Origin of the sequence: Candidatus Pantoea gossypiicola, assembly GCF_008632075.1 — a bacterium.
Lineage (GTDB): Bacteria > Pseudomonadota > Gammaproteobacteria > Enterobacterales > Enterobacteriaceae > Pantoea > Pantoea gossypiicola.
On sequence record NZ_VWVM01000018.1, the window covers coordinates 57672 to 107342 of the forward strand.

37 protein-coding genes are annotated in these 49671 nt (G+C 57.9%); 26 read left to right on the plus strand and 11 right to left on the minus strand.

Features of this window, described 5'->3' with window-relative positions; genetic code table 11:
- Positions 1–118 precede the first annotated feature (118 nt).
- The 5 genes from F3I20_RS19455 (at position 119) to F3I20_RS19475 (ending at position 5671) form a co-directional block, all read left to right on the plus strand.
- Entirely contained in the window at positions 119–868 is a 750-nt protein-coding gene (locus F3I20_RS19455; RefSeq protein ID WP_150038133.1) for a sugar phosphate isomerase/epimerase family protein, read from the plus strand.
- 9 nt (positions 869–877) lie between these two features.
- Entirely contained in the window at positions 878–1837 is a 960-nt protein-coding gene (locus tag F3I20_RS19460) for a sugar kinase (RefSeq protein ID WP_150038134.1), read from the plus strand.
- A 34-nt stretch (positions 1838–1871) separates the two neighbouring features.
- The gene (locus F3I20_RS19465) at positions 1872–3152 is read left to right on the plus strand and encodes an MFS transporter (RefSeq protein WP_150014500.1); all 1281 of its coding nucleotides are present in this window, start codon (positions 1872–1874) and stop codon (positions 3150–3152) included.
- Between the two features lie 212 nt (positions 3153–3364).
- Positions 3365–4339, plus strand: coding sequence for a glyoxylate/hydroxypyruvate reductase GhrB (gene ghrB / locus F3I20_RS19470; protein ID WP_150014502.1), 975 nt, complete (start codon positions 3365–3367; stop codon positions 4337–4339).
- Positions 4340–4420: 81 nt separating this feature from the next.
- Complete coding sequence (locus F3I20_RS19475) at positions 4421–5671, plus strand: valine--pyruvate transaminase (protein WP_150014504.1); 1251 nt, start codon at positions 4421–4423, stop codon at positions 5669–5671.
- Here the strand turns inward: F3I20_RS19475 and F3I20_RS19480 are convergent.
- Entirely contained in the window at positions 5668–7128 is a 1461-nt protein-coding gene (locus tag F3I20_RS19480; protein WP_150014506.1) for an aminotransferase-like domain-containing protein, read from the minus strand. The genes F3I20_RS19475 and F3I20_RS19480 overlap by 4 nt on opposite strands.
- Before the next feature lie 168 nt (positions 7129–7296).
- Here F3I20_RS19480 and F3I20_RS19485 point away from each other — a divergent pair, with 168 nt between their 5' ends.
- From F3I20_RS19485 to F3I20_RS19510, 6 genes are read left to right on the plus strand one after another with little or no spacing between them, the layout of a single operon-like run.
- The gene (locus tag F3I20_RS19485) at positions 7297–8763 is read left to right on the plus strand and encodes a hypothetical protein (protein ID WP_150014508.1); all 1467 of its coding nucleotides are present in this window, start codon (positions 7297–7299) and stop codon (positions 8761–8763) included.
- 17 nt (positions 8764–8780) lie between these two features.
- Positions 8781–10055: an ATP-grasp domain-containing protein gene (locus F3I20_RS19490; protein WP_150014510.1), complete on the plus strand. Its 1275-nt coding sequence runs from the start codon at positions 8781–8783 to the stop codon at positions 10053–10055.
- Positions 10043–10750 (plus strand): class II glutamine amidotransferase, encoded by a 708-nt coding sequence (locus F3I20_RS19495; RefSeq protein ID WP_150014512.1) that lies wholly within the window; start codon positions 10043–10045, stop codon positions 10748–10750. Before F3I20_RS19490 ends, F3I20_RS19495 begins: the two co-directional genes overlap by 13 nt.
- A gap of 5 nt (positions 10751–10755) precedes the next feature.
- A complete protein-coding gene (locus F3I20_RS19500; RefSeq protein WP_150038135.1) occupies positions 10756–11556 on the plus strand; it encodes a 2OG-Fe(II)-dependent halogenase WelO5 family protein in 801 nt (266 codons plus the stop codon).
- 41 nt (positions 11557–11597) lie between these two features.
- Positions 11598–12098 (plus strand): YbaK/EbsC family protein, encoded by a 501-nt coding sequence (locus F3I20_RS19505; RefSeq protein WP_150038136.1) that lies wholly within the window; start codon positions 11598–11600, stop codon positions 12096–12098.
- Positions 12099–12119: 21 nt separating this feature from the next.
- A complete protein-coding gene (locus F3I20_RS19510) occupies positions 12120–13031 on the plus strand; it encodes an EamA family transporter (RefSeq protein WP_150014518.1) in 912 nt (303 codons plus the stop codon).
- 292 nt (positions 13032–13323) lie between these two features.
- Here F3I20_RS19510 and ibpA read toward each other — a convergent pair whose 3' ends face one another.
- Positions 13324–13740, minus strand: a complete 417-nt coding sequence (ibpA, locus tag F3I20_RS19515) for a small heat shock chaperone IbpA (protein ID WP_003849623.1) — start codon at positions 13738–13740, stop codon at positions 13324–13326.
- Positions 13741–14034: 294 nt separating this feature from the next.
- Here ibpA and F3I20_RS19520 point away from each other — a divergent pair, with 294 nt between their 5' ends.
- Positions 14035–14403, plus strand: a complete 369-nt coding sequence (locus F3I20_RS19520; protein ID WP_304621851.1) for a YceK/YidQ family lipoprotein — start codon at positions 14035–14037, stop codon at positions 14401–14403.
- Here the strand turns inward: F3I20_RS19520 and F3I20_RS19525 are convergent.
- From F3I20_RS19525 to dnaA, 7 genes are all read right to left on the minus strand, one after another.
- On the minus strand, positions 14378–15637 hold the full coding sequence (locus F3I20_RS19525; protein WP_150038138.1) for a YidR family protein: 1260 nt from the start codon (positions 15635–15637) through the stop codon (positions 14378–14380). The two genes, F3I20_RS19520 and F3I20_RS19525, sit on opposite strands and share 26 nt — an antisense overlap.
- A 116-nt stretch (positions 15638–15753) precedes the next feature.
- Positions 15754–16563 (minus strand): sugar-phosphatase, encoded by an 810-nt coding sequence (gene yidA / locus F3I20_RS19530; RefSeq protein ID WP_150038139.1) that lies wholly within the window; start codon positions 16561–16563, stop codon positions 15754–15756.
- 99 nt (positions 16564–16662) lie between these two features.
- Positions 16663–17142, minus strand: a complete 480-nt coding sequence (locus tag F3I20_RS19535; protein ID WP_150038140.1) for a NanQ anomerase/TabA/YiaL family protein — start codon at positions 17140–17142, stop codon at positions 16663–16665.
- Between the two features lie 190 nt (positions 17143–17332).
- Complete coding sequence (gene gyrB, locus F3I20_RS19540) at positions 17333–19741, minus strand: DNA topoisomerase (ATP-hydrolyzing) subunit B (RefSeq protein WP_150038141.1); 2409 nt, start codon at positions 19739–19741, stop codon at positions 17333–17335.
- Between the two features lie 18 nt (positions 19742–19759).
- The gene (gene recF / locus F3I20_RS19545; protein ID WP_013359603.1) at positions 19760–20845 is read right to left on the minus strand and encodes a DNA replication/repair protein RecF; all 1086 of its coding nucleotides are present in this window, start codon (positions 20843–20845) and stop codon (positions 19760–19762) included.
- 118 nt (positions 20846–20963) lie between these two features.
- Positions 20964–22064, minus strand: coding sequence for a DNA polymerase III subunit beta (gene dnaN, locus F3I20_RS19550; RefSeq protein WP_150038142.1), 1101 nt, complete (start codon positions 22062–22064; stop codon positions 20964–20966).
- Between the two features lie 4 nt (positions 22065–22068).
- A complete protein-coding gene (gene dnaA, locus F3I20_RS19555) occupies positions 22069–23484 on the minus strand; it encodes a chromosomal replication initiator protein DnaA (RefSeq protein WP_150038143.1) in 1416 nt (471 codons plus the stop codon).
- 597 nt (positions 23485–24081) lie between these two features.
- Here dnaA and rpmH point away from each other — a divergent pair.
- The 7 genes from rpmH (at position 24082) to F3I20_RS19595 (ending at position 29707) form a co-directional block, all read left to right on the plus strand.
- Entirely contained in the window at positions 24082–24222 is a 141-nt protein-coding gene (rpmH, locus tag F3I20_RS19565; RefSeq protein ID WP_003849659.1) for a 50S ribosomal protein L34, read from the plus strand.
- Between the two features lie 14 nt (positions 24223–24236).
- The gene (rnpA, locus tag F3I20_RS19570) at positions 24237–24596 is read left to right on the plus strand and encodes a ribonuclease P protein component (protein ID WP_008926396.1); all 360 of its coding nucleotides are present in this window, start codon (positions 24237–24239) and stop codon (positions 24594–24596) included.
- The gene (gene yidD, locus F3I20_RS19575; RefSeq protein WP_008926397.1) at positions 24560–24817 is read left to right on the plus strand and encodes a membrane protein insertion efficiency factor YidD; all 258 of its coding nucleotides are present in this window, start codon (positions 24560–24562) and stop codon (positions 24815–24817) included. Before rnpA ends, yidD begins: the two co-directional genes overlap by 37 nt.
- 2 nt (positions 24818–24819) lie before the next feature.
- Positions 24820–26466 carry a membrane protein insertase YidC gene (gene yidC / locus F3I20_RS19580; RefSeq protein ID WP_150014536.1) on the plus strand — a complete coding sequence of 549 codons (1647 nt, stop codon included), beginning with the start codon at positions 24820–24822 and terminating at the stop codon, positions 26464–26466.
- A gap of 92 nt (positions 26467–26558) precedes the next feature.
- Entirely contained in the window at positions 26559–27923 is a 1365-nt protein-coding gene (gene mnmE / locus F3I20_RS19585; protein WP_150038145.1) for a tRNA uridine-5-carboxymethylaminomethyl(34) synthesis GTPase MnmE, read from the plus strand.
- A 264-nt stretch (positions 27924–28187) separates the two neighbouring features.
- On the plus strand, positions 28188–28778 hold the full coding sequence (locus tag F3I20_RS19590) for a malonic semialdehyde reductase (RefSeq protein WP_150014540.1): 591 nt from the start codon (positions 28188–28190) through the stop codon (positions 28776–28778).
- 179 nt (positions 28779–28957) lie between these two features.
- A complete protein-coding gene (locus tag F3I20_RS19595) occupies positions 28958–29707 on the plus strand; it encodes a 4'-phosphopantetheinyl transferase family protein (protein WP_150014542.1) in 750 nt (249 codons plus the stop codon).
- Positions 29708–29743: 36 nt separating this feature from the next.
- On the opposite strand, the gene F3I20_RS19600 is transcribed toward F3I20_RS19595, so the two are convergent.
- Positions 29744–31057, minus strand: a complete 1314-nt coding sequence (locus F3I20_RS19600; protein WP_150038146.1) for an NCS2 family permease — start codon at positions 31055–31057, stop codon at positions 29744–29746.
- Between the two features lie 152 nt (positions 31058–31209).
- Between F3I20_RS19600 and yieH the strand changes: the two genes are divergently transcribed.
- On the plus strand, positions 31210–31869 hold the full coding sequence (gene yieH / locus F3I20_RS19610) for a 6-phosphogluconate phosphatase (RefSeq protein WP_150014546.1): 660 nt from the start codon (positions 31210–31212) through the stop codon (positions 31867–31869).
- A 12-nt stretch (positions 31870–31881) separates the two neighbouring features.
- Positions 31882–32814 (plus strand): GlxA family transcriptional regulator, encoded by a 933-nt coding sequence (locus tag F3I20_RS19615; protein WP_150014548.1) that lies wholly within the window; start codon positions 31882–31884, stop codon positions 32812–32814.
- On the opposite strand, the gene F3I20_RS19620 is transcribed toward F3I20_RS19615, so the two are convergent.
- Positions 32799–33797: an acyltransferase gene (locus F3I20_RS19620; protein WP_150038147.1), complete on the minus strand. Its 999-nt coding sequence runs from the start codon at positions 33795–33797 to the stop codon at positions 32799–32801. The genes F3I20_RS19615 and F3I20_RS19620 overlap by 16 nt on opposite strands.
- Before the next feature lie 220 nt (positions 33798–34017).
- Between F3I20_RS19620 and glyQ the strand changes: the two genes are divergently transcribed.
- The 5 genes from glyQ to F3I20_RS19645 all read left to right on the plus strand — a co-directional run bounded on the left by glyQ (position 34018) and on the right by F3I20_RS19645 (position 49512).
- The gene (gene glyQ, locus F3I20_RS19625; protein WP_003849680.1) at positions 34018–34929 is read left to right on the plus strand and encodes a glycine--tRNA ligase subunit alpha; all 912 of its coding nucleotides are present in this window, start codon (positions 34018–34020) and stop codon (positions 34927–34929) included.
- Between the two features lie 9 nt (positions 34930–34938).
- Positions 34939–37008: a glycine--tRNA ligase subunit beta gene (gene glyS, locus F3I20_RS19630; RefSeq protein WP_150038148.1), complete on the plus strand. Its 2070-nt coding sequence runs from the start codon at positions 34939–34941 to the stop codon at positions 37006–37008.
- 381 nt (positions 37009–37389) lie between these two features.
- A complete protein-coding gene (locus tag F3I20_RS19635; protein ID WP_150038149.1) occupies positions 37390–39120 on the plus strand; it encodes a ShlB/FhaC/HecB family hemolysin secretion/activation protein in 1731 nt (576 codons plus the stop codon).
- 58 nt (positions 39121–39178) lie between these two features.
- The gene (locus F3I20_RS19640; RefSeq protein WP_223822601.1) at positions 39179–49288 is read left to right on the plus strand and encodes a hemagglutinin repeat-containing protein; all 10110 of its coding nucleotides are present in this window, start codon (positions 39179–39181) and stop codon (positions 49286–49288) included.
- A gap of 2 nt (positions 49289–49290) precedes the next feature.
- Positions 49291–49512 (plus strand): hypothetical protein, encoded by a 222-nt coding sequence (locus F3I20_RS19645; protein WP_150019489.1) that lies wholly within the window; start codon positions 49291–49293, stop codon positions 49510–49512.
- Positions 49513–49671 lie beyond the last annotated feature (159 nt).

Here is a 49671-nt window from a genome sequence, read left to right on the forward strand (position 1 = left end):
TTACATGCTCGCTTCGTGAGCACGATCATAATTTCACCGTTTGCTGCTTTGCTTTGGAACCGGTTCCATTTAGGGTTTTTCTATTCGTTATGGGCAGACCTCTGCCATGGAGTAGAACATGAAACCTGACATTATCGTGGTGACCGCCGCTTATGGCCACACGCAGATCGCCGCACTCGGCGGTCAGGCTGCGCTGCTGCCAGTCATCCAGCAGGCGGGCGCTGACGGGGTCGAAATCCGCCGCGAACTACTGGATGATGCGGCGCTGGCCGATCTGCCGGCGCTGGCCGGGGCGATAGCTGAGCATCAGCTACATGCCAGCTATTCAGTGCCGGATACGCTGTTTTGTGACGGCGGCGAAATCAATCCACGCCTGACCCACTACCTTGAAGAGGCACGCCAGCTAAACGCGCAGCGGCTGAAAGTGGCGCTGGGAGACTTTACCGGTACGCTGCCTCGCGAAACGTTGCAGGCGCTGCTGGCCGATCTGCCCTTTCGGCTGACCGTGGAAAACGACCAGACCGAACATGGCCGGCTGGCACCGTCCGTTGCGTTTTTCACAGCGGTACGCGAAGCCGATCTGCCGATCAGCATGACCTTTGATATGGGTAACTGGTGCTGGACCGGCGAAGACGCCGATCAGGCAGCAGAGCAACTGGCCGCGCAGGTGGGCTATGTGCATGTCAAAGCCGCCGTGCCATATCAGGATAGCTTCCGGGCGATTGCGCTGGATGAGGCTGATGACCACTGGCGCACGCTGCTGCAACAGCTGCCTGCGCGCGCGCCGCGCGGTATTGAATTTCCGCTGGAAGGCGACGATCTGACTGCGGTGACGCGCCACTACGTGTCGCTGCTGCGTAACGTGTAAGGAACAGATATGACGCACACTAATCATCACAACGGTCCGCTTGATGTTGTCACCATCGGTGAAGCGATGGCGATGTTCATCGCCCGCGAGACCGGCGATCTGGCCGCAGCAGAGACCTTTGTTAAACGCGCGGCGGGCGCAGAACTCAATGTGGCGACCGGCCTGGCACGTCTTGGCCTGAAAGTGGGCTGGGTCAGTCGTATCGGCGATGACGCTTTTGGCCGGTTTATCTGCCAGCAGCTGGAAAAAGAGGGTATCGATCACGCCTGTGTGACGGTCGATAAGCGCTATCCCACCGGTTTTCAGCTCAAATCCAAAGTCGATGACGGTTCCGATCCGCTTGTGGAATATTTCCGTAAAGGCTCGGCTGCCAGCCATCTCTCGGTCGATGATTTTGACGCGGACTATTTCGGCTCGGCGCGCCATCTGCACCTCAGCGGTGTGGCGGCGGCGCTGTCAGAAAGCTCATTAGACCTGCTGAAGCACACCGCTAAAGAGATGCGTTCGCGCGGCAAAACCATCTCGTTTGATCCGAACCTGCGGCCGGTGCTGTGGCGCAGCGAAGAAGAGATGCGTAAGCAGCTCAATCTGCTGGCGGAGTATGCCGACTGGGTACTGCCGGGCGAAAAAGAGGGGCTGATTCTGACCGGTTATCGTCAGCCGGAAGCGATCGCGGATTTCTATCTCGACAGGGGTGTGAAAGCCGTTGTGATTAAAACCGGTTGTGACGGTGCCTGGTATAAAACCGCTCAGGGCGAACAGGGTCAGGTTGCGGCGATTAAAGTCGATAACGTGGTGGATACGGTGGGTGCCGGTGATGGCTTTGCCGTTGGCGTCATCAGCGCGCTGCTGGAAGGTCAGTCGCTGCCGCAGGCGATTCGGCGCGGCAACAAAATTGGTTCGATGGCGATTCAGGTCATTGGTGACAGCGAAGGTCTGCCGACGCGTCAGCAACTGGGCGACGAGTAGTTCACGCGCCTCTCAACAGACACAGGAGTTCCCGATGAAAAAGCAGACAATCGCGCCAAAACGCTGGTGGTTCATCATGCCCATCGTGTTTATCACCTACAGCCTGGCGTATCTCGATCGTGCAAATTTTAGCTTCGCTTCTGCTGCCGGGATTAATGACGATCTCGGCATCACCAAAGGCATGTCCTCGCTGCTGGGTGCGCTGTTCTTCCTGGGTTACTTCTTCTTTCAGATCCCGGGCGCAATTTACGCCGAACGTCGCAGCGTCAAAAAACTGATTTTCGTCTGTCTGATCCTGTGGGGCGGTTGTGCCTCGCTGACCGGCGTGGTCAGCAACATTCCGATGCTGGCCGCGATTCGCTTTGTTCTGGGCGTCGTGGAAGCCGCCGTGATGCCTGCGATGCTGATTTATATCAGCAACTGGTTCACCAAATCGGAACGTTCGCGCGCCAACACCTTCCTCATCCTGGGGAATCCGGTCACGGTACTGTGGATGTCGGTGGTGTCGGGCTATCTGATTGAATCCTTTGGCTGGCGCGAGATGTTTATCTTCGAAGGCATTCCGGCGGTGGTCTGGGCGATTGCCTGGTGGTTCCTTGTACAGGATAAACCGGCACAGGCGCGCTGGATGAGCGATGCCGAAAAAGCAGCATTGCAGGCTGAACTGCAGAAAGAGCAGGAAAATATCAAAGCGGTGCGTAACTACGGCGAAGCGTTCCGTAACCGCAACGTCATCCTTCTCTGCCTGCAGTACTTTGCCTGGAGCATCGGCGTGTATGGCTTTGTACTGTGGCTGCCGTCGATTCTGCGCAACGGTACGCAGATGGGCATGGTAGAAGCAGGCTGGCTCTCAGCGGTGCCGTATCTGGCGGCGACCATTGCGATGGTGGTGGTCTCCTGGGCGTCGGACAAAACCCAGAATCGTAAGCTGTTCGTCTGGCCGCTGCTGCTGATTGGCGCGCTGGCATTCCTTGGCTCGTATCTGGTGGGATCGACCAATTTCTGGATGTCCTACACCCTGTTAGTGATTGCCGGTGCCGCGATGTATGCCCCTTACGGACCGTTCTTCGCCATCATTCCTGAGATGCTGCCACGTAATGTCGCGGGTGGCGCGATGGCGCTGATTAACAGCATGGGTGCGCTGGGGTCGTTCATCGGTTCATGGATTGTCGGCTATCTTAATGGGGCCACCGGCAGCCCGTCGGCGTCTTACATCTTCATGGGGTCGGCCCTGCTGGTTTCGGTGTGGCTGACGCTGATAGTAAAACCGGCGCAGAATAAAGCACCGCCGCTGCAGGGTGCGAAACCGGCCTGAAAGCGTAAACGCTAGAGATTGTTGACCCGCTTTGGCTCAGGGCACTGACACCGTCCGCAAGGACGCAAACCGCCATCCCCGGCCCGCGATGCTTTGCTACCGGTATCAGCGCCCATCGCTCCGGAGTCAGCAAACTAAAAGCGTAATCGTTAATCTCTGTTTCTCCGGGCGGCCCGCAAGCTGCCCGCTACTTATTGAACGGGAGCCACTGAATGAAACCCGCTGTAATTCTTTATAAAAAACTGCCTGATGATCTCTACGCACGCCTGGCTGAACAGTGTGACGTGACGGAAATCAGCGATCTGTCGCCAGAAAGCCAACAGCAGCACGCTGCGGTGTTTCAGCAGGCAGAAGGGCTGCTGGGATCGGGCGGTAAGGTGAACGGCGAGCTGCTGGCGAAAATGCCCAATCTGCGCGTTTGCTCCAGCGTCTCTGTGGGCTATGACAATTTCGATGTTGATGCCCTGAATCAGCGTCACGTGGTGCTGATGCACACCCCGACCGTGCTGACCGAAACCGTGGCGGACACGATGATGGCGCTGGTGCTGAGCACGGCGCGCCGGGTGCCGGAACTGGATGCCTGGGTGAAAGCGGGCAACTGGCAGAAGAGCATCGGTCCCGCGCAGTTCGGCATCGACGTGCACCATAAAACGCTGGGTATTCTCGGCATGGGTCGTATCGGCATGGCGCTGGCGCAGCGCGCGCACTTTGGCTTCGGCATGAAAATCCTCTACAACGCCCGCCGCGAACATGAAGAGGCGCAGTCGCGCTTTGGCGCGCAGCGCTGTGAACTGGAAGCATTGCTGAAGCAGAGTGATTTTGTCTGCATCAGCCTGCCGCTGACGGAAGAGACGCACCATCTGATCGGTGCCGCCGAGCTGGAACTGATGAAGCCGGATGCGGTGCTGATCAACGCCGGTCGCGGGCCGGTGGTGGATGAGCAGGCGCTGATTGCCGCGTTGCAGGCGGGCAAACTGCACGCCGCGGGGCTGGATGTGTTTGAGCAGGAGCCGGTCTCTGCCGACTCTCCGCTGCTGTCGCTGCCTAATGTGGTGACGCTGCCGCACATCGGTTCAGCAACGCATGAAACCCGTTACGGCATGATGCAGGATGCGGTAGAAAATCTCATCGCCGCGCTCGGCGGCAGCGTTGAGAAAAACTGCGTTAACCCGCAGGCGCTGAAGTAATCCCCACGCCTTCCCATTGCGCCCGCCGATGGCGGGCGTTATGGTGGACCCCCGATTCGCTATCACAAATATTTAACCGCTATGTCCTTTTCTCAGTTCGGCGACAAATTTACCCAACATTCCGGCATCTCACGTCTGATGGAAGATATGGGCGCGGGCCTCCGCACGCCCGGCACCATCATGCTGGGTGGCGGTAATCCGGCGCAAATTCCGGCCATGAACGACTACTTTCAGCAACTGCTGCAGCAGATGCATGAGGAAGGCAAACTCAGCGAGGCGCTGTGCAATTATGACGGTCCGCGTGGCAAAGCGACGCTGCTGGCGTCGCTGGCCGGACTGCTGAGTGAACAGCTCGGCTGGCCGATTAGCGCAGAGAATATCGCGCTGACGAATGGCAGCCAGAGTGCCTTCTTCTATCTGTTCAACCTGTACGCCGGTCGCCGGACCGATGGCAGCAAAAAGCGGGTGCTGTTCCCGCTGGCACCTGAATATCTTGGCTATGCAGATGCCGGTCTGGAAGAGGAGCTGTTTGTCTCGGCGAAGCCGAACATTGAGCTGCTGCCGGAAGGCCAGTTTAAATACCATGTCGATTTCGAGCATCTGCCGATGAACGATGATGTCGGGCTGATCTGCGTTTCGCGTCCGACCAACCCCACCGGCAATGTGATCACCGATGATGAGCTGATGCAGCTCGATGCGCTGGCACAGCAGCATGACGTGCCGCTGCTGATCGACAATGCCTATGGCGTGCCGTTCCCCGGCATCATCTTCAGCGAGGTGCGCCCGCTGTGGAATCCCAACATCATTCTCTGCATGAGCCTGTCGAAGCTCGGCCTGCCGGGTGCGCGTTGCGGCATCATTATCGCAGACGAGAAGACCATTACTGCGCTGAGCAATATGAACGGGATCATCAGCCTGGCGCCAGGCAGCATCGGTCCGGCTATCGCTAATGAGATGATCCGTCGTGGCGATCTGTTGCGGCTCTCCGAAGAGGTGATCAAGCCGTTCTATCAGCAGAAGGTGCAGCAGACCATCGCGATCCTGCGGCGCTATCTGACGGAAGAGCGCTGCCTGATCCATAAGCCGGAAGGGGCGATTTTCCTCTGGCTCTGGTTCCGCGATCTGCCGATCACCACCGAATTGCTTTATCAGCGGCTTAAAGCACGCGGCGTGCTGATGGTGCCGGGCCACTTCTTCTTCCCGGGACTGGAACAGGCGTGGCCGCACACCCATCAATGTATGCGGATGAACTACGTGCCGGATGCAGAGAACATCGAGCGGGCAGTGCAGATTCTGGCTGAAGAGGTTGAGATCGCCTGGCGCGACAGTTAATCCTGCTCTTCCTGTGAATCGGTTAACGACAGCTGGCACCACTGTGCCAGCTGCTGAATCGCCTGTTCCACCTCCGCATTCCAGCCGAAACCGGCATTCAGCCGGAAACAGTGATCGTAGCGCTGATCGGTGGCAAAAATGTGGCCCGGCGCAATCCCGATGCCCGCATTGCGCGCTTTCAGAAACAGCTCACGCACGTTCAGTGCCCCTCGTGGCATTTCCACCCACAGCACATAGCCTCCTTCCGGATCGGACACCTGCGTTCCCGCCGGAAATTCCCGCAGTACCGACTGCCGCATTTCACGGATTTGCCACGCCAGCTCGCGCCGCAGTTTGCGCAGGTGAGCATCATAGCCGCCGCTGCGCAGCAGCTCCGCTACCGCCGCCTGTGACAGCACTGAGGTGCCCATCGTAGAGGTATATTTGAGTGAAGCGATTTTGCGCATGTAGTTGACGCTGTGCACCCAGCCAATACGAATGCCCGGTGCCACGGTTTTAGAGAAGCCGCTGCAGAGAATGGCATTGGGGCTGAAGGCGCGCATCGGGAAGGGGCGACGCTCACCAAAGGCGGTATCGCCAAAAATATCATCCTCAATGATCACCACATCGTTTTCATCCGCCTGCCGCGCAATATAGGCTTTATGCTCGTTGGGAATGCTTTTGCCCAGCGGATTATTGATGTTGCACAGGGTAAGAAAGACCCGCACCGCTTTACGCTGAAACAGCCCGGTCAGCTTCGCCACATTCACATACCCTTCCGGCCCGGCTTCCACTTCAATCACCCGCAGATTCAGGTTATGTAGCATCTGCAGCAGCACGAAATAGCAGGGTGACTCTACGGCGACCACATCCCCCGGCTGGGTGGTGGCGCGCAGCGACAGCGAGATCGCCTCGATGCAGCCGTTGGTGATCAGGATATCATCGGTGCTGATATTGCAGCCGTAATCGACCGCACGGCGGGCAATCTCCGTTTTCAGCGGCGCATAGCCGGTGCCCTTGACCGTATTGCCGAGCAGGGCGGGTTTGCTGTAACCCATCTGGCGCATCAGCAGGCCGATGCGCTTGACCGGATAGAGCGCGCTGTCGCCGTTAGCCAGATCGAGGCGTACCCGGCAGTCTGAGCCAAGCATCGCCAGATGCAGTTCGGTCTGTTCATCCAGCGGTGCGATGGCGTGTGGCTGTTCGCTTATGGCGGGCAGCTGTCGTGAAGAGGGCCGCAGCGGGGCGACAAAAAAGCCCGATTTAGGACGGGCGACGGCGTAGCGCTCATCTTCCAGCGTGCGCAATGTTTTCAGGGCGGTGGTGAGGCTGACATTGTACTGCGTCGCCAGCGTGCGAACCGATGGCAGACGGCTGTCGGGAGCCAGCGAACCGGCATGAATGGCCTGCTTGATCTGTTCTGCTATCTGGCGGTAACGACTGCTCTGACTCTCGTGTTCCCCGATAACATCGGCCATCTGTTCCACCCCATATCGCGCTGATCTGTGCATATTCAACAGAGTACATTCAAAGTACTTTAGGCTGCATCTCTTAATTATTCATGATGCTGAACGGCACGGCGACCCCGCCAGCCACCGGGCTTCAGACCCTAAAGCGATTCTGTTCACCTGAGGGAAATGCGAGAAATGAATAATCTGCCCGCCATGATGAAGGAGATTGAAGCGTATCTGTCGCCCGCGATCATGGCGTCGACTCAGCGCTGCTCCGCCCGCCTGCTGGCGGCGTTACCGGATAAGCTGCAGCTGGAGAACAACCGTGTGCTGCTCGCCTATGGCGGCGGAAAAGACAGCAGCTACATGGTGGCTTATGTGCGATACATTCAGGGCCTGATCTGGCAGCAGCAGGGCAGCACTTTCTCTCTTCGGGTCAGTACCAACCGCCACGCGGCGATGAATCAGAGCGTGATGGAGAATATCCACCGCGTTTATCAGGCGCTGGCGATGCATGACGATGAACGGGCGGAATGTCTGGTGGTGGATGGCCTGCTGATCCGGCCGTTTGCCCGCGACCTGCCGATGCCGGAGAGCGTGCGGCAGCAGAACCGCCATGATGTGCTGATGAATGGACACCGCTTTCGCGCCGATGGTCGCTCCACCTTCTGCAATGCCTGTAATCTCAGCATGGTGAACTCCTTTGGCCTGGCGGCAGACTACAACGGCGGTGTGGATCTGATTGTTACCGGCGACTCGCCGCAGGAGCAGGCCGCCTATGTTGCCTGGGCGCGGCACCTCTCACGGCTGTTTGATGCGCACGTCACCCATAAAAGCCGCGGCTTCAGTGGCTTTCTCCAGACGCTGGACGGCGTGGCTGAGCGCTACTTCTCCGAGGTGTACGGTGCCGATCAACTGACACCCGCGCACCGCATTACTCACCAGCTGGCGCGCGATCCGCTGTTTTTCAACATCTATCAGGACACCGCCTATGAAGCGGGCGCGCACTGGGCACTGCTGAGCGAATTTATGCGTTTCCGTTTTGATGAACTGATGTTCAGCTTTTCTGAGTCCGACTGCGGTAATCCGACGCTGATGGCTCACCTGCGCGGACTGCGGGCTGAAACGCTGCTGCAGCGTAACTATGCCGAGGGGATCCGCGAATATGTGCGCTTTGCGCTGGGGCTGATGGTGAAGAAAGATTTCCCGCCACAGCTAATTGATGAGATGGCGGCACGTTATCAGGATGACGACGCCATCCACCAGCAGCGGCAGCGTGCGGCGGACTTCGCCCTGCAGGCGTTTAATCTTAGTGAAGATCAGCTGATCTGCATGATCTACTCACCCTTCCTGGCGCAGGGAGAACAGCTCGGACAGTGGCTGTCGCAGCAGCAGATTGCGCTGGATGAAACCATCATTCGCGACCTGCTTGAGCAACGCAGCGAGGATCTCGCACTGGCACAGCAGTTAACACAGCTCTCTGGCCTGACGCTGACGCAGATGCGGCACTGCTGGCAGAGCAGACCGGTCAGCTCCCTGCTTGAGGGCAAAAGCCGCGATCCGCTGTCGCGCGTCCTGCGTTTCGATCCCCACAAAGCGGTGATTCAGGTCAATAACGGTGTGCTCAACGACATCGTGACAGAAATCATTTCCGGGCGTTAACCCGGTAAGGCAAGGCGATGAAAAAGATTTTTCTGCAAATTGGCGCTACCCGCGATGGCCAGAACCCCTACTGTGAGGTGGCAAAGCGCGATGGCTATTTCACCGTACTGGCGGAAATGGGCGATTTTGTCGATTACCAGTCCTTAAGCCTGGCGCTGCCGTTTGATCTGATCATCCGCCTCGACCGTCCTGAGAATCCGTGGGAGGTCATGCAGGCCTATCTGCACGCCGGTTTGCTGGCGCATCCGATGGTGGTGCTGGCGGGCTTTGAAGCCTACAACGCCAGCGCCGGACGGCTGCGCGAGATGCTGGCCGGGCCTGACGCGCCCGCTGCCTTTATCCCGCTGGATAAATATGCGCAGCGCATGGCGCTGAAAAAAGCCTGGCCGCGCTTTCCGCAGCCGGAGTTCCGCTTTTTTGCCTCGCCGCTCAGCATTCTGGATGCGGAACAGGCGCTGATCTATCCCTGCGTCGTGAAGCCGGTTGATGGCGGTGGCGGACTGGGTATCTGGCTGATTGAGCGCGCCGATCAGCTGCACAGCGTGGTAACACAGCTGGTACAGACCATGAACTATGGCGGACGCGGCTTCAGCGGCTTTATTGTGGAAAGTGCCTTGATCGGCGAGGAGTTTTCATTGCAGGGCGTGGTGCATCAGGGGCATCCTCTGGCACTGACCTGCTGCCAGAAGGTGATAGAGCAGCACCGTGATAGTGAAGACTGCGTCAGCTTTTATGAGTCGGGGCATGTGGCGATGGCGGCAGCGGCCCTGCCAGCGTCGTTCAGCAGTCTGATGACCTTCTGCTGCGAAACCTTTGGCTATCGTCAGGGCGCGTTTCACATCGATTTCATTATGGTGAATGGCGTGCCGCATTTCCTGGAGATGGGATTCCGGCTCTCCGGCATGGGCGTGGCGACACTGGTGCAGGCGACGACGGGCATCAACTGGGCGGAAGTCACCTTCCGGCTGGAAGCGGGCGGCGCACTGCCCGCCTTTACCTTCACTCGATCCGGTGCGGTCGGCCAGCTGCGGTTACGGCAACCGGCGCAGTTGCAGGCGGCTGAACGCTGGATCGATCAGCATCAGCAGGGTGCGCTGTTGCCACCACTCAGATTGCCATCATTACAGGTTTCAAACCGATCCTCGCTCTATGCCGATCTGACCCGCCACGCAGGCATTCTGGCAACGTTCAGCCTGACGGCCACTGCGCGTGAACCCATTATGACTGCGTTTCAGCATGTGATTGCCGCGCAATCCATCACCGCAGGGAGAGACAAAGTATGTGCAGGATGATTCTGGCGCATGGCCAGTTCGACAGCGCCCGGATTCTGGAGGCGGCGCGGGCCATGAGCTGCGGCGAGGGTGCCGAACACGATGGTCCGATCAAATCACATCCCAACGGCTGGGGCTGTCTGTGGCTGGAAGAGGGCGAGATTCGAAACCTGCACGGCACTGGCCCGTTCGCAGATGCCCTGCCGGGGATAGATGTCGATCGCCTGCGTAGCCGGTTTCTGGCGGTGCATGTGCGTCATGCCACGCTGACTAAAAATCAGGGGATCGAATTTTCGCATCCGCTGTGGCGCAACAGCGCCGGACATCAGTGGTACATGATGCATAACGGCTTTCTGCCGACGATTTACCGCCAGCTTGGCCTGGCGGAATCCCGCTTTGATTCCGAAGAGTATCTGCGCTACCTGGTGGATCAGACCACACCCGCCGATTTCACTCGCGACTATCTGCGCGCAAAGATGGCGCAGATTGAGCCAGGCGGCAGCGCAGGCAATGCCATCTTCGTCACCCGCGACAAAGCCTGGGCATGGCAGTGGTACCCGCACGACACCCCTTTCCCTGACTATTTTACGATGCATTTTCGGCAACAGGACGGTTGCACGCTGATCGCCTCTGAACCCGTGACAATACCAGGCAGCGCCGGTAACTGGCGGCGAATGAACAATCATGAACTCTATGAAATACCGTTTAGGGAGTGATAAACATGGCTATTTTCAATCAGTTCCGCGTGATTAATCCCAACATGTTTGTGGAATCGACCTGGCTGGATGACATCGTCACCGCACGGGTGCCGCTGCTGGTGCTGCGTAATTTCCTGACGCCAGAGGTGCGGGAAACGGTGGTGGCTGATCTGCAGCGCTGCCGGGAAAAGATCCGTGTCTCTCACTATCCCAATGGCGCGCTGACCACGCTGGGTCCCTATCTGGCGCGCCATACGGCGGCTCCCGATAACTATTTTACCGAGCTGCGTGATATCCAGCCGGCGTTGCCGCCCTCACTTAATCAATTGCGCGAACAGATTTACGGCTGGGTTCAGCATGCGCTGCGGCTGGAAAGCTTAAACATCGCCCACGAACCGGGTTGTGGTGATTACGCCGGTTCTATCGTGCGCTTTCACGCCAATGGGGTCGCGAACCCGCTGCATAACGACAATATCGTGCGCGATGCCGCAGAGAACTCGCTGGTGGTGACGCAGATTCTGCATCAGCTCAGCTGTGTGGTCTGCCTGCAGGAGTGCAACGCCGGTGGCGCGCTGCGTATCTACAACAAAAAGTGGACACCGGAGGATGAGCAGTTCAAAACCGCCGGTGAGCTGGGCTATCGCAGTGGCGTGATTGAAAACAGCGAGATCTGCGAATTTTCACCACGCAGTGGTGATATCTATCTGTTTAATCCTGCCTTTTATCATGAGATCGACCGGGTCGAAGGTGATACCCGCATCACCATGGGATTCTTTTTCGGGCTGACCGATAAAAAGATGAAACACGCTATTGCCTGGAGTTAAGCCAGGTTGTGCAAGAAGCTGTGCCAGAAGAGGAGAAGGGAATGACAACGTTTGAAAAAATTACTGCGCTGCTGGATCAGCATCAGGCCAGCTATCGCGTGGTGGAGCATGAGGCGGTCGGTCAGACCGATCAGATCAGCCAGATCCGCGGTAATGCACTGGGTCAGGCGGCCAAAGCGATGGTGCTGGAGGTGAGCATGCCGGACGGTGCGCCCCCGCGACAGCTGCTGGCGATTGTGCCGGGCGACTGCCGCATCAATTTCAAAAACGCGGCGCGCGCCATCGGCGGCAGGAAATCCTCTTTTGCCGCGCCTGAACTGGCGCAGGCACTGACCGACTGTGTGATGGGTGCGGTGCCGCCGTTTAGTTTTGATGACCGGCTGGCGCTGCGGGTCGATACCCGGCTGCAGCAGGTCGGAACATTATGGTTTAACGCGGGCGAGCTGGATAAATCGATCGCACTGGCTGCAGATGACTATTTTCGCATCGTGGGTGAAGGCTGTTGTGCTGATATTGCGTCCCCGATTGCGATCACCGCCTGACGGCGGCTCAAGGAGTTTCAGATGTCGGTAAAAGATATGCTGTTAGCGTTGTGTGTGGTGGTGGCGTGGGGCGTGAATTTTGTGGTGATTAAGCTCGGATTGCAGGGCATGCCGCCTTTTTTGCTGGCCGGACTGCGTTTCGCTCTGGTCGCCTTTCCCGCCATTTTCTTTGTGCGTCGCCCGCCGATCCCGCTGCGCTGGCTGGTGGTTTACGGCATGACGATCAGTTTTGGTCAGTTTGCGTTTCTGTTCCTGGCGATCAAGCTCGGCATGCCAGCCGGTCTGGCCTCACTGGTGCTGCAGGCGCAGGCCTTCTTTACCCTGTTGCTGGGCGCGCTGTTGCTGGCGGAAAAGCTGCGCTGGAATCATATCGTCGGGATTATCATCGCCACGCTGGGGATGTTTATGCTGGCGACGGCAGGAATGGAAGGGCAGACCAGCGCCGGGATTACGCTGACCACCATGATGCTGACCCTGTCGGCGGCGCTGTCATGGGGCCTGGGGAATATCACCAATAAGATTATTATGCGGAACCGCAGTGTACCGATCATGTCGCTGGTGGTCTGGAGTGCGCTGGTGCCGGTCATTCCGTTCTTTGCCTGTTCGCTGCTGTTTGAGGGGCAGGCCGCCATCGTTAATAGCCTGCTGCACATCGGCCTGCAGACCGTGCTGGCGCTGTTCTACCTGGCATTTGTCGCCACCATCGTTGGCTACGCTATCTGGGGGAATTTACTGAGCCGCTATGAAACCTGGCGCGTCGCGCCGCTATCGCTGCTGGTACCGGTGGTGGGGATTATTACCGCCGCCCTGGTGCTGGATGAGCACCTCTCTGGTCAGCAGATGCTGGGTGCGGTGGTGATTATTCTGGGGCTGCTGGTGAATGTGTTTGGGGGCGTGCTGGGTCAGCGTTTAGCGATGCGAACGCAGCCGTAAGGGCAAGGCTGGCGTCAGATATAAGGGCAAAAAATATCGCCTTGAGGTCAGGTGACAGGCTCAGGGAGCATACGCCTTTCGCAAAGACGCAATAGACGCCATCCCTGGCATGCTCAGCGCGGCCCATCCTTGGTCCGCGATGCTTTGCTACAGGCGTATGCTCCCATCGCTTTGAACTTATCAGCCGTCTGAAACAGGGGATCGGAGCAACATTTTTTGCCTAATGAATCTCCACTGATCTTAAAAACGAAAAACGCCGCATTAGCGGCGTTTTTTATGGTTACTTCAGAAATTACTTCAGAATCTCAATACGGCGTGGTTTCGCCTCTTCCGGCACCAGTCGTTCAAGATCGATGCTCAGCAGACCATTTTCGAGACGGGCATCGCGCACCACAATGTGGTCGGCGAGCTGGAATTTACGCTCGAAGTTACGCTCGGCGATTCCCTGATACAGGTACTTACGCTCGGCCTGCTCTTCAGGATGGGCACCCCGCACGATCAGCACGTTATCGTGCGCCGTGATATCCAGTTCGCTCTGAGAAAAACCGGCCACCGCAATGGTTATGCGATAGTGATTTTCATCGACCAGTTCAACGTTATAGGGAGGATAGCCGCCATTGCTCTGATTCTGATTAGATTCGAGCAGGTTAAACAGGCGATCAAAACCGATAGCAGAGCGATAAAGTGGGGTGAGATCAAAGTTACGCATATTAAGACTCCTGAAATTCAGCAAGTTTTGGCAACCTTCCACTATTGGACAGGCTGGATACGGTACCTCACTGTCCCTTGCGGCGACGGTGAGTGCGTCCGTAAACTAAAAATGGGTGTCACAAAACGATTTTCAAGAGGGCGAAATGCAATTTTTTTCGCCAAATTGCGGAAATGACATACACTCACTCAGGACTACTTTTGCCAGACGCAGACGGACTTCGCCCCAGAGTGTTGACGTTGTCTGGCAAGCCAACTCAGCCAGGTTTATGCCATGACTGAAGGGATGATGATGATGAAATTGATGAAGACCTTACCTCTGGCTGGAATGGTGTGCTGCGCGATGGCAACAACAAGCTGTTCCAGCGTGATGTCTCATACCGGTGCGAGTCAGGGCTATTATCCCGGTACCCGTGCCAGCGCCGACATGTTGACTGACGGTGATACCAGCTGGGCGCTGAAGCCACTGGCGCTAATCGATCTTCCTTTCTCTGCCGTGCTGGATACGCTGCTGCTGCCGTGGGACTACTACCGTAGCGATAAAGACAAATCTCTCGACTCCCCACGTGAACGTATCCTGCAGAGCGAAAGGCTGGCGCATACTAACGAAAGCCTGGCACAGGCGCAGCCTATGCCACCTATGCGGTCACAGCCGCAACCGTAAAGAGCTGTTGCCAGCCATTCACCTCACGCATAAAAGCAATCTGTGACCCGTCAGGTGACCAGACCACCGCATCGCCTGATGGCGCGTCTTCCGTTCTGCGGGTCAGGCGCTGACACGCGCCGCTCTCAACGTCACATCGCATCACGCTGTTATCGCAGATAAAGGCAATTGACTGGCCGTCAGGATGCCAGCTAAAGGCGGACTGAATGCTATGGCTGAGTTCGGTGATCTGACGCGGTTCGCCGCCGTTGGGAGAGACCGTCCAGAGCTGGATCACCGCACCGGCATCCGCCATCAGAAATGCGATCTGGCTGCCATCGGGCGCAGTACGCAGCCAGTGGCGCGGTTGCAGCGCCACGCCACGACTGTGCGTCAGGCGACGCTGCTGCACGCCAGCCGGTGGTGCCGGTAACTGTGTGCTGGTGCCCTCCAGCGGCCTCTCTCCGGCGCGAGCGTAATTTTCCAGTTCGTCAGGCAGATCAACAATGAAGACTTCAGGACGCTTCTCACCCTGCGCCGTCAGCGTGTCGCCAATAAAAGCGATGGCCCAGCGCTGCCAGCGACCGTCCGGTTTCTGATAGCCACGCTCACCGACCCAGCACTCCTCATAAGCACGATTGATCTGGTCACTGCCCGGCTGCGGTGCCGCATGCGTCCTGCTCACCAGCAGGCAAAAATACGTGCCGTCATACTCGCGCGGATGCTGTTTAACTGGCGTCACCGCGCGCAGCGGCACCGCGATACCAACGTTGCGCAGATCGAGACGGCTATCCCGCTCATGCATGACATGGTCATTGTAGGTAAAGCTGAGGCGTGAACCGTCGGGGCTGAAGACATGCACATGCGAGCCGCCACGCAGCGCGCCAGGGGTAAAGGGGGGTGTGATATCGCAGGCATCCAGATTCACCGCCGCGCCGTTCTCAACAATCACACCGCGCCGGTGGTGGAAGTCATACTGCCAGCTGGCATCGGGATGTTCCGGGCCATGAATGCAGACGTAGCGCGGGGGCAGATCGGGGCTGACCGTCACGACGCCGACATGCGCTCCGTCCCGAGCCTGATAGAGCACCTCAATGTCACCGGTTAGCACATTGACCCGCTCAATGGTCTGGCTGGTAAAGGAGGCACCTGACGGACGGACGTCAAACGCCAGCCACTGGCTGTCGGCCGTCCAGACATTGATATTGGTGAGCTGATGCTGGCGGGCAGCAAAGGTGATCTGTTTTTCTGACATGATGAAACCCACGGAGAAAGCGTTGCCCGACAAATTACGCGATTCCGTTTTGCGGTGCAGCTTTTTTGGCGGGTTAAGGAAGCCGGGCCGCAGCGGCCCGGCAGAGAACGGGAGTGTTACAGTACTAACTCATCAATGGCATGGGCGACGCCATCTTCCATATTGGTTCGGGTAATGAACTGTGCGATTTTTTTAACGGAATCAATGGCATTACCCATGGCGACACCCGTACCAGCGTATTCAATCATCGCCAGGTCATTCTCCTGATCGCCAATCGCCATCACTTCTTCCTGCTTCAGGCCGAGCTTCTCAGCCAGCATTCTGACGCCCTGGCCTTTGTTCACCCGACGATCGAGGATCTCAAGGTAATACGGCGCGCTCTTCAGAATGGTGTAAGTCTGATGAGCCTTTTCCGGCAGGCGGGCAATTGCTGCGTCGAGCAGGGCAGGCCGGTCAATCATCATCAGTTTCGGGAAGCGCATAGCGCGATCCATCTCTTCCACAGCGCGATAGCGCACCGGAATGCCGGTCAGACTCGCTTCATGGATGGTGTATTCGCTGATGTCTTTGTTCGGCGTGTAGAGATGAGATTTATCGAACGCCTGGAAATGGACGCCAAGCTCACGCGCCAGACTCTCAATGTAGAGATAGTCGTCAAAGGTCAGCGTCACTTCTGCCACACACTCACCATCTGCCGCCTGATGAACCAGCGCACCGTTGTTGCTGATCGCGTACTGGCCGGGTGCCTGCATATCCAGCTCCATCAGATAGCGCTGGATACCCACAAACGGCCGGCCCGTGGTCAGCACAATCGATACTCCCTGCTGACGGGCGCGATCGAGGGCAGATTTCACCCCCGGCGTGATCTCATGTTGCGGGTTGAGCAGGGTGCCATCCATGTCGATAGCGATCAATTTAATAGCCATAGAGTCCTCGTAGCGTCTGGGTTTTCTTCAATGCTAGCGCGATTCAGCGCACATTGACTAGTTTCCTGGCAGGCGAGAATGGCCGGCTGACCGCCAGATTCAGGCGGTGAAGAGATCGCGGTGGATTTTAATCACGGCTTTTCGGATTGGTGCGGGCTCTCCAGGCGCGCAGCAGGGGCGATGAATATCGTGCGGGAAAAAGAGCGCGAACATGCCGGGCAGCAGTGTAATCACCGACTCATTTGAAATCGTCTGATAAAACACGACGTCGCGCTGCCCGGCAAAATCTTCGGTAATTTTCTGGTCGGCATGGGCGCGTGCCACGCCGATATTCTCGGTGCCTGCCAGCAGATACTGAATATCGATGTAGTTAAAGTGGGACTCTGCACGACGCGCGCTGGCAGGTTCAGTCATCATCTCCTGCACCAGACAGAACATTTTGTTGTCAGGCAGGATCTCATATTTGCCGGTGTCCAGCTGGCTGAAATCGGTTCCCGCAATCCAGCTTATCGCCTGATCGATGACCGGATGAAAGGCGTGGCGTTCTCTGTTCCAGTCGTGACGATCGCAAACAATCATGGTGTAACTCCCTGTAAAAATGAGTGCGCCGGAATAGCGCAAAGAGAGGCAAGAGTAAGGGAGCTGACCGGGTTAAAACGTGATCGGGGTCGCAGCATGTGGGCAGCAGGACCCGACTCGCCAGGTTTTCGCCCATACGGCACAAAAAAAGGCCATCACCTTAGTGATGGCCTGTTATGTCCGCTACCGATTAAATATCGATATTGGCCGCTTTCAGCGCATTCTCTTCGATGAAGGCGCGGCGCGGTTCGACCGCATCGCCCATCAGGGTCGTGAACAGCTGATCAGCACCAATCGCATCTTTAATAGTCACGCGCAGCATACGACGGCTGTCTGGATCCATGGTGGTTTCCCACAGCTGATCCGGGTTCATCTCGCCCAGACCTTTGTAGCGCTGGACCGACAGGCCGCGACGCGACTCTTTCACCAGCCACTCAATCGCCTGTTCAAAGCTGGCTACCGGCTGACGACGCTCACCACGTTCAATGTAAGCATCTTCTTCCAGCAGACCACGAAGTTTGCCACCCAGAGCACAGATTTTACGGTACTCAGGTCCCTGAATAAACTCGGCTTCCAGCGGATAGTCGGTATCCACACCGTGGGTGCGGACGCGCAGCACCGGCTCGAACAGGTTCAGTTCGCGGTTTTCACGCACCTGTGCCAGATAAGTACTGCCGTGCGCTTCACGTTCAGTCAGATAGCTTACCAGGCCGTTCAGCCAGCGAGTGACCTCAGCTTCGTTGCTCAGGTCGCCGAGCGTGTCGTGATAAATCATCGCACGCAGCATGGCCATCGGATAACGGCGTTCCATACGCTTGATCATCTTCTGGGTGCTGTTGAAGTCAGAGACCAGCGTTTCCAGCGGCTCACCGCCCAGCGCAGGCGCGCTGGCATTGGTGTGCAGCGTTGCACCATCAAGGGCGATAGCGATCTGGTATTGGTCCATCGCCTCGTCATCTTTGATGTACTGCTCCTGCTTGCCTTTTTTCACTTTGTAGAGCGGCGGCTGGGCGATGTAAACGTGTCCGCGCTCAATGATTTCAGGCATCTGGCGATAGAAGAAGGTCAGCAGCAGGGTACGGATGTGTGAACCATCGACGTCGGCATCGGTCATGATGATGATGCTGTGATAGCGCAGCTTGTCCGGGTTGTACTCATCGCGACCAATACCGCAACCCAGTGCGGTGATCAGCGTGGCCACTTCCTGCGAGGCGAGCATCTTGTCGAAACGCGCTTTCTCAACGTTAAGGATCTTACCTTTCAGCGGCAGAATCGCCTGGTTCTTACGGTTACGGCCCTGTTTAGCCGAGCCGCCTGCGGAGTCACCCTCCACCAGGTAGATTTCAGAGAGCGCCGGGTCGCGCTCCTGACAATCCGCCAGTTTGCCTGGCAGACCGGCCAGATCCAGCGCGCCTTTACGGCGGGTCATTTCACGGGCGCGGCGTGCTGCTTCACGAGCACGGGCGGCATCGATAATTTTGCCCACGACGATTTTGGCGTCTGACGGGTTTTCCAGCAGGTATTCGGCCAGCAGTTCATTCATCTGCTGCTCAACCGCCGATTTCACCTCTGACGAGACCAGCTTATCTTTAGTCTGTGAGGAGAATTTTGGATCCGGGACTTTCACCGAAACCACGGCGATCAGACCTTCACGCGCATCATCACCAGTGGCGCTGACTTTGGCTTTCTTGCTGTAACCCTCTTTATCCATGTAGGCATTCAGGGTACGCGTCATCGCCGCACGGAAACCGGCAAGGTGGGTACCGCCATCGCGCTGCGGAATGTTGTTGGTAAAGCAGTAAATATTTTCCTGGAAGCCGTCGTTCCACTGCAGCGCCACTTCCACGCCAATGCCATCTTTCTCGGTAGAGAAATAGAACACGGTAGGGTGAATCGGGGTTTTGTTTTTGTTGAGGTACTCAACAAACGCTTTGATGCCGCCTTCGTAATGGAAGTGATCGGTTTTGCCATCACGCTTGTCTTCCAGACGAATCGACACACCCGAGTTCAGGAACGACAGTTCGCGCAGGCGTTTTGCCAGGATGTCATACTCGAAATCGCGCACGTTGGTAAAGGTTTCATAGCTTGGCCAGAAACGTACGCGGGTACCGGTGATATCGGTATCACCAGTGACCGCCAGCGGTGCCTCAGGTACGCCATGGACGTAAATCTGCTGATGCACTTTGCCTTCACGACGAATGGTCAGCTCCAGCTTCTGCGACAGGGCGTTAACGACAGAGACGCCCACGCCGTGCAGGCCGCCGGAGACTTTATAGGAGTTATCATCGAACTTACCGCCCGCATGCAGCACGGTCATGATCACTTCAGCAGCGGAAACGCCCTCTTCTTCGTGAATACCGGTAGGAATGCCGCGTCCATCATCCTGCACCGAGACGGAGTTATCCGCATGGATAGTGACTACGATGTCACTACAGTGACCAGCGAGCGCTTCGTCGATTGCGTTATCCACGACCTCGAATACCATGTGATGCAGACCGGTACCGTCATCGGTATCGCCGATATACATGCCCGGGCGTTTGCGTACCGCATCAAGTCCTTTCAGGACTTTAATACTTGAGGAGTCATAAGAATTCGACATCAACGTTTCTCGCTCATTTTAATCTTCAGGTTGAACCGCTATTTTACCCTGTTCCACGCGGAACATCTTGCCCTTTTCGTCGGTCATGTCGATTACATGTCCGGCAGAAATGGCGCTGACAAAGACCTGAGCCTGAGTGGCTTTTAACCGGTCCGCCAGCAGGCGTCGGCGACTCTCATCCAGTTCAGAAGCAAAGTCATCAATGAGGTAAATACAGCGGCGTCCGCTCTGGCTTGTCAGGAACTCGCCCTGTGCCAGACGCAATGCACACATCAGCAGTTTTAACTGCCCGCGTGAGAGTAAATCTTCGACCGGCGTCCCTTCAGCGCGAATACGAAAATCGGCTTTATGGGGACCGCTGGCGGTATAGGTCAGTGCGCGGTCGCGCTCAAAATTACGTTCCAGCAGTTCGGCGTAGTCGCTCTCTTTGTCCCAGCCACGCTGGAAGGAGAAGCGCAGCTCAAACTCCGGCAGAAACTGGGCACAGGTGGCAGTGATCTCTGCTGAAATCGCCGCACTGTATTCCGCCCGCCACTGGCTGATCTGTTCCGCCAGCGGAACCAGCTCCTGATCCCAGGGACGAATCTGGCTGTAACGTGAAACCTGGCGCAGCGCCGCGTTCCGCTGCTTAAGTAGCCGACGCATGTTGTTCCAGGCGTTAAAGAAGCCGGGCGTATTATGGAAACAGCCCCAGTCGACATAGGCTCTGCGGTATTTGGGGCCGCCATTCAATAAACTAAAGCCTTCGGGCGTAATTAACTGCATCGGCAGCAGCTGCGCCAGCTCGGCGACCTTGTGACCATCGCTGCCGTCAATGCGCACTTTGCTGTCACCGGCCCGGTTTTTGGTCAGCCCGACGGAGATTTCCCGCTCTTTGCTTTCCAGACGGCCGTGCAGCACAAACGCCGCCTCGTCGTGGCGGATCACACGGCCCGCCTGCAGACTGCGAAACGATCGGCCATGCCCCAGCGTATGGATCGCCTCTAAAACGCTGGTTTTCCCGCTGCCGTTGACGCCGACCAGGAAATTAAAGCCGGGTGCCAGCTGCAGGTCAGCCTGCTCGATATTACGAAAATCTTTGATAAGAAGGCGGGTTAAAGCCATGAATCAATCCAGCGTGAAGGGCAATAGTCGGGATGAAATGGGTTTTGCCTTTTAGCGATCCAGTGCGGTGACGGCGAAGCAGGTTTGCCCGATATTGCCGTCACCAGGCCGATATATCCTATAAGCGCATGGGCATGACGACGTAGGCCGCTGCGGGACTTGCTACATCCTCAATCTGCACGCTCGACACCGAATCCGTCAGCAGCAGGCGGACGTTTTCGCACTTCAGCGCGTTCAGCACATCCAGCACGTAACTGACGTTGAAGCCAATCTCCAGCTCGGTGCCGTTGTAGCTGACGTCCAGCATCTCTTCCGCTTCTTCCTGTTCAGGATTATTAGCGGTGATCTTCAGCTGATTTTCAGTGATATAGAGGCGAACGCCGCGGAACTTCTCATTCGAGAGGATCGCCGCACGGGCAAAGGCCTGTTTGAGCAGATCGCAGCCCGCTTCCAGCACTTTGTCAGGATTCTTCGGCAATACGCGGCGATAATCGGGAAAACGACCATCAACCAGCTTAGAGGTGAAGATATAGTCACCGACATGCGCCCGGATGTTGCTGCCGCCAATCTGAACCTGCAGCGGATTTTCGCCGCCATCCAGCAGGCGCAGCAGCTCAATGACGCCCTTACGCGGCACAATTACCGAGTGACTCGGCAGCGCCTGACCAATCGGCATCGAGCAAACGGCCAGACGGTGACCATCAGTGGCCACGGTGCGCAGCTCTTCCCCTTCGGTTTCAAACATCATGCCATTGAGGTAGTAACGCACATCCTGATGCGCCATCGAGAACTGAGTCGCTTCGATCAACCGTTTCAGCGTTGCCTGCGGCAGGGTGAATTCAACTTCACTCTGCCAGTCGTCCAGATTCGGGAAGTCACTGGCGGGCAGGGTCGACAGCGAAAAACGGCTGCGGCCAGAGCGAACCAGCATGCGATCGCCTTCCAGCGCCAGCGTAATTTCTGCGCCATCGGGCAATCCGCGACAGATATCGAGGAATTTGCGCGCTGGCACGGTGGTAGAGCCAGGCTCATGCGCCTGCTTCAGCGCTACGCGCGCGACCATCTCCATTTCCAGATCGGTCCCGGTCAGCAACAGCGACCCTTCCGTTACCTGCAGCAGCAGGTTTCCAAGGATCGGCAGTGTCGGACGACCGCCCAGCGGGCCACTTACTTGCTGCAGCGGCTTCAGCAGCTGCTCACGTTCAACAATAAATTTCATAGCGTCAGGAAGATAATGTTCTGATGAGATTAGAGAAATCTTCTTTGATATCGTGGCTCTCTTCACGCAGCTGCTCAATCTTGCGGCAGGCATGAAGCACCGTTGTGTGGTCGCGACCCCCAAAAGCATCGCCAATTTCTGGCAAGCTATGGTTCGTCAACTCTTTCGCCATCGCCATCGCCATCTGGCGCGGACGCGCTACCGAGCGCGAACGGCGCTTGGAAAGCAGATCCGCCACCTTAATCTTGTAGTACTCAGCCACGGTCTTCTGAATATTATCGATGGTGACCAGCTTTTCCTGCAGCGCCAGCAGATCGCGCAGCGCTTCGCGCACGAAGTCGATGGTGATTGCCCGGCCGGTAAAGTTGGCATTAGCGATCACGCGATTCAGCGCGCCTTCCAGCTCACGCACGTTAGAGCGTAAACGCTTAGCAATAAAGAAGGCGACTTCACCGGGCAGACGGATGTCATTTTCATCCGCTTTTTTCATCAGGATCGCCACGCGCGTTTCCAGCTCAGGCGGCTCGATCGCCACCGTTAAACCCCAGCCGAAACGTGATTTAAGACGATCTTCCACTCCGTTGATCTCTTTCGGATAGCGATCCGAAGTGAGGATGATCTGCTGATTGCCCTCTAATAAGGCATTAAAAGTGTGGAAGAACTCTTCCTGCGACCGCTCTTTATTCGCAAAGAACTGAATATCATCGATCAGCAGCGCGTCGACAGAACGGTAATAGCGTTTGAACTCTTCAATCGCGTTGTTCTGCAGCGCTTTAACCATATCCTGTACAAAACGTTCGGAGTGCATGTAAACCACTTTTGCATTGGGTTTACGGGCAATGATGCCGTTGCCGACTGCGTGCAGCAGGTGCGTTTTACCGAGACCGGTGCCGCCATACAGAAACAGCGGGTTGTAAGCGCCGCCTGGATTATCCGCCACCTGACGTGCCGCCGCGCGCGCCAGCTGGTTGGATTTACCTTCGACGAAGTTATCGAAGTTATGACGGTTATTCACATTCGAGCGATAGGTGACGTCGGCCGGTGCCGGGACATTATCCCAACTGGGACGCACGATCTGCGCCGGGGCCGGACGGATGTGACTCTGCACAGGCATGACGGGTGCGCTGACGCTGGCCATGACTGGCTGGCTGATCACGGCCGCCTGCTGCTGAACCGGGCGCGTGCCGACTTCAAAACGCAGCGCGGGCACGTTCGGGCCACAGAATTCATTCAGCAGCGCATTGATACTATTGAGGTATTTATCCCGGACCCAGTCGAGTACGAAGCGATTTGGAGCATACAAGGCAAGCGTATTGTCGTTTAACTCAGCCTGCAGTGGACGGATCCACATGCTGAATTCGGTGGCAGGAAGCTCATCCTGCAAACGGGCAAGACACTGTTGCCAAAGCGTAAGTGACACGGCGGACTCCACTCGTACAAATTCGATAAGAATAGTAGGCGTTACTCTAAGAAACGTTCATTTTTGACACAGACGCTAAGAAAGCGCCTGCGACCGCTATCAGCGGTTTCCCGTCCTGCAATCATCGGAGGATCGTCAGCGGAAGGGCGGATCATAGCGCAAAGCGAGGCAGAGATCTTCCCTTTCTACACAGTTTTGATCCTTTTTATCCACAGGCCTGAGACGCGCAAAGAAGTTTACGCCAGTTGCGGGAAAAACCAGCAGGGATCTGGTGCAATCCGCTAAATTTTAGGGCGACATCTCATTTTATCCCCAGGATCCGCCAGGCCGATCGCAATAAGATCCCGTGCGATCCTTGCGCTTTAATGCGGACCCCGTATAATTCTCCACCCGACATTGTACCCTCAGGCGCAAAGTCGGGACTCAGCGGGCTGTAAGCGGGTTTTCAGGTACCGTTGCACGCGAAGTAAATTGACTCGGGACTGTACAATTATTACAATCCCGCCTCTTTATTAAAGACACATTGAGGCGTAGGTCGATTTACTGGCCCGAAACGCGTCACCCAGTGAAAATTTTCAAGTTTAGGTAGAAACCGCCATGAAACGCACTTTTCAACCGTCCGTACTGAAGCGCAACCGTTCACACGGTTTCCGTGCTCGTATGGCAACAAAAAATGGTCGTCAGGTTCTGGCACGTCGTCGTGCTAAAGGCCGTTCTCGTCTGACCGTTTCTAAGTAATAAAGCAAGCCCTGATGGGTAAGCTCGCATTTCCCAGGGAGTTACGTTTGTTAACTCCCACTCATTTCACTTTCGTCTTCCAGCAGCCACAACGGGCTGGCACGCCGCAAATCACTATTCTCGGCCGCCTTAACGCGCTGGGGCATCCCCGCATCGGTCTCACCGTCGCTAAAAAACATGTGAAACGCGCTCATGAACGCAACCGGATCAAGCGATTGACCCGCGAAAGCTTTCGTCTGCGTCAACATGAACTGCCGTCGATGGACTTCGTGGTGGTTGCGAAGAAGGGGGTTGCCGATCTGGATAACCGTATGCTGGCGGAAGCGTTGGAGAAATTATGGCGTCGTCACTGTCGCCTGGCGCGCGGCTCCTGATCGTCCTGATACGCGTCTATCAACGCGGTATCAGTCCATTACTGGGACCACACTGTCGGTTTCACCCGACCTGCTCTCATTACGGAATTGAGGCGTTACGCAGGTTTGGCCTGATAAAAGGCAGTTGGTTGACATTAAAACGCGTATTAAAATGCCACCCCTTGAACCCGGGTGGTGACGATCCTGTGCCGCCAAAAACCTTTGATACCAGAGAACATTAACGATGGATTCGCAACGCAATCTCTTTCTCATCGCTTTTCTGTTCGTGACCTTTATGGTCTGGCAAGCCTGGCAGACGGACCACGCTCCGCAGCCACAGCAGACGCAGACCACACAGGGCACCAACAGCGTAGCGGGTGATGCCGCCAGTCAGGGTGTACCGGCCAGCGGTCAGGGCCAGACGATCACCGTTAAGACTGATGTCCTGTCATTGAATATCAATACCCGAGGCGGTGATGTTGAACAGGCACAACTGCTGACGTTCCCGGACAAACTGGGTTCAGACCAGCCGTTCCAGCTGCTTGAAACCACGCCAGCGTTCCTTTATCAGGCTCAGAGTGGTTTAACCGGTCGTAATGGCCCGGATAACCCGAACAACGGCGCGCGTCCGCTGTTCACCACTGCACAGGATCACTTCGAGATGGCTGATGGCCAGTCCGAACTGCGTGTGCCGATGACCTATACCGCTGAAAATGGCGTGGTTTACACCAAAACCTTCATCTTCAAGCGTGGCGAATATGCTGTTAATGTCGATTATCATGTCAACAACACCACCCAGCAGCCGCTGGAAGTGTCACTGTTTGGCCAGCTGAAGCAGACAATTGATCTGCCTAAGCATCGTGATACCGGCAGCAACAACTTTGCTCTGCACACCTTCCGTGGCGCGGCCTACTCCACCAGCGAGTCGAAATATGAGAAGTATAAATTCGACACCATCGCGGACAACGAGAACCTGAACGCGACGACCAGCAATGGCTGGGTTGCGATGCTGCAGCAGTACTTTGCGACGGCATGGGTTCCGCGTACTGAAGGTACCAACACCTTTTACACCAGCAACCTGGGTAACGGCGTGGCAGCGATTGGCTATAAATCTGCACCGGTCACCATCGCCGCAGGCGCTCAGCAGAATCTGGGTGCAACGCTGTGGGTCGGCCCGGAAATTCAGGACAAGATGGCCGCGATTGCGCCGCACCTTGATCTGACCGTGGATTACGGCTGGTTGTGGTTTATCTCTCAGCCGCTGTTCAAACTGCTGAAATTTATCAACAGCTTCATCGGTAACTGGGGCTTCTCCATTATCGTGATCACCTTCATCGTGCGTGGCATCATGTACCCGCTGACTAAAGCGCAGTACACCTCGATGGCTAAGATGCGCATGCTGCAGCCGAAGATTCAGGCGATGCGTGAGCGGCTGGGTGATGACAAGCAGAAACAGAGCCAGGAGATGATGGCGCTGTATAAAGCAGAGAAAGTGAATCCGCTGGGTGGCTGTCTGCCGCTGGTGATTCAGATGCCAATCTTCCTGGCGCTCTACTATATGCTGTCAGGCTCGGTTGAACTGCGTCATGCGCCATTCATTTTGTGGATCCATGACCTGTCAGCGCAGGACCCGTACTACATCCTGCCGATTCTGATGGGTATCACCATGTTCTTCATTCAGAAGATGTCACCGACCACCGTGACCGATCCGATGCAGCAGAAGATCATGACTTACATGCCGGTGATCTTCACCGTGTTCTTCCTGTGGTTCCCGTCAGGTCTGGTGCTGTACTACATCGTCAGCAACCTGGTCACCATTCTCCAGCAGCAGCTGATTTATCGCGGCCTGGAAAAACGTGGTCTGCATAGCCGCGACAAGAAGAAAGCGTAAGCGATCCAGCGCGGGAGTCATCCCGCCCTAAAATAGTCTATTCTCAGGCGGTCAAAGCGACCGCCTGTGTTTTTTGTAGCGAGAGAAAATTTATGAGCCACAGCGATACCATTGTTGCCCAGGCAACACCGCCCGGACGCGGCGGCGTCGGCATTCTGCGCGTCTCTGGCGCGCAGGCGGCAGAGGTCGCCCGCCAGCTGCTGGGTAAACTGCCTAAGCCGCGATACGCCGATTACCTGCCGTTCACGGACAGCGACGGCAGCGTGCTGGATCAGGGCATTGCGCTGTGGTTTCCTGGCCCAAATTCCTTTACCGGTGAAGATGTTCTTGAGCTGCAGGGCCACGGCGGCCCGGTTATCCTCGACCTGCTGCTGAAGCGCATCGTGGCGCTGCCGGGTGTGCGTATCGCGCAGCCGGGTGAGTTTTCAGAGCGTGCGTTCCTGAATGACAAGCTCGATCTGGCGCAGGCCGAAGCGATTGCCGACCTGATTGATGCCAGCTCTGAGCAGGCGGCGCGTTCGGCCGTGAACTCGCTGCAGGGCGCGTTCTCCATCCGGGTCAATCATCTTGTGGAAGCACTCACTCACCTGCGCATCTATGTCGAAGCCGCTATCGACTTCCCGGATGAGGAGATCGACTTCCTCTCTGACGGCCGAATCGAAGCGCAGTTGAATACGGTGATTGGGGACCTGGATGCGGTCCGTGCCGAAGCGCGTCAGGGCAGCCTGCTGCGTGAAGGGATGAAAGTGGTGATTGCGGGCCGGCCTAATGCGGGCAAATCGAGCCTGCTGAATGCGCTGGCGGGCCGTGAAGCTGCGATCGTAACGGACATTGCGGGCACCACCCGTGACGTACTGCGTGAACATATTCATATAGATGGCATGCCGCTGCATATCATCGACACCGCGGGTCTGCGTGAGGCCAGCGACGAAGTCGAACGCATCGGGATTGAGCGTGCCTGGCAGGAGATTGAACAGGCGGATCGCGTGCTGTTTATGGTGGATGGCACCACCACCGATGCCACCGAAGCGGCGGCTATCTGGCCCGATTTTGTCTCCCGTCTGCCGCCGGAGCTGCCGATTACCGTGGTTCGCAACAAGGCGGATGTCACCGGTGAGCCTCTCGGCCTGACAGAAGTAAACGGTCACTCACTGATTCGCCTGTCGGCACGCACCAGCGAGGGCATTGATGCACTGCGGGATCACCTGAAGCAGAGCATGGGCTTCGCGGGCAATATGGAAGGCGGCTTCCTGGCGCGTCGCCGTCATCTGCAGGCGCTGGAGTTAGCGGCCACACACTTACAGCAGGGGAAAGCGCAGCTGCTCGGTGCCCGGGCTGGTGAGTTACTGGCGGAGGAGTTGCGTGTTGCTCAGCAGGCGTTAAGCGAGATCACCGGCGAGTTCACCTCTGACGATTTGCTGGGCCGTATCTTCTCCAGCTTCTGTATCGGTAAATAGCTTTATGGGCCTGGCGGCAACGCGCTGTCAGGCCTGATTTCCCGCCTCGCTGCCTCCCCTGGTATTCCTGCCGCTGCGTTGATTCTTGCTGATATGTTATTTTGCGGCGGCACCGCGTTGTCGTATAACGGTAGACGCGCCGATCTGACGTGCGGCTATGATCGCGGTAAGTGAACCCCGCCTCATCAAGCCGTGTCGGACCGGGCGCAAACCCACGACGTGAACACCGTCAGGCGAACTTTTTGCCTGAAAAAGGAGAGTTGCATGAGTACACCGCTCGACACTGCCGCACTGGATACCCTGTTTAATGACGCCCGCACCCACAGTTACTGGCAGGATAAGCCGGTCGATAACGCTCTGCTGGAACAGCTTTATACCTTAACGGCGCTGGGTCCAACCTCGGCGAACTGCCTGCCTGCACGTTTTGTTTTCATCACCTCGGCGGAAGGAAAAGAGAAGCTGAAACCGGCCCTCTCGTCCGGCAATCTGGACAAAACCATGAGCGCACCGGTCACGGTGATCGTGGCCTGGGACCGTGAGTTCTATGAGCAGCTGCCTGCGCTGTTCCCGCATGCGGATGCGCGCAGCTGGTTCACCGGCAGCCCGGAAGCGGCGAAAGAGACTGCTTTCCGTAACAGCAGCCTGCAGGCGGGTTACCTGATTCTGGCGGCCCGTTCGCTTGGGCTGGATGCCGGTCCGATGTCCGGTTTTGATCCGGCCAAAGTCAATGACGCCTTTTTCCCCGACGGTCAGTATCAGGTTAACCTGCTGATTAACCTCGGTTACGGTGAGGCGTCAAAACTGCATCCGCGCCTGCCGCGCCTGAGCTTTGAGCAGGCAAGCCGCTTCGCCTGATGCGGCCAGCGTCGCGATTCTGATCGCGGCGCGTAACGCTGCTCCATTCCCGCCAGCCTGCGCTGCCTGATCATCCTATTCTGAATTTAACCCAATCAGCGCTGTTGCCGGGTGCATTAAGGTAAGAAAATTCCTACAATGCCTCTGATGATTATCTGACCATTTTCACGGAGCGACAGATGGCTGGTCATTTTGTACGCTGGACGGGCGATCCCGGCTTTCCGGCTAAACAGATGTGTATTCCCCAGGCGATTACCGACACGGCCCAGCAGTTTGCTGACAAACGCCGTGGGCGATTCCTTGCCGCGCGTACCCTGCTGGCGCAGCTGATGCTGCGAATTTATGGTATCCATGAGCTGCCACGTCTGATCGTTCAGAGCAACGGACGCCCCGTGTTTGCTGACAGCGATCTGCCCGATTTCAGCATTGCCTATGCGGGCAATACAGTGGGGGTATTGCTGGCTGAAGAGGGTGGACGTGCCGGTCTGGATATGGAGATTGTGCATGCGCGGAGCCGTCAGACTCAGGAGCAGCTGATTCAGGGATTAACGTCGGGCGAAATTGCCTGGATTAATGCCCAGCAGGATGCGATGGAAGCGGTGACGCAAATCTGGACGTTGCGCCAGAGCATTCTCAAGCTGACAGGAGAAGGCGATTGGGGACTGGATTCGCTGCGCCTGTTGCCGGGTGCCGGTCGGCTGCGATCGTCACTCTATCCCGACATTCAGGTGGTGTGTGATGCGGAACCCATGCTGGTCTGGTCGTGTGCGCTGTCGTCTGCGACCCAGCGGCTGTACCTGTGGGAGATGGATAACGCTTTTGAATGGCGTGCATTACGCGAAATCGAGATGGGTAAACCCAACATCGGGCCTCATGCCCTTCGGCTGACCAGTCTGCCCCGCGAGCGCAATCTGCATCCTGAAATGTAAAAAGCCGCAACCGGTGGGTTGCGGCTCTGAGTGCGCTTAGTGCGCGTCGATAAAGACAATCTTCAGCACAAACAGCAGCGCAACAATCACCACGCAGGGGCTGATCTCACGCCAGCGGCCGGTGCCGAGTTTCATGACACAGTAAGCAATGAACCCCAGCGCAATCCCCTCGGTGATGGAAAAGCTGAACGGCATCATGGCGGCGGTGACAAATGCCGGAACGGATTCGGTTAAATCATCCCAGCGCACCCGCGCCAGGCTGGCTGTCATTAATACACCCACGTAAATCAGCGCGCCCGCGGCGGCATAAGATGGCACCATGGCGGCCAGCGGTGACAGGAAGGTCACCAGCAGGAACAGCAGGCCGGTGACTACAGCCATCAGGCCGGTGCGGCCACCAATCGCCACGCCTGAGGTGCTCTCGATATAGGCGGTCACCGATGACGTGCCTGCCAGCGCGCCGCTCACGGAACTGATGCTGTCGACATAAAGCGCCTGCTGCATCCGCGGGAAGGTGCCGGTTTCATCGGTCAGTCCCGCTTTGTCGGTGACGCCAATCAGCGTGCCGGACGAGTCGAACAGATTGACCAGCATAAAGGAGAAGATGACGCCCGCCATGCCAATGTTAAACGCGCCTTTGATATCGACCTGACCGACCACCGAAGTAATCGAAGGCGGCGCTGAAAACAGACCAACAAACTTCACGTCGCCCAGCATCCAGCCAATAGCGGTGGTGATCACCATCGAGATCAGCACCGCCGCGTGGATATTACGTGATGCCAGAATGGCGATAATAAAGAAGCCCAGTGCGCCCAGCAGCACGCTGTGCGAGGTCAGATTACCCACCGCCACCAGGGTATCGGGATTTGGCACGATAATACCGGCATTCTTCAGCCCCATCATGGCGATAAACAGACCGATACCGGCGGTAATGCCAACGCGCAGGCTCAGCGGGATATTGGCAATCATCCAGTAGCGAACCCGCAGCAGGGTCAGGATCAGCAGGCCGACCGCACCCCAGAAGATCGCGCCCATACCGACCTGCCACGAATAACCCATCGCCCCGACGACGACAAAGGCGAAGAAGGCGTTCAGCCCCATTGCAGGGGCCAGCGCTACCGGCAGATTGGCAAACAGTCCCATCAGAATGCTGCCGAAGGCGGCAATCAGACAGGTGGTCACAAACACCGCCTGGGTATCCATACCGGCGACGCCGAGGATCTGCGGGTTGACGAAGACGATATAGACCATCGTCAGAAAGGTGGTGATACCCGCGATCACTTCAGTGCGCACCGTGGTGCCATGTTCCTGCAGCCTGAAGATGCGCTGCAAAACGCCTTGCTTGCTCATGCCATCCATCCAGAAGAAAAAATCATCGGCGCGTATCCTGGCGATTTTACCGGGGCAATACAATGATTTTTCGCAACCGATTGCCAGTCTCGCAATCTGCGCTGAGTGCGGTAGAGTGTGGAGCACACCCCTGAATCGAAGGATAGAGTCTGATGTCAGTAGAATGCGTCTTTTTTGATTGCGATGGCACGCTGGTGGACAGTGAGTTGCTCTGCACCCAGGCCTACGTCAACACTTTTGCCCGTTATGGTCTGGCGCTGTCGCTGCAGCAGATGTTTGAAAAGTATAAGGGCGTCAAACTCTACGACATCATTCGTGACGTGGGCGACGCGCATCAGGTGTCGCTGCCGATGGAAGAGGTGGAGACCGCCTATCGCGCGGAGGTCGCGCGACTGTTTGATCTGCAACTGAAACCGATCTCAGGCGCAAAAGCGCTGGTTGAGCAGATCAAAGTGCCGATGTGCGTGGTCTCAAACGGGACGGTAAAAAAGATGCAGCACTCGCTGGGCTTAACCGGCATGCTGCCGCTGTTTGCCGAACACCTCTATAGCGGTTATGACATTCTGCACTGGAAGCCCGATCCGGAGCTGATGTATCACGCGGCGGAACAGATGCAGGTGCCGATTGAGCGCTGCATTCTGGTGGATGACTCCGAAGCGGGCGCCCGCGCCGGTATTGCCGCCGGGATCCCCGTCTACTACTACTGTGCTGATCCGCACAACCCTGAACTGGACCATCCGCTGGTGACGCGCTTCGACGACATGGCGCAGCTACCTGCGTTGTGGCGCGCCCGTGGCTGGGATCTGGTGTAGCGTGGACCAGGTATGACGCATACCGTCTGGTTTTTAACCCTGCCTGGCGTCATGGTGCTGGATCTGACCGGTCCGGCCGAGACGCTGAAGCTGGCAGGCGATCGCTTTTCGCTGCGCTACATTGGCCCGCAGCCGGAGGTGGTCTGTTCCACCGGTATGACTATTGGCAGCATCGAACCCTTGCCGGAGCAGTTGCCCGCCGGGAGCCTGCTGGTGGTGCCGGGCGTCTATGACTCGCAGATCTGTTATGCCACACCGCAGGCTGCAGAAGCACGCGACTGGCTGATGCGGCAGCACGCCGCGCTGCGCGCGCAGACCTTTATGCTGGTCTGCGTCTGCTCGGGTGCGTTGCTGGCAGCGCAGGCGGGTATGCTCGATGACGTGCCCTGCACCACCCATCATGATGTCATTGCCCGTCTGAAAGCGGCCGCCCCGCGTGCACGGGTGCAGGAGAACCGGGTATTTGTCGGGCATGAGAATATCTGGACCAGCGCGGGCATCACGGCGGGGATCGACCTGGCGCTGCATCTGGTGAATCAGCTCTGCGATACGCCTGCCGCGCTGGCCGTGGCAAGGGAAATGGTGGTCTGGTTCCGCCGCGCCGGTGACGACCCGCAGCTTTCACCCTGGCTGCGTTACCGCAACCACCTGCATCCGGCCATTCATCGGGCGCAGGATCTGATGATTGCCCATCCTGAACACGGCTGGACGCTGACCGAGCTGGCCGGGCGCGTCCACGTCAGCAGCCGTCATCTGGCGCGGCTGTTTCGTCAGCATCTGGGGATCAGCGTGCGGGAATACCATGAGCAGCTGCGGGTTGGCGTGGCGCGCCAGCGTCAGCAGCAGGGTGAATCCGCTGAGAAAGCGGCGCTGGCGGCGGGGTTTTCATCGGCGCGCCAGCTGCGACGCGCCCGCCAGCGGGAAAACGATCAGCTGACGAAGTGACGGGTATCGACGCGTTTCAGCGCCATCCCCAGCAGCAGACTGCCGCCCAGCGTCAGCCCGAACACCCAGGGCAGATCGAGCCACGGATGCGACATATCATCGTAGTGATGCGTGCGCAGATAGTGAATAAACAGCGCATGAAAGCCGTAGATTGGCAGTGAATAGCGTGCAATCACGGTAAAACCGGGCAGGGTGCGCTCATTCAGGCTGTTTTTAAATACGATGAGCAGGCTGATCGCCGCGATAAACACCAGCGGTCCGCAGTAGAGATACCAGGTATCGTTAAACGCCCCGTTGACGATCAGCGCCTTTTTCGTCCCCAGCGTAATGCCAATCACACAGGCGATAAACAGCCCGAAAGCCAGCGGCGTCAGGCCGCGCCGGGTCGTGTCCATGGTGCCGATCGCCCGTCCCAGCAGGGCATAGAGCAGGTAGTAAATGCTGTCACCGCTGACATAGAGGTTAACCGGCAGAAAATGGAACGGACCCAGCGACTGGCTGACCGTATTGGGGTTGGCGAGTACCGCCAGCACCAGCACCAGCAGCGTCACATAGCGTGCCTGCACGGTTTTTACCTGGATCAGCGGCGACATCAGATAGATGCCAATCAGCGCAAAGAAGAACCACAGGTGATAGAACACGGGCTTCTGCAGCATCTTCAGGATCGAACGTCCTTCACTGATCGGCGTCAGCCAGGTGATATAGACCAGCGAGACCGCGCTGTAGAACAGCAGACAGAGCACCAGCCGGAGCATATGACGCGGCTGGGCGCTACGTTCGCCGAAAAACAGATAGCCGGAGATCATAAAGAACAGCGGAACACAGACGCGTGATGCCGAGTTCAGCAGATTCGCCACATCCCAGGTGGTGCCGGTTACCGCCATCGGCCCGGTGATATACCAGGTGGTGGTGTGAATCACGATCACCATCAGGCAGGCAACCGCGCGTAAATTGTCGATCCAGTAAATCTTCTGCTGCGGCATGGCGTCCTCTTGCGCATAGCTCCGTGCGCAAAAGGGTAGTCAAATGCGACCAGAGCAACAACTGCCGCCAGCAGGATTCGGAGCCATCTGTATGCCAGCGCCCGGCATCACTGCGAAAACGCGCCGGTAGCGCCTGGGATTTACGGCTGCACATCGCGCGGTCAAAGGGTATACTGTCGGCCTCTTTTTTTAATCTAACCGAAGCGCGTGCACACTCAACATGCAAAAGTTTGATACCAAAACCTTTCAGGGGCTGATCCTGACCTTGCAGGATTACTGGGCGCGTCAGGGCTGCACCATTGTCCAACCGCTGGACATGGAAGTGGGCGCTGGCACTTCACACCCGATGACCTGCCTGCGCGCACTCGGCCCGGAGCCGATCGCCGCCGCTTATGTGCAGCCATCCCGCCGTCCTACCGATGGCCGCTACGGTGAAAACCCGAACCGTCTGCAGCACTATTACCAGTTTCAGGTCATCATCAAACCGTCACCGGACAACATTCAGGAGCTCTATCTCGGTTCGCTGAAAGAGCTGGGTATGGATCCGACGGTGCATGACATTCGCTTTGTGGAAGATAACTGGGAAAACCCGACGCTGGGTGCCTGGGGACTCGGCTGGGAAGTGTGGCTCAACGGCATGGAAGTGACGCAGTTTACCTACTTCCAGCAGGTTGGCGGCCTGGAGTGTAAGCCGGTGACCGGTGAGATCACCTACGGCCTGGAGCGTCTGGCGATGTATATCCAGGGCGTCGACAGCGTTTACGATCTGGTCTGGAGCGATGGCCCGCTGGGCAAAACCACCTACGGCGACGTGTTCCATCAGAACGAAGTGGAGCAATCCACCTATAACTTCGAATACGCCGACGTCGACTTCCTCTTTACCTGCTTCGAGCAGTACGAGAAAGAGGCGCAGCATCTGCTGGCGCTGGAAAAACCGCTGCCACTGCCCGCCTACGAACGCATTCTGAAAGCGGCGCACAGCTTCAACCTGCTGGATGCCCGCAAAGCGATCTCGGTAACGGAGCGTCAGCGCTATATCCTGCGCATTCGCACCCTGACTAAAGCCGTGGCTGAAGCTTACTACGCCTCTCGCGAGGCAATGGGCTTCCCGATGTGCAATAACAAAAAGTAAGAGGCAGCCATGACTGAACAAACTTTCCTGGTGGAGATCGGCACCGAAGAGCTGCCACCAAAAGCCCTGCGCAGCCTGGCAGAAGCCTTTGCCGCGCAGGTCACCGCTGAACTGGATGCCGCTAACCTAAGCCATGGCGAGGTCAGCTGGTTTGCTGCACCGCGTCGTCTGGCGCTGAAAGTCGCGAACCTGAGCGCCTCACAACCCGATCGGGAAGTGGAGAAGCGCGGTCCTGCGGTCGCTGCGGCATTTGATGCTGACGGCAACGCCACCAAAGCCGCCGAAGGCTGGGCGCGGGGTAACGGCATTACTGTTGATCAGGCGGAACGCCTCGCCACCGATAAAGGCGAATGGCTGGTCTATCGCGCCCAGGTGAAAGGCGAAGCGGCCCAGGCGCTGCTGCCCGCGATGATTGCGACTGCACTCAGCAAGCTGCCGGTGCCAAAACTGATGCGCTGGGGCGACAGCGATGTACAGTTCGTTCGTCCGGTGCACACCGTGACGATGCTGCTGGGCGATGAGCTGATCCCTGGCACCATTCTGGGCATCGCCTCAGACCGGATTATCCGTGGTCACCGCTTTATGGGTGAAAGCGAAATCACGCTCGAAAGTGCCGATCACTATCCTGATGTGCTGGAAAAACGCGGCCAGGTCATTGCTGACTATCAGGTCCGCAAAGCGATGATCAAAGCCGATGCAGAAGCGGCCGCACGCCGCTTAGGCGGCAACGCCGATATCAGCGACAGCCTGCTGGAAGAGGTAACGTCGCTGGTGGAGTGGCCGGTGGTTCTGACCGCAACCTTTGAAGAGAAATTCCTCAAGGTGCCTGCGGAAGCGCTGGTCTACACCATGAAAGGTGATCAGAAATATTTCCCGGTGTATGACAATGACGGCAACCTGATGCCGAACTTCATTTTCGTCACTAACATCGAATCCAGCGATCCGCGCCAGATTATCGCGGGCAACGAAAAAGTGGTGCGTCCACGCCTGGCCGATGCGGAGTTCTTCTTTAATACCGACCGCAAAAAGCGTCTGGAAGATAATCTGCCGCGTCTGGAGACGGTGCTGTTCCAGAAAGAGCTGGGCACGCTGCGCGATAAAACCGATCGCATTCAGGCCCTGGCGGGCTGGATTGCCGGTGAGATTGGTGCCGATGTGAATCACGCCACCCGCGCGGGCCTGCTGTCGAAGTGTGACCTGATGACCAACATGGTCTTCGAGTTCACCGACACCCAGGGCGTGATGGGCATGCATTACGCGCGTCACGACGGCGAAGCCGAAGATGTGGCGGTTGCGCTGAACGAGCAGTATCAGCCGCGCTTTGCCGGTGACGATCTGCCATCCAGCCCGGTCGCCTGTGCGCTGGCGATTGCCGATAAAATGGATACCCTGGCCGGTATTTTCGGCATTGGTCAGCATCCAAAAGGCGACAAAGATCCGTTCGCACTGCGTCGTGCAGCGCTGGGCGTACTGCGTATCATCGTTGAGAAAAACCTGCCGCTCGACCTGCAGACACTGACTGAAGAAGCGGTGCGTCTGTATGGCAGCAAGCTGAGCAATGCCCGCGTGGTGGATGATGTGATCGACTTTATGCTGGGTCGCTTCCGCACCTGGTATCAGGAAGAGGGTCACAGCATCGATACGCTGCAGGCGGTTCTGGCGCGTCGTCCGACCCGTCCGGCTGACTTTGATGCTCGTATGAAAGCAGTGTCGCACTTCCGTACGCTGGAAGCAGCTGCAGCGCTGGCCGCGGCGAACAAGCGCGTCTCTAACATCCTGGCGAAATCGACTGAAACGCTGAATGAGAGCGTGCAGGCGTCGCTACTGAAAGAGAACGAAGAGATCCAGCTGGCGACGTTTGTCACCGCGCTGAGCAGCAAGCTGCAGCCTTACTTTGCTGAAGGCCGCTATCAGGATGCGCTGGTCGAACTGGCCCAGCTGCGTACCGCGGTAGACAATTTCTTCGATAAAGTGATGGTGAACGCCGATGACCAGGCGGTACGGGTCAATCGCCTGACGCTGCTGTCAAAACTGCGTGAGCTGTTCCTGCAGGTCGCGGATATCTCGCTGCTGCAGTAATCCTCTTAGCGTAGTGCGAATAAGGGACGAGCAATCGTCCCTTTTTTTATGGGATGACCCGTCCTGAGTCAGGCGGTTACCGTGACCCTGATAGCGAGCGTATTTTTAATACGCAAATGAATGCGCAAAAGTGCTTAAAAAGCCTTTAAAGTCATCCTGCTGCGTTAAAGAGTACTTTTTTATCAGCATCATGCCAGTTTTTTCTCATTAAATATCATTGGTTTGTTTGTATTCTTAAACCGGTTGCCGTGTTGCGCCCTTTCGTAAACCCACAGGTTAAGAAACCGCCTCAAAAATAGCCCTCCCCCTTGTTTTTGTCCCTTTCTGATGGATAATTCGCCAAAATTTACACCCGGTTACAGTTAGTGAAATGGAATTTTCATGAAAAGGATTTGTTTATCGCTCTGGCATCCGCCAAAGCCTCTGCTCGTCATAGTCGCGGGCGCGCTGTTCTGCTTCTCTTTACCGCTGATGGCAGCCTCGCCAGCCGATACGCCCCGCGAAGAAGGACAGGCGATTGATGCCCGCGAGCAACAGCGTCAGCAGACGCGCGAGCGCGTGCTGCAGCAGCAGAATGCGCCGCAGGTAAATGAACATCTGCGGCGTCCGGATAGTCATCTGCCCGGTTATCCTGCTAATGAGCAGCCCTGTTTTCCCATTAATCGAATTGCCCTGACGGGCGAGGCAGCCAGCCGTTTTCAGTGGGCGCTTGATGCTGCTTCAGACGCCCCCGGCCGTTGCCTGGGCGGACAGGGCATCGTGCTGGTCATCAACAAAGTGCAGAATGCAATTCTCGCCAAAGGCTATGTGACCACCCGCGTTATGGCGCAGGAGCAGGATCTGACGAAGGGCGTGTTGACGCTGACGCTGCAGCCTGGCCGTATCAGCCAGATCCGCTTTGAAGAACCTGTTTCCAGGCGTGGACGGCTGTGGAATGCCGTTCCGGCGTCATCGGGCGATATTTTGAATCTGCGGGATATTGAGCAGGGCCTGGAGAACTTTAAGCGGGTGCCCAGCGCCAGTGCTGACATTAAAATCGTGCCGGGCGAGCGGGAAGCCACCAGCGATCTGCAGGTCAACTGGCACGAAGGCAGACCGGTACGGCTCAGTCTGGGACTGGATGACAGCGGATCTGAAAGTACCGGACGCTACCTCGGTTCTGCCACGCTGGCTGTGGACGCCCCCTTTGCGCAGAACGACCTGTTTTACGCCAACATCGGCAAAAATCTGTTTGAGCATGGGCCGTTCGGCAACCGCTCGCATACCCTGAATTACTTTTTCCCGATCGGGTACTGGGCCGTCTCCGCCAACTACAACGACTACACCTATCACCAGAACATTCCCAATGCCAATGAGGTGCTGCGCTATAGCGGTAAGAGCGATAATGCCCAGATCACGGTCTCCCGCCTGCTCTATCGCGACCAGTCGAACAAAACCACGCTGAATCTGCGTGGCTACCGCAAACACTCCACCAACGCCGTCAACAATATCGACATAGAGCAGCAAAAGCGGCGCACCGCAGGCTGGGAACTGGGCCTGAATCAGCACAGCTATTTTGGCAGCAGCACGCTGGACGCGAATATCGCCTGGCGGCGCGGTACCGGGGCATTCAATGCATTACCTGCACCGGAAGAGTCGCGCCATCAGGGCAGTGCGCGTACCGGCATACTGCTGGGCGACCTCGGCATCAACCATCCTTTCGCCCTGGGCGAGCAGCCCTGGCGGGTCTATAGCAGCGTGCGCGGACAATGGAGTCCGAATGCGCTGACGCCGCAGGAGCGCATGGCGATTGCCGGTCGATACACGGTACGCGGCTTTGACGGTGAACAGATGCTGTCAGGCGAAAAAGGTCTGCTGTGGCGCAACGAAATCGGCTGGAACCTTTTCTCACGCGGGCATGAGCTTTACCTGGCCGCCGATTATGGCCGGGTAAGCGGACCCGCGACGCGGGACCTGGTCGGGCATCAGCTGGCAGGCAGTGCCATCGGCGTACGCGGCTCACTCTGGGGTCGCTTCAGCTATGACCTGTTTGCGGGCGTGCCGCTCTGTAAACCCGAGGGTTTTCATACCTCAGGCGCGACGGCGGGTTTCAGCGTTAACCTGGAAATCTGACCAACAAAGCGGCTGATCACCGCTATCTGAAACAGTGACTTTCACACGGATGTGACCCATGAATAAACATTGCTATCGCATTATCTTCAGCCGCACCCATGGCGAACTCCGGGTGGTGTCAGAACTTGCCCGCAGTTGCAGCACGGAACCTGGCCAAAGCCGAGGCAACGGCGCGCCGCGTCTCTGGGTTACTTTACACCGCACGGCGTGGCTGCTGGGACTGGCGCTGTTTGCCGGGCCAGCACTGGCGAACGGCATTGTGGCGGATGGCAACGCTACGCCAGGTCAGCGGCCGGACGTCATCGTGACTCAGAACGGGCTGCCGCAGGTCAATATTACTGCGCCCAATCAGGCAGGAATCTCACACAACCAGTATCAGCAGTTCGACGTCGCGCACAACGGTGCCATCCTGAATAACTCCGCAGTGATGACCTCCACGCAACTGGCCGGAATGATTCAGGGCAACCCGAATCTCAAGCCCGGCGCTGCACCGGCGCGGGTGATCCTCAACGAAGTGAACAGCAACAATCCCAGCCAGCTTCGCGGTTATATGGAAGTGGCGGGCGGACGGGCGCAGGTGATCGTTGCCAACCCGGCAGGAATTGTCTGCAACGGCTGCGGCACCATCAACGCCGGACGGATGACGCTGACCACCGGCAAACCGCAGCTCAACGCCGACGGCAGCCTGGCGGGTTATCAGGTTGAACGCGGCGTGGTGCGCATTGAAGGCGGCGGACTCAACGGCGATCCCCGTCATGATACTGAATACGTAGACGTTCTGGCCCGCGCGGTGGAGATCAATGCGGGTGTCTGGGCCAAAAAAGAGCTGGCGGTGGTCGCTGGGCGTAACCGCATCAGTGCCGACACACAGACGGTCACACCGCTGGCTGACGACGGCAGCGCCAGACCTGAACTGGCGATCGACATGGGTCAGATGGGCGGCATGTACAGCGGCCAGATCCGCATGATTGGCACCGAAGCAGGCGTCGGGGTGCGGAATCAGAACGCTCAGGTGCAGGCGGGTAAAACGCTGGTAGTGAGCAGCGAAGGTAAACTTGTCTGGCAATCGACGGCACAGGATGGCGTCACGCAGGCCGCAGGCGACATCAGCCTGACGGCCAGAGATAGCGTTGATTATCAGGGCAAGCTCCACAGTGGCGGTCAGCTGACGGTTCAGAGCCGTGAAGGCGGGATTACCCAGTCCGGCACCCTGGCGGCGGCTGGTGACGTACGGCTGACGGCAGCCCGCAGCATTCAGAGCAGTGGACACCTGCTGGCAGGCAGCGACGCCAGCAGCCAGATTGTGCAGGAAGCCAGTCTGCAACTGGAGAGCCAGGATACCATTCGCGCCAGTGGCAGCCTGTTGAGCAAAAAAGAGGTCAGCGCACATGGACGCCGCGTCGATCTCAGTGGCGCTCAGGTCGCTGCCAGCCGCGCCACCCTGACTGCTCAGGAAGCGGGTGTTGCCGTGCGTCAGGCGGTGATTAATGGCGCGGAGCTGGTGATAAACACCTCTGGAGATATTGAGGCGCAGCAGGCACAGATTAGCGCCGGACGCTGGCAGATCGATGGGCGCAGCCTGTTCAGCCAGCAGGCGGGATGGTCGCAGACCGGCAGTGGCGAAAGCCGCTTTACGTTGTCTGGCGGGCTGGACAACAGCGAGGGTTCGATTGAGAGTCAGCAGCTCAGTTTCCAGGCCGCCTCGCTGAACAATCAGCGTGGCCGTATGGTTGCGCTTGATAACGCAGCGCAGCACTGGCGGATTGATGGGCTGTTTGACAACACGTCGGGCGAGCTGGGCAGCAACGGCGATCTGACGCTTGAGACCGGCAGCCTGAATAACCAGGGCGGCACCATCAAAACCCAGGCGTCGTTGGCTATCACTGCCCGCGACGCGGTTAACAACAGTCAGGGTAATCTTCTGGCCGGTAATGCGCTGACGCTTAGCGCGGGCGGCGATCTGGATAATCACGCGGGCACCCTGAACGGCGGCCAGCTGTCGCTGACCGCGCAGCATCTGAACAATGCGCAGGGCGAGATTACCAGCCAGCGTGATCTGAGCCTGACGGCAAACGGGCTGGATAATTCAGAGGGCAAAGTGATTGCGCTGCAGGATCTGAGCCTGATGACGGCACAGGGCCTGGACAACAGCGATGGCTGGATCGAAGCGGGTCATCATCTTTCGCTCAACAGCGGCGGATTCTGGCAGAACAGCGGTGGGACGGCGCAGGGTGGTGAGCAGGTTACAGCGACGGCCGATCAACTCAATAACGCCAGCGGCCGGTTGCAGTCTGGCGGTGATCTGACGCTGACCAGCCGCGGCGATATCCTCAACCAGGGCGGCAAACTCACGGCGAAAAACGCTCTCGCGATCCAGGGCACCGCCGCGACGCTGTTTGATAACGATGGCGGGTCGCTGCAAAGCGGCGGCGATCTGCTCATGCAGGGTGGTGCACTGAACAATCGTCAGTCAGGGCAGATTCTCAGCCAGCAGACGCTGACGCTCAGCCTGGCAGGCGACTGGGACAATCAGGGCGGCACCCTGACCGGCAACGGCAGCACGCAGGCCAGCGCCGCAAATCTGTTGAATGCCGGGGGGGCGATCAATGCGCTGGACGCGCTGGATATGCAGTTCACGGGCCGTCTGGATAACAGTAATGGCCGCATCTTCAGTCGGCTAAGCCAGACGCTCCAGGCGCAGGAAATTAGCAATGCGCAGGGCTGGATGGGTAGCCAGGGGAGCTGGACTGCCACGACTGCCGGTTTCGATAACACGGCGGGCAGCGTGCAAAGTCAGCAGCAGGCTGAGCTCTCGGCAAACTGGCTCAGTAACGCCAGCGGCGTGTTGCAGTCAGCCGCCGGGCTGGTGTTGCGCGTTGCACAGGATATCAATAACCTGACCGGTAAAGTCTCTGCTCAGCAGCTGCTGACCGTTCAGGGTCAGACCAGCGGCAGCCGCACCGGTAACATTAACAATGCGGGCGGCCAGTGGCTGGCTGGTGAGGGGCTGACCATCACCGCTGCCCATCTCGGTAACACTCAGGGCGGTCTGCTCTACAGTCAGCGGCAGTTAAGGCTGAACCTGGCCGGGGATCTGGATAACCGGGCGGGCAACGTGCAGAGTGGCGGCGCGCTCCAGCTTGATGCGCAGACGCTGAACAACGCGGGCGGCCACATCGACAGCCAGCAACAGCTCAGCCTGCAGCTGTCAGGAGAGATGGATAACAACGACGGTGCGGTGCGCAGCAACGGTGAACAGCAGGTTAATGCCGCGACGGTCACTAACCGTCAGGGCATCTTCAGCAGTCGTGAGGCGATTAATCTGACAACAGGGCAACTGGAGAATGCCAGCGGCACGCTGATCAGTCAGGGCGCGGGAAATTATCACCTCAATGTGCTCAACAACCAGCAGGGCAAAGTCCACAGCGGCGCGGCGCTGTCCCTTGACGCTGCGCAACTGAACAATCAGGGCGGCCAGCTGGTCGCCACTCAGGATCTCGTGCTGAAGGCCACGGCGATCGATAACAGCACACAGGGTGTGCTCAGCAGCCAGGCGGGACTCTCACTGCAGGCCGATCGTCTGAGTAACCGCGACGGCGGCCTGTTACTCGGTACGACCTTTACCGACATCGCTACCCGTGACATCGATAACAGCAGCGGACGGCTGCAGAGCGCCGGAACGCTCCTGCTTCGGGGTGTTGCACAGCTGGATAACCGGCAGGGACGGATGCTGGCGAATGGCGATCTCACCCTCAACGCCGATCTCTCACCGACTGATTCACCGCTGGTGCTGCTCAATCAGAGCGGACGGCTGGAGAGTGCTGGCGCATTAAACATTCATGCACACGCTTTCGATAATCAGGGCGGCACCCTGCTCGGGTTGCAGGCTCTGACGCTGACCGCGCAACAGGATTATACCCGCCAGGCGGGCGAAACCCTCAGCAGTAACGGCACGGTGACTTTCTCTCTGAGTGGGGCGTTTACTAACCTGGTGGACTGGCTGCTGCCGGGTAATCTGGTGCTGAATGCTACGGCTATTACCAACCCGGCGATGCTGGTGGGTAAAACCGTTCAGCTCACGACGGGTGCGCTGCTGAACAGCGGGCGGCTTGAAGCCGACGACCTGACGCTGAATGTCGACTCGCTGGATAACAGCGCGACCGTGATGGGCGATGAGATCACCGTGCGTGGTCGGGTGATCGATAACCATGGCCAGCCTGCCGTAATTGCGGCCGTTCAAAGCCTGACGCTGCAGGCCCGCGAGCGGCTGAGCAACAAAGAGGGTGCATTGCTTTACAGCGGCGATCGTCTGTCGCTGCACAGCGATGACCTGATCGAGAACCGGGCGAGTTTTATTGAAGCAGACGGTGATATGACGCTGGAGGCGCGGCGGCTCGACAACCTGCGCGAAGGACTGGTGATAGAGCGTGATGCTGAGACCAGCGACTACAGCTGGCATCGTTATAACTATTACTGGCGCTCGTTTGGTACGACGATAATGCCCGATAAGAGCAGCATGGCACCGACCACTCAGCGACTGACTTTTCAGGATGAGGCTGCGGCACAGAGTAATCCTTACGGCACGCTGCTGGCGATTGACGCTGCAGGCAAACGCGCCCAGGTCCGCGTTATGAACAATCAGGGTGTGCTGACCGATCTGTGGGTTAACTATCTGACGCTGAACCCCAGCGCTGACGGTAGTTATGCCATGACGTTCTATGAAACCCGCGGATTTAAGCAAAAAAATGTTCCTACCCCTTATCAGAACACGGTGTGGCGCGAACATGATCGTGGTCGCATCGAGCAATGGGACCCTGAACAACATATTGATATCGATAGCGCTCTCTTTATCAGCGACTACAGCGCTTTGCGTGAGCGTAGTGTAACCGGCACCCTGACGCGTGACAGGTTGGTCAGTGAAGGTATCGGGGCCCGTATCCTGGCGGGTGGCAACATGATCTTGCGCATCACCGACGCATTACTCAATGACGCCAGCGTGATCACGGCCAATGGCAATCTGACCGTGGATGGCGGTGGCAGTGTTGATAACCGGGGCTACTCGGTCAACGAGCGGCGTCAGGAAGTGATCGTCGACCATTACGACAGAAGTACGCGCCACTGGTACCCGACCTTCAATTCCGATGAGACCACGGCCCTGGCTACCATTGATGGCATCATTACCGGCAACGGTAATGTCAGTATCAGCGGAGCGAGCATCAGTAACACCACCGTTAATCAGGCGCAGATCAGCCAGCTTGAGGCGGCGCTGCAGGCGGTGGATGCCGAACGCGCAGAGTATGAACGTAACCCGCTGGCTTTTGCCGTAGACGGCGTCGCTCACCATGACGGCGACACAGAGCTTGCGGCGGGTGACGACCATCGCCCGCTGTTACCGGCTGAGCTGGCACTGACGGCGCTGCAACAGCTGGAGAAAGTCACCACAGCCATCCCCGATAACGGCCTGTTCAGCCAGCACACTGCGGCGGGCAGCCCGTATCTGGTGGTGACTGACGAGCGCTTCACCAGCCAGAGCAAATTTATCAGCAGCGACTATCTGCTCGAACGGGTGGGCTATGACCCGTCACAGGTGCATAAACGGCTGGGCGACGGTTTTTATGAGCAGCGCCTGGTGCGCGAGCAGGTCCTGAAACTGACCGGCAGGCCTTCCGTTAACGGCTGGGATGCAATGGAGCAGTATCAGGCGCTAATGAATAACGGCTCAAAAGTGGCGCAGGATTTCCATCTGGTGCCGGGTGTGGCGCTGACGCCGCAACAGATTGCGGCGCTGCAGCAGGATATCGTCTGGCTGGTCAGCGAAACGGTGGAGACGGCAGAGGGTCCGCAGACCGTGTGGGTGCCGAAAGTCTATCTGGCTCAGACTACCCTGCGCCTGACCGGTAATGGCGCGGTGATTGGCGGCGGTAATCTGCAGCTCTCGGCAGACAGCGTCACCAGCGCCGGGAATCTCTTTGCGGACAAGGCACTGTCAGTCGACAGCAATCAGTTCCTGCACCTGGGCGGCGATATCAAAGCGGGCAGCATTGATGTGAAGGCGGAGACGCTGACGATCAGCACCGATCTGCAGAATGCCCTGCGCCAGGCGACGATGAGCGCTGACAATATCAGCCTCAGCGGCACCGATATCCGGCTACAGGGGGCGAAGCTCAACGCCACCGATAACCTCAGTCTGAGCGCACGCAACAACCTTGAGATCGGTACCGCAAAAAGCAGCCACAGCGGCAGCCTGAACGTGATCGCCGGGGCGATGGGCAATCGCACCAGCCGCGGCATGGAAGAGGCGGGCAAGCGCAAGGCGCAGGTCAGCGGCGAGTGGCAGCAGGCACAGGGCAGTGAGCTTAACGCTGGTGGTAACCTCCTGCTCTCGGCGGGACGTGATCTGACGCTGACCGGCAGCCAGGCCAGCGCCTCCGGCTCTGCACGTGTCCAGGCGGGCGGCGACATCCGCATCGGGGCCGGGACCACCACCAATACGACCCATCTTGAGGCCAACAGCCGGACCTCATCGGTCAGCAACAGCCGTCAGGAAGATCGTCTGCTGCTCAGCACTCTGAGCGGTGATCAGGGCGTAACGCTGGTGGCAGGCAATAATCTGCTGGCCGAAGGCGCGCAGGTCGACAGTACCCAGGGCAGCATCGGCGTCAGCGCGCAGAACGTTACCATCAGGGACGCGCGCGCCAGCCTGTCAGCGCAGGACAGCGAGAACAAGCGCGAGGGCAATACCCGCAGCCACCGCGAAGAGGAAAGCTCACGTGAGAGCAGCACCGGCAGTACCTTCAGCGGACAGCAGGGCGTAACAGTGATAGGGCGTGAGGGTGACGTGACGGTCACCGGCAGTACGCTGCACAGCGAACAGGGCGCGGTCGGACTGCAGGCGAAGCAGGACGTGGTGCTGAATACAGCCACCGAACGGGAGTCGTTCTACAGCGAAGAGCGCTCAGAGAATAAAGGTCTGCTGAACAAAAGCAGCGGCCACAGCGTAACGCAGGACGTTACCACCCGTGAGAACGGCAGCCTGCTGAGCGGCGAAAGCGTCACGGTCATCGCCGGGCGCGACCTGACGGTGACCGGCTCGGCGGTGGCCGCCGACCGGGACGTGAACCTGCGGGCCGGGCGCGACGTGGAGATCGGCGCGGCGACGGAGACCGAGAGTCACTATCAGCTGGAGGAGAAGAAAAAGAGCGGCCTGCTGGGCAGCGGCGGCATCGGCTTCACCGTCGGCAAACAGTCAACCCGCCATGAAATCGATGAGAAGGGTACCACCCAGAGCCAGAGCGTCAGCACCGTCGGCAGCAGCCAGGGCAGCGTCAATGTTACGGCGGGCAACCGGCTGCACGCCGGCGGCGCAGACCTGGTGGCGGGGAAAGATCTGAACCTGACGGGCGACAGCGTAACTATCGACCCGGGCTATGACCAGCGGACGCGCACCGAGAAAACCGAGACGAAGCAGAGCGGACTGAGCATCGCCCTGTCAGGCACGGCGGGCAGCGCGCTCAACACGGCGGTGAGCACCGCGCAGCAGGCCAGGAAGTCGGGCGACGGGCGGGTCAGCGCGCTGCAGAACACCAAAGCGGTACTGAGCGGGGTGCAGGCGGCGCAGGCGGCTCAGATGGACGGGCTCAACACGGCCTCCGCGGACGCACACAATGCCGCAGGCGGGCTGAGTCCGGGTGATAAGGGCTATCAGGCGGGTTCGACCAGCACCCTCGGCGTCAGCGCTTCGTACGGCAGCCAGTCGTCGAAAAGCGAAACCCGTACTGAAAGCCGCCAGTCGCAGGGCAGCACGCTGACGGCGGGCCGGAATCTGACCGTCACGGCCACCGGCAAAAATGGCACGGCGCAGAGCGGCGACATCAGCATCACCGGCAGCCAGCTGAAGGCGGGCGGCGACCTGAGCCTGGCTGCGGCGCGTGACATCCTGCTGCAGTCGGCGCAGAACACCCAGCGCACCGACAGCAAGAACAGCAGCAAAGGCGGCAGCGCCGGGGTGGGCATCGGCGCAGGGTCGGGCGGCTACGGTATCAGCGTGTCGGCCAGCGTCAACGCGGCGAAGGGCAGCGAAAAGGGCAACGGGCTGACGCACAGCGAAACCACGCTGGACGCGGGCAGTCAGCTCAGCCTGACCAGCGGGCGCGACACCACGCTCACGGGCGCGCAGGCAAGCGGCAACAGCGTGAAGGTGGACGCGGGCCGCAACCTGACGCTGACCTCAGAGCAGGACAGCGACCGCTACGACAGCAGGCAGCAGAGCGCCGGCGCGGGCGGCAGCTTCACGTTCGGCTCAGCGACCGGCTCAGCGAACGTGAACGTGAGCCGGGACAGGATGCACAGCAACTGGCAGAGCGTGGCGGAGCAGACCGGGATTTTTGCGGGTCAGGGCGGCTTTGACGTCACTGTAGGTGAGCACACGCAGCTGAACGGTGCGGTTATCGCGAGTACGGCAGATGCCAGCCTGAACCGGCTCGACACCGGCACGCTGGGCTTCAGCGACATTGAGAACCACGCGGACTATAAGGTTGAGCATCAGAGTGCGGGCATGAGCACCGGCGGCAGTATCGGCGGGGACTTCGCCGGGAACATGGCGAACGGGATGCTGGCAGGGCTGAACGGCAGCGGCAGCGCGGACAGCACCACGAAGTCGGCGGTGAGCGAAGGCACGATCGTTATCCGCGCCCCGTCGAAGCAGAAGCAGGACGTGGCGGACCTCAGCCGCGACGTGGAAAATGCGAACCCGGGGCTGGACGTCATCTTCGATAAGGAGAAGGAGCAGAACCGGCTGAAGGCGGCGCAACTGATAGGCGAAATCGGGGCGCAGGCGGGGGACATTGCCAGAACGCAGGGCCAGATAGCGGGCATGAAGGCGCAGCGTGACCCGGCGGCGCTGAAGGCGGCCAGGGAAGAGCTGGCCGGAAAAGGGAAGCTGAACCCGACGTCAGATGAGATAGCGAAACAGGCTTACGACACGGCGATGAAGCCGTTCGGTACGGGCAGCGCACTTCAGCAGAGCATCAGCGCGGTGACGGCGGCGGTACAGGGGCTGTCGGGCGGTAGCGTGGCACAGGCGGTAAGCGGGGCGGCTGCGCCATACCTGGCGCAAAAGATCCACGATCTGACCCAAAACAACCCGGAAGCGCAGGCAATGGCGCATGCGGTTGTTGGTGCGGTAACGTCTTACGCGTCGGGTAACTCAGCGCTGGCAGGCGCAGCCGGAGCGGTCAGCGGCGAATTGATGGCGAAGCTGGTGATGAACCAGCTGTATCCGGGTAAAGCGGTTGGTGACCTGTCGGAAACCGAGAAGCAGACGGTCAGCGCGCTGGGGACATTAGCAGCGGGTCTGGCGGGTGGCGTGACGGGTGACAGCACGGCGAATGCTGTGTCGGGTGCGCAGGCGGGACAGAACGCGGTTAACAACAACCTGTTTGGCGGTACGGAAGAGGGACAGGAGAAGTTCGTGCGGGAGCACGGTAAAAATATCGCGTCTTGCAGTACAGACCCAGGCTCAGCTTCCTGCCAGAAAGGGCTGGCGATGAATGATGCGCTGATGGTAGCGCTTCCGGCGGGTCTTGGTGGTGGTTTACTGGCAGCGGCCACACCTGAAATAGCGGCGGCGGCAAAAGCTGTAATACAAGCTTGCGCAGGAAATGTGATGCTGTGTCTGAATAATGCCGGTATCCAGATGTCGGAAGCTATCGTGCCGGGTGGTGTTGGGGCTGGCGGTGCCGTAGGTATCGGTAAGACAGCGGTCGAGGCGACGGCGGCGAAAGCTGAAGCTGCGGCGGCTAATGCGGCGAAGGATATTCCTTCAAATGTTGGCAAAATTAATGCCGGTAAGTTTGGTCAGATTGAATTAACTTCTCTTTCTAAAACTGGAGGCAATATTGATCCAGCGGCCAAATCTGGCAATTTTACCGTTGCAGGTAGGGCGTTACAAAAACATGGCAGCCGCGAAGGAAGTGTCTATCCTACCGCTAAAGGAACTCCTGCTCAAATCAATGAACAGGGACAGAAAATATTAGACGGTATAGTTAAAGCACCTGGAGCGTCTGTAAAAGAAGGAAATCGTTTTGGAGGATTTGATGTCATCGCCCCTGATGGTCGAGGGGCAAGATTTGACCCTCAAGGTAATTTTCGTGGATTTTTGGAACCGTAATTATGAATTGTAAGGATCATTTAAAAATTGTCATCGCTAGTGATGTCGATTATGAAAATCTAATAGCTGAAATTTATCGAGATGATGAATTTATTGCACTTTTACAACAAGAAGATGGGATAAACGATATAAAAATTGAATTTTCATCGGACGTTAGTCCAATGAATTTTGATTGGCTTCAGAATGCATTAAATGAAGCCAAGAGAAGACTATTAGAGCAGTAATATTATATCCCGGCCACTGAGCCGGGATTTTAATTGCCAACTTAAAACCACGTCCTATGGACGTGGTTATCGCCTCGGTTCTGGCTCTGCCTGTAAAGACCTGCCCATGTCAAACTCCTCATCTGTTGTCCCCACAACTGATAAGGAAATTCAACATGA

Bases quoted from the DNA above. Each gene is read 5' to 3' on its own strand.
- F3I20_RS19485 (WP_150014508.1), top strand. From the start codon at position 7,297: ATGAATAATCTGCCCGCCATGATGAAGGAGATTGAAGCGTATCTGTCG.
- F3I20_RS19640 (WP_223822601.1), top strand. From the start codon at position 39,179: ATGAATAAACATTGCTATCGCATTATCTTCAGCCGCACCCATGGCGAA.
- recF (WP_013359603.1), bottom strand. From the start codon at position 20,845: ATGGCTTTAACCCGCCTTCTTATCAAAGATTTTCGTAATATCGAGCAG.
- F3I20_RS19495 (WP_150014512.1), top strand. From the start codon at position 10,043: ATGTGCAGGATGATTCTGGCGCATGGCCAGTTCGACAGCGCCCGGATT.
- F3I20_RS19615 (WP_150014548.1), top strand. From the start codon at position 31,882: ATGACGCATACCGTCTGGTTTTTAACCCTGCCTGGCGTCATGGTGCTG.
- F3I20_RS19510 (WP_150014518.1), top strand. From the start codon at position 12,120: ATGTCGGTAAAAGATATGCTGTTAGCGTTGTGTGTGGTGGTGGCGTGG.
- glyQ (WP_003849680.1), top strand. From the start codon at position 34,018: ATGCAAAAGTTTGATACCAAAACCTTTCAGGGGCTGATCCTGACCTTG.
- F3I20_RS19590 (WP_150014540.1), top strand. From the start codon at position 28,188: ATGAGTACACCGCTCGACACTGCCGCACTGGATACCCTGTTTAATGAC.
- yidD (WP_008926397.1), top strand. From the start codon at position 24,560: ATGGCGTCGTCACTGTCGCCTGGCGCGCGGCTCCTGATCGTCCTGATA.
- F3I20_RS19475 (WP_150014504.1), top strand. From the start codon at position 4,421: ATGTCCTTTTCTCAGTTCGGCGACAAATTTACCCAACATTCCGGCATC.
- ibpA (WP_003849623.1), bottom strand. From the start codon at position 13,740: ATGCGTAACTTTGATCTCACCCCACTTTATCGCTCTGCTATCGGTTTT.
- F3I20_RS19500 (WP_150038135.1), top strand. From the start codon at position 10,756: ATGGCTATTTTCAATCAGTTCCGCGTGATTAATCCCAACATGTTTGTG.
- F3I20_RS19505 (WP_150038136.1), top strand. From the start codon at position 11,598: ATGACAACGTTTGAAAAAATTACTGCGCTGCTGGATCAGCATCAGGCC.
- F3I20_RS19535 (WP_150038140.1), bottom strand. From the start codon at position 17,142: ATGATTGTTTGCGATCGTCACGACTGGAACAGAGAACGCCACGCCTTT.
- F3I20_RS19645 (WP_150019489.1), top strand. From the start codon at position 49,291: ATGAATTGTAAGGATCATTTAAAAATTGTCATCGCTAGTGATGTCGAT.
- F3I20_RS19465 (WP_150014500.1), top strand. From the start codon at position 1,872: ATGAAAAAGCAGACAATCGCGCCAAAACGCTGGTGGTTCATCATGCCC.
- F3I20_RS19460 (WP_150038134.1), top strand. From the start codon at position 878: ATGACGCACACTAATCATCACAACGGTCCGCTTGATGTTGTCACCATC.
- rpmH (WP_003849659.1), top strand. From the start codon at position 24,082: ATGAAACGCACTTTTCAACCGTCCGTACTGAAGCGCAACCGTTCACAC.
- F3I20_RS19455 (WP_150038133.1), top strand. From the start codon at position 119: ATGAAACCTGACATTATCGTGGTGACCGCCGCTTATGGCCACACGCAG.
- rnpA (WP_008926396.1), top strand. From the start codon at position 24,237: ATGGGTAAGCTCGCATTTCCCAGGGAGTTACGTTTGTTAACTCCCACT.
- ghrB (WP_150014502.1), top strand. From the start codon at position 3,365: ATGAAACCCGCTGTAATTCTTTATAAAAAACTGCCTGATGATCTCTAC.
- F3I20_RS19520 (WP_304621851.1), top strand. From the start codon at position 14,035: ATGAAATTGATGAAGACCTTACCTCTGGCTGGAATGGTGTGCTGCGCG.
- F3I20_RS19480 (WP_150014506.1), bottom strand. From the start codon at position 7,128: ATGGCCGATGTTATCGGGGAACACGAGAGTCAGAGCAGTCGTTACCGC.
- F3I20_RS19525 (WP_150038138.1), bottom strand. From the start codon at position 15,637: ATGTCAGAAAAACAGATCACCTTTGCTGCCCGCCAGCATCAGCTCACC.
- dnaN (WP_150038142.1), bottom strand. From the start codon at position 22,064: ATGAAATTTATTGTTGAACGTGAGCAGCTGCTGAAGCCGCTGCAGCAA.
- F3I20_RS19490 (WP_150014510.1), top strand. From the start codon at position 8,781: ATGAAAAAGATTTTTCTGCAAATTGGCGCTACCCGCGATGGCCAGAAC.
- glyS (WP_150038148.1), top strand. From the start codon at position 34,939: ATGACTGAACAAACTTTCCTGGTGGAGATCGGCACCGAAGAGCTGCCA.
- yidA (WP_150038139.1), bottom strand. From the start codon at position 16,563: ATGGCTATTAAATTGATCGCTATCGACATGGATGGCACCCTGCTCAAC.
- F3I20_RS19600 (WP_150038146.1), bottom strand. From the start codon at position 31,057: ATGAGCAAGCAAGGCGTTTTGCAGCGCATCTTCAGGCTGCAGGAACAT.
- mnmE (WP_150038145.1), top strand. From the start codon at position 26,559: ATGAGCCACAGCGATACCATTGTTGCCCAGGCAACACCGCCCGGACGC.
- yieH (WP_150014546.1), top strand. From the start codon at position 31,210: ATGTCAGTAGAATGCGTCTTTTTTGATTGCGATGGCACGCTGGTGGAC.
- F3I20_RS19620 (WP_150038147.1), bottom strand. From the start codon at position 33,797: ATGCCGCAGCAGAAGATTTACTGGATCGACAATTTACGCGCGGTTGCC.
- yidC (WP_150014536.1), top strand. From the start codon at position 24,820: ATGGATTCGCAACGCAATCTCTTTCTCATCGCTTTTCTGTTCGTGACC.
- gyrB (WP_150038141.1), bottom strand. From the start codon at position 19,741: ATGTCGAATTCTTATGACTCCTCAAGTATTAAAGTCCTGAAAGGACTT.
- F3I20_RS19595 (WP_150014542.1), top strand. From the start codon at position 28,958: ATGGCTGGTCATTTTGTACGCTGGACGGGCGATCCCGGCTTTCCGGCT.
- F3I20_RS19635 (WP_150038149.1), top strand. From the start codon at position 37,390: ATGAAAAGGATTTGTTTATCGCTCTGGCATCCGCCAAAGCCTCTGCTC.